The 52,109-nt window shown below is 52.3% G+C and carries 74 protein-coding genes (1 of these 74 running past the window's edge); 58 read left to right on the top strand and 16 right to left on the bottom strand.

Going from position 1 to position 52,109, the window contains the following annotated elements:
• Positions 1–2,006: the 5' portion of a nitrite reductase large subunit NirB gene (nirB, locus tag M8013_RS04055; protein WP_271266531.1), read on the bottom strand. 538 nt of this gene lie to the left of the window's left edge; 2,006 of the gene's 2,544 nt are visible here — the first part of the coding sequence; its start codon is at positions 2,004–2,006; its stop codon lies off the left edge, out of view.
• Positions 2,007–2,284: 278 nt separating this feature from the next.
• The gene (tsgA, locus tag M8013_RS04050) at positions 2,285–3,469 is read right to left on the bottom strand and encodes an MFS transporter TsgA (RefSeq protein WP_271266530.1); all 1,185 of its coding nucleotides are present in this window, start codon (positions 3,467–3,469) and stop codon (positions 2,285–2,287) included.
• Positions 3,470–3,747: 278 nt separating this feature from the next.
• Here tsgA and ppiA point away from each other — a divergent pair, with 278 nt between their 5' ends.
• The 5 genes from ppiA (at position 3,748) to argD (ending at position 7,089) form a co-directional block, all read left to right on the top strand.
• On the top strand, positions 3,748–4,320 hold the full coding sequence (gene ppiA, locus M8013_RS04045; protein ID WP_271266529.1) for a peptidylprolyl isomerase A: 573 nt from the start codon (positions 3,748–3,750) through the stop codon (positions 4,318–4,320).
• Positions 4,321–4,428: 108 nt separating this feature from the next.
• Entirely contained in the window at positions 4,429–4,596 is a 168-nt protein-coding gene (locus M8013_RS04040) for a YhfG family protein (protein ID WP_271266528.1), read from the top strand.
• Complete coding sequence (locus M8013_RS04035; RefSeq protein WP_271266527.1) at positions 4,586–5,188, top strand: putative adenosine monophosphate-protein transferase Fic; 603 nt, start codon at positions 4,586–4,588, stop codon at positions 5,186–5,188. The genes M8013_RS04040 and M8013_RS04035 overlap by 11 nt, the downstream gene beginning before the upstream one ends.
• A 29-nt stretch (positions 5,189–5,217) precedes the next feature.
• Entirely contained in the window at positions 5,218–5,781 is a 564-nt protein-coding gene (gene pabA, locus M8013_RS04030; RefSeq protein ID WP_271266526.1) for an aminodeoxychorismate synthase component 2, read from the top strand.
• Between the two features lie 87 nt (positions 5,782–5,868).
• Positions 5,869–7,089, top strand: a complete 1,221-nt coding sequence (argD, locus tag M8013_RS04025) for a bifunctional acetylornithine/succinyldiaminopimelate transaminase (protein ID WP_271266525.1) — start codon at positions 5,869–5,871, stop codon at positions 7,087–7,089.
• A gap of 7 nt (positions 7,090–7,096) precedes the next feature.
• On the opposite strand, the gene M8013_RS04020 is transcribed toward argD, so the two are convergent.
• Positions 7,097–9,184, bottom strand: a complete 2,088-nt coding sequence (locus M8013_RS04020; RefSeq protein WP_271266597.1) for a YccS/YhfK family putative transporter — start codon at positions 9,182–9,184, stop codon at positions 7,097–7,099.
• Positions 9,185–9,241: 57 nt separating this feature from the next.
• Entirely contained in the window at positions 9,242–9,874 is a 633-nt protein-coding gene (gene crp, locus M8013_RS04015; RefSeq protein WP_039332728.1) for a cAMP-activated global transcriptional regulator CRP, read from the bottom strand.
• Positions 9,875–10,183: 309 nt separating this feature from the next.
• On the opposite strand from crp, the gene M8013_RS04010 reads away from it, so the two are divergent.
• Positions 10,184–10,588 carry an OsmC family protein gene (locus M8013_RS04010; protein ID WP_271266524.1) on the top strand — a complete coding sequence of 135 codons (405 nt, stop codon included), beginning with the start codon at positions 10,184–10,186 and terminating at the stop codon, positions 10,586–10,588.
• Positions 10,589–10,677: 89 nt separating this feature from the next.
• Here M8013_RS04010 and M8013_RS04005 read toward each other — a convergent pair whose 3' ends face one another.
• The 4 genes from M8013_RS04005 to M8013_RS03990 are packed head-to-tail and all read right to left on the bottom strand — an operon-like array spanning position 10,678 to position 14,716.
• A complete protein-coding gene (locus tag M8013_RS04005; protein ID WP_271266523.1) occupies positions 10,678–11,547 on the bottom strand; it encodes a phosphoribulokinase in 870 nt (289 codons plus the stop codon).
• Positions 11,548–11,577: 30 nt separating this feature from the next.
• The gene (locus tag M8013_RS04000; protein WP_271266522.1) at positions 11,578–11,796 is read right to left on the bottom strand and encodes a YheU family protein; all 219 of its coding nucleotides are present in this window, start codon (positions 11,794–11,796) and stop codon (positions 11,578–11,580) included.
• Positions 11,793–12,815: a hydrolase gene (locus M8013_RS03995; protein WP_271266521.1), complete on the bottom strand. Its 1,023-nt coding sequence runs from the start codon at positions 12,813–12,815 to the stop codon at positions 11,793–11,795. Before M8013_RS03995 ends, M8013_RS04000 begins: the two co-directional genes overlap by 4 nt.
• Positions 12,812–14,716 (bottom strand): ABC transporter ATP-binding protein, encoded by a 1,905-nt coding sequence (locus tag M8013_RS03990; protein WP_271266520.1) that lies wholly within the window; start codon positions 14,714–14,716, stop codon positions 12,812–12,814. Before M8013_RS03990 ends, M8013_RS03995 begins: the two co-directional genes overlap by 4 nt.
• A 124-nt stretch (positions 14,717–14,840) precedes the next feature.
• Here M8013_RS03990 and kefG point away from each other — a divergent pair, with 124 nt between their 5' ends.
• From kefG to slyD, 4 genes are all read left to right on the top strand, one after another.
• Positions 14,841–15,392, top strand: a complete 552-nt coding sequence (gene kefG, locus M8013_RS03985; RefSeq protein WP_472925657.1) for a glutathione-regulated potassium-efflux system ancillary protein KefG — start codon at positions 14,841–14,843, stop codon at positions 15,390–15,392.
• Entirely contained in the window at positions 15,392–17,197 is a 1,806-nt protein-coding gene (kefB, locus tag M8013_RS03980; protein ID WP_271266518.1) for a glutathione-regulated potassium-efflux system protein KefB, read from the top strand. Before kefG ends, kefB begins: the two co-directional genes overlap by 1 nt.
• A 12-nt stretch (positions 17,198–17,209) precedes the next feature.
• On the top strand, positions 17,210–17,410 hold the full coding sequence (locus M8013_RS03975; protein ID WP_271266596.1) for a YheV family putative zinc ribbon protein: 201 nt from the start codon (positions 17,210–17,212) through the stop codon (positions 17,408–17,410).
• Between the two features lie 94 nt (positions 17,411–17,504).
• A complete protein-coding gene (slyD, locus tag M8013_RS03970; protein ID WP_271266517.1) occupies positions 17,505–18,104 on the top strand; it encodes a peptidylprolyl isomerase in 600 nt (199 codons plus the stop codon).
• A gap of 47 nt (positions 18,105–18,151) precedes the next feature.
• Here slyD and M8013_RS03965 read toward each other — a convergent pair whose 3' ends face one another.
• A complete protein-coding gene (locus tag M8013_RS03965) occupies positions 18,152–18,370 on the bottom strand; it encodes a protein SlyX (RefSeq protein WP_271266516.1) in 219 nt (72 codons plus the stop codon).
• A gap of 236 nt (positions 18,371–18,606) precedes the next feature.
• Here M8013_RS03965 and fkpA point away from each other — a divergent pair, with 236 nt between their 5' ends.
• The 11 genes from fkpA to bfr all read left to right on the top strand — a co-directional run bounded on the left by fkpA (position 18,607) and on the right by bfr (position 26,793).
• Positions 18,607–19,419 carry an FKBP-type peptidyl-prolyl cis-trans isomerase gene (gene fkpA, locus M8013_RS03960; RefSeq protein WP_271266515.1) on the top strand — a complete coding sequence of 271 codons (813 nt, stop codon included), beginning with the start codon at positions 18,607–18,609 and terminating at the stop codon, positions 19,417–19,419.
• Between the two features lie 164 nt (positions 19,420–19,583).
• On the top strand, positions 19,584–20,306 hold the full coding sequence (locus M8013_RS03955) for a helix-turn-helix transcriptional regulator (RefSeq protein WP_271266514.1): 723 nt from the start codon (positions 19,584–19,586) through the stop codon (positions 20,304–20,306).
• Entirely contained in the window at positions 20,306–20,692 is a 387-nt protein-coding gene (tusD, locus tag M8013_RS03950) for a sulfurtransferase complex subunit TusD (protein WP_271266513.1), read from the top strand. Before M8013_RS03955 ends, tusD begins: the two co-directional genes overlap by 1 nt.
• A complete protein-coding gene (tusC, locus tag M8013_RS03945; RefSeq protein ID WP_271266512.1) occupies positions 20,692–21,051 on the top strand; it encodes a sulfurtransferase complex subunit TusC in 360 nt (119 codons plus the stop codon). Before tusD ends, tusC begins: the two co-directional genes overlap by 1 nt.
• 7 nt (positions 21,052–21,058) lie before the next feature.
• The gene (tusB, locus tag M8013_RS03940) at positions 21,059–21,346 is read left to right on the top strand and encodes a sulfurtransferase complex subunit TusB (protein WP_271266511.1); all 288 of its coding nucleotides are present in this window, start codon (positions 21,059–21,061) and stop codon (positions 21,344–21,346) included.
• 125 nt (positions 21,347–21,471) lie between these two features.
• Positions 21,472–21,846, top strand: a complete 375-nt coding sequence (gene rpsL / locus M8013_RS03935; protein ID WP_003023654.1) for a 30S ribosomal protein S12 — start codon at positions 21,472–21,474, stop codon at positions 21,844–21,846.
• Positions 21,847–21,942: 96 nt separating this feature from the next.
• Positions 21,943–22,413 carry a 30S ribosomal protein S7 gene (gene rpsG, locus M8013_RS03930; RefSeq protein WP_271266510.1) on the top strand — a complete coding sequence of 157 codons (471 nt, stop codon included), beginning with the start codon at positions 21,943–21,945 and terminating at the stop codon, positions 22,411–22,413.
• Between the two features lie 95 nt (positions 22,414–22,508).
• Entirely contained in the window at positions 22,509–24,623 is a 2,115-nt protein-coding gene (fusA, locus tag M8013_RS03925) for an elongation factor G (protein WP_271266509.1), read from the top strand.
• 67 nt (positions 24,624–24,690) lie between these two features.
• Positions 24,691–25,875 (top strand): elongation factor Tu, encoded by a 1,185-nt coding sequence (gene tuf / locus M8013_RS03920; protein WP_271266508.1) that lies wholly within the window; start codon positions 24,691–24,693, stop codon positions 25,873–25,875.
• A 176-nt stretch (positions 25,876–26,051) separates the two neighbouring features.
• Complete coding sequence (gene bfd / locus M8013_RS03915) at positions 26,052–26,246, top strand: bacterioferritin-associated ferredoxin (RefSeq protein ID WP_003863268.1); 195 nt, start codon at positions 26,052–26,054, stop codon at positions 26,244–26,246.
• 70 nt (positions 26,247–26,316) lie between these two features.
• Positions 26,317–26,793 (top strand): bacterioferritin, encoded by a 477-nt coding sequence (gene bfr, locus M8013_RS03910; protein WP_271266507.1) that lies wholly within the window; start codon positions 26,317–26,319, stop codon positions 26,791–26,793.
• On the opposite strand, the gene M8013_RS03905 is transcribed toward bfr, so the two are convergent.
• Positions 26,777–27,250, bottom strand: coding sequence for a prepilin peptidase (locus M8013_RS03905; protein WP_271266506.1), 474 nt, complete (start codon positions 27,248–27,250; stop codon positions 26,777–26,779). The genes bfr and M8013_RS03905 overlap by 17 nt on opposite strands.
• Before the next feature lie 388 nt (positions 27,251–27,638).
• Here M8013_RS03905 and rpsJ point away from each other — a divergent pair, with 388 nt between their 5' ends.
• The 31 genes from rpsJ to M8013_RS03750 all read left to right on the top strand — a co-directional run bounded on the left by rpsJ (position 27,639) and on the right by M8013_RS03750 (position 42,497).
• Positions 27,639–27,950 carry a 30S ribosomal protein S10 gene (gene rpsJ / locus M8013_RS03900; RefSeq protein ID WP_001181005.1) on the top strand — a complete coding sequence of 104 codons (312 nt, stop codon included), beginning with the start codon at positions 27,639–27,641 and terminating at the stop codon, positions 27,948–27,950.
• Between the two features lie 32 nt (positions 27,951–27,982).
• Positions 27,983–28,612 (top strand): 50S ribosomal protein L3, encoded by a 630-nt coding sequence (gene rplC / locus M8013_RS03895; protein ID WP_095846799.1) that lies wholly within the window; start codon positions 27,983–27,985, stop codon positions 28,610–28,612.
• 10 nt (positions 28,613–28,622) lie between these two features.
• Positions 28,623–29,228 (top strand): 50S ribosomal protein L4, encoded by a 606-nt coding sequence (gene rplD / locus M8013_RS03890; protein WP_106996077.1) that lies wholly within the window; start codon positions 28,623–28,625, stop codon positions 29,226–29,228.
• Positions 29,225–29,527, top strand: a complete 303-nt coding sequence (rplW, locus tag M8013_RS03885; RefSeq protein ID WP_097164996.1) for a 50S ribosomal protein L23 — start codon at positions 29,225–29,227, stop codon at positions 29,525–29,527. The genes rplD and rplW overlap by 4 nt, the downstream gene beginning before the upstream one ends.
• Positions 29,528–29,544: 17 nt before the next feature.
• Entirely contained in the window at positions 29,545–30,366 is an 822-nt protein-coding gene (gene rplB / locus M8013_RS03880; RefSeq protein WP_271266505.1) for a 50S ribosomal protein L2, read from the top strand.
• Positions 30,367–30,382: 16 nt separating this feature from the next.
• Positions 30,383–30,661, top strand: a complete 279-nt coding sequence (gene rpsS / locus M8013_RS03875; RefSeq protein WP_001138115.1) for a 30S ribosomal protein S19 — start codon at positions 30,383–30,385, stop codon at positions 30,659–30,661.
• Between the two features lie 14 nt (positions 30,662–30,675).
• Positions 30,676–31,008, top strand: a complete 333-nt coding sequence (gene rplV / locus M8013_RS03870) for a 50S ribosomal protein L22 (RefSeq protein ID WP_002919773.1) — start codon at positions 30,676–30,678, stop codon at positions 31,006–31,008.
• A gap of 17 nt (positions 31,009–31,025) precedes the next feature.
• Positions 31,026–31,727, top strand: a complete 702-nt coding sequence (rpsC, locus tag M8013_RS03865) for a 30S ribosomal protein S3 (protein ID WP_000529945.1) — start codon at positions 31,026–31,028, stop codon at positions 31,725–31,727.
• A gap of 11 nt (positions 31,728–31,738) precedes the next feature.
• On the top strand, positions 31,739–32,149 hold the full coding sequence (gene rplP, locus M8013_RS03860) for a 50S ribosomal protein L16 (RefSeq protein ID WP_002919759.1): 411 nt from the start codon (positions 31,739–31,741) through the stop codon (positions 32,147–32,149).
• On the top strand, positions 32,149–32,340 hold the full coding sequence (gene rpmC, locus M8013_RS03855; RefSeq protein WP_032614707.1) for a 50S ribosomal protein L29: 192 nt from the start codon (positions 32,149–32,151) through the stop codon (positions 32,338–32,340). The genes rplP and rpmC overlap by 1 nt, the downstream gene beginning before the upstream one ends.
• Positions 32,340–32,594, top strand: coding sequence for a 30S ribosomal protein S17 (rpsQ, locus tag M8013_RS03850; RefSeq protein ID WP_271266504.1), 255 nt, complete (start codon positions 32,340–32,342; stop codon positions 32,592–32,594). Before rpmC ends, rpsQ begins: the two co-directional genes overlap by 1 nt.
• A 165-nt stretch (positions 32,595–32,759) precedes the next feature.
• Positions 32,760–33,131: a 50S ribosomal protein L14 gene (rplN, locus tag M8013_RS03845; protein ID WP_004160583.1), complete on the top strand. Its 372-nt coding sequence runs from the start codon at positions 32,760–32,762 to the stop codon at positions 33,129–33,131.
• Positions 33,132–33,141: 10 nt separating this feature from the next.
• Positions 33,142–33,456 carry a 50S ribosomal protein L24 gene (gene rplX / locus M8013_RS03840; RefSeq protein WP_006178919.1) on the top strand — a complete coding sequence of 105 codons (315 nt, stop codon included), beginning with the start codon at positions 33,142–33,144 and terminating at the stop codon, positions 33,454–33,456.
• A 14-nt stretch (positions 33,457–33,470) separates the two neighbouring features.
• Complete coding sequence (gene rplE / locus M8013_RS03835) at positions 33,471–34,010, top strand: 50S ribosomal protein L5 (protein ID WP_271266503.1); 540 nt, start codon at positions 33,471–33,473, stop codon at positions 34,008–34,010.
• Between the two features lie 14 nt (positions 34,011–34,024).
• On the top strand, positions 34,025–34,330 hold the full coding sequence (gene rpsN, locus M8013_RS03830) for a 30S ribosomal protein S14 (RefSeq protein WP_032614701.1): 306 nt from the start codon (positions 34,025–34,027) through the stop codon (positions 34,328–34,330).
• Positions 34,331–34,360: 30 nt separating this feature from the next.
• Complete coding sequence (gene rpsH, locus M8013_RS03825) at positions 34,361–34,753, top strand: 30S ribosomal protein S8 (protein WP_032614699.1); 393 nt, start codon at positions 34,361–34,363, stop codon at positions 34,751–34,753.
• Between the two features lie 12 nt (positions 34,754–34,765).
• Complete coding sequence (gene rplF, locus M8013_RS03820; RefSeq protein WP_271266502.1) at positions 34,766–35,299, top strand: 50S ribosomal protein L6; 534 nt, start codon at positions 34,766–34,768, stop codon at positions 35,297–35,299.
• A gap of 9 nt (positions 35,300–35,308) precedes the next feature.
• The gene (rplR, locus tag M8013_RS03815) at positions 35,309–35,662 is read left to right on the top strand and encodes a 50S ribosomal protein L18 (RefSeq protein ID WP_015960708.1); all 354 of its coding nucleotides are present in this window, start codon (positions 35,309–35,311) and stop codon (positions 35,660–35,662) included.
• Between the two features lie 14 nt (positions 35,663–35,676).
• Positions 35,677–36,177: a 30S ribosomal protein S5 gene (rpsE, locus tag M8013_RS03810; protein ID WP_271266501.1), complete on the top strand. Its 501-nt coding sequence runs from the start codon at positions 35,677–35,679 to the stop codon at positions 36,175–36,177.
• Positions 36,178–36,183: 6 nt separating this feature from the next.
• Positions 36,184–36,363, top strand: coding sequence for a 50S ribosomal protein L30 (gene rpmD / locus M8013_RS03805; RefSeq protein ID WP_003863301.1), 180 nt, complete (start codon positions 36,184–36,186; stop codon positions 36,361–36,363).
• 3 nt (positions 36,364–36,366) lie between these two features.
• Positions 36,367–36,801 carry a 50S ribosomal protein L15 gene (gene rplO / locus M8013_RS03800; RefSeq protein WP_271266500.1) on the top strand — a complete coding sequence of 145 codons (435 nt, stop codon included), beginning with the start codon at positions 36,367–36,369 and terminating at the stop codon, positions 36,799–36,801.
• Positions 36,802–36,808: 7 nt separating this feature from the next.
• The gene (secY, locus tag M8013_RS03795; RefSeq protein WP_271266499.1) at positions 36,809–38,140 is read left to right on the top strand and encodes a preprotein translocase subunit SecY; all 1,332 of its coding nucleotides are present in this window, start codon (positions 36,809–36,811) and stop codon (positions 38,138–38,140) included.
• A 31-nt stretch (positions 38,141–38,171) separates the two neighbouring features.
• Positions 38,172–38,288, top strand: a complete 117-nt coding sequence (gene rpmJ / locus M8013_RS03790; protein WP_000868187.1) for a 50S ribosomal protein L36 — start codon at positions 38,172–38,174, stop codon at positions 38,286–38,288.
• A 146-nt stretch (positions 38,289–38,434) separates the two neighbouring features.
• Positions 38,435–38,791, top strand: coding sequence for a 30S ribosomal protein S13 (gene rpsM, locus M8013_RS03785; protein ID WP_003031135.1), 357 nt, complete (start codon positions 38,435–38,437; stop codon positions 38,789–38,791).
• 16 nt (positions 38,792–38,807) lie between these two features.
• Positions 38,808–39,197 (top strand): 30S ribosomal protein S11, encoded by a 390-nt coding sequence (gene rpsK / locus M8013_RS03780; RefSeq protein ID WP_003863312.1) that lies wholly within the window; start codon positions 38,808–38,810, stop codon positions 39,195–39,197.
• Positions 39,198–39,231: 34 nt separating this feature from the next.
• Positions 39,232–39,852, top strand: coding sequence for a 30S ribosomal protein S4 (rpsD, locus tag M8013_RS03775; RefSeq protein ID WP_271266498.1), 621 nt, complete (start codon positions 39,232–39,234; stop codon positions 39,850–39,852).
• A 25-nt stretch (positions 39,853–39,877) separates the two neighbouring features.
• On the top strand, positions 39,878–40,867 hold the full coding sequence (locus M8013_RS03770) for a DNA-directed RNA polymerase subunit alpha (protein WP_002919219.1): 990 nt from the start codon (positions 39,878–39,880) through the stop codon (positions 40,865–40,867).
• A 40-nt stretch (positions 40,868–40,907) separates the two neighbouring features.
• Entirely contained in the window at positions 40,908–41,294 is a 387-nt protein-coding gene (rplQ, locus tag M8013_RS03765; protein WP_001216372.1) for a 50S ribosomal protein L17, read from the top strand.
• A gap of 105 nt (positions 41,295–41,399) precedes the next feature.
• The gene (locus M8013_RS03760; protein ID WP_271266497.1) at positions 41,400–41,768 is read left to right on the top strand and encodes a DnaJ family domain-containing protein; all 369 of its coding nucleotides are present in this window, start codon (positions 41,400–41,402) and stop codon (positions 41,766–41,768) included.
• Between the two features lie 2 nt (positions 41,769–41,770).
• Entirely contained in the window at positions 41,771–42,196 is a 426-nt protein-coding gene (gene zntR / locus M8013_RS03755) for a Zn(2+)-responsive transcriptional regulator (RefSeq protein WP_271266496.1), read from the top strand.
• A 55-nt stretch (positions 42,197–42,251) separates the two neighbouring features.
• Positions 42,252–42,497 carry an alternative ribosome-rescue factor A gene (locus M8013_RS03750; protein ID WP_271266495.1) on the top strand — a complete coding sequence of 82 codons (246 nt, stop codon included), beginning with the start codon at positions 42,252–42,254 and terminating at the stop codon, positions 42,495–42,497.
• Here the strand turns inward: M8013_RS03750 and mscL are convergent.
• The 5 genes from mscL to def all read right to left on the bottom strand — a co-directional run bounded on the left by mscL (position 42,465) and on the right by def (position 47,248).
• Positions 42,465–42,881 carry a large-conductance mechanosensitive channel protein MscL gene (mscL, locus tag M8013_RS03745; protein WP_271266494.1) on the bottom strand — a complete coding sequence of 139 codons (417 nt, stop codon included), beginning with the start codon at positions 42,879–42,881 and terminating at the stop codon, positions 42,465–42,467. The two genes, M8013_RS03750 and mscL, sit on opposite strands and share 33 nt — an antisense overlap.
• Before the next feature lie 146 nt (positions 42,882–43,027).
• Complete coding sequence (trkA, locus tag M8013_RS03740; RefSeq protein ID WP_271266493.1) at positions 43,028–44,404, bottom strand: Trk system potassium transporter TrkA; 1,377 nt, start codon at positions 44,402–44,404, stop codon at positions 43,028–43,030.
• Between the two features lie 22 nt (positions 44,405–44,426).
• Positions 44,427–45,713 carry a 16S rRNA (cytosine(967)-C(5))-methyltransferase RsmB gene (gene rsmB / locus M8013_RS03735; protein ID WP_271266492.1) on the bottom strand — a complete coding sequence of 429 codons (1,287 nt, stop codon included), beginning with the start codon at positions 45,711–45,713 and terminating at the stop codon, positions 44,427–44,429.
• A gap of 52 nt (positions 45,714–45,765) precedes the next feature.
• Positions 45,766–46,713: a methionyl-tRNA formyltransferase gene (gene fmt, locus M8013_RS03730; protein WP_271266491.1), complete on the bottom strand. Its 948-nt coding sequence runs from the start codon at positions 46,711–46,713 to the stop codon at positions 45,766–45,768.
• A gap of 25 nt (positions 46,714–46,738) precedes the next feature.
• On the bottom strand, positions 46,739–47,248 hold the full coding sequence (gene def, locus M8013_RS03725) for a peptide deformylase (protein ID WP_271266490.1): 510 nt from the start codon (positions 47,246–47,248) through the stop codon (positions 46,739–46,741).
• Positions 47,249–47,375: 127 nt separating this feature from the next.
• On the opposite strand from def, the gene dprA reads away from it, so the two are divergent.
• Genes dprA through M8013_RS03695 form a run of 6 tightly spaced genes read left to right on the top strand, consistent with a single transcriptional unit; the run spans position 47,376 to position 51,158 of the window.
• On the top strand, positions 47,376–48,500 hold the full coding sequence (dprA, locus tag M8013_RS03720; protein ID WP_271266489.1) for a DNA-protecting protein DprA: 1,125 nt from the start codon (positions 47,376–47,378) through the stop codon (positions 48,498–48,500).
• Positions 48,472–48,945, top strand: a complete 474-nt coding sequence (gene smg, locus M8013_RS03715; RefSeq protein WP_271266488.1) for a DUF494 family protein Smg — start codon at positions 48,472–48,474, stop codon at positions 48,943–48,945. The genes dprA and smg overlap by 29 nt, the downstream gene beginning before the upstream one ends.
• Before the next feature lie 25 nt (positions 48,946–48,970).
• Positions 48,971–49,525, top strand: a complete 555-nt coding sequence (locus M8013_RS03710) for a DNA topoisomerase family protein (protein ID WP_271266487.1) — start codon at positions 48,971–48,973, stop codon at positions 49,523–49,525.
• Positions 49,518–50,090 carry an L-threonylcarbamoyladenylate synthase type 1 TsaC gene (gene tsaC / locus M8013_RS03705; protein WP_271266486.1) on the top strand — a complete coding sequence of 191 codons (573 nt, stop codon included), beginning with the start codon at positions 49,518–49,520 and terminating at the stop codon, positions 50,088–50,090. Before M8013_RS03710 ends, tsaC begins: the two co-directional genes overlap by 8 nt.
• Before the next feature lie 4 nt (positions 50,091–50,094).
• Complete coding sequence (gene aroE, locus M8013_RS03700) at positions 50,095–50,913, top strand: shikimate dehydrogenase (protein ID WP_271266485.1); 819 nt, start codon at positions 50,095–50,097, stop codon at positions 50,911–50,913.
• Positions 50,910–51,158, top strand: coding sequence for a DUF1488 family protein (locus M8013_RS03695; RefSeq protein ID WP_271266484.1), 249 nt, complete (start codon positions 50,910–50,912; stop codon positions 51,156–51,158). Before aroE ends, M8013_RS03695 begins: the two co-directional genes overlap by 4 nt.
• Here the strand turns inward: M8013_RS03695 and M8013_RS03690 are convergent.
• Complete coding sequence (locus M8013_RS03690) at positions 51,134–51,688, bottom strand: gamma carbonic anhydrase family protein (RefSeq protein ID WP_271266483.1); 555 nt, start codon at positions 51,686–51,688, stop codon at positions 51,134–51,136. The genes M8013_RS03695 and M8013_RS03690 overlap by 25 nt on opposite strands.
• Positions 51,689–52,109 lie beyond the last annotated feature (421 nt).

Genomic DNA, 52,109 nt, shown 5'->3' with positions numbered 1-52,109 from the left:
CGGATGCCTTTGTAGCGGTTTTCCAGTTCCACGCCGAAGCCGACGCTGTCGCCCACGCCGTAACGGCACCAGGTGCTGCCGACGCAGGTTTTGGCCATCCGCAGCGCTTTAGCATACGCATGACCAGTTTCGAAGCCCGCTTCAATCAGCTGACGCCAGATTTCCGGCAGATCGTCTTTTTGCGCGCCGAACAGGCCGATACGCTGAGAACCGGTAATTTTGGTGTACAGGTTGAATTCACGCGCCACGCGACCTACTGCCACCAGCCCTTCCGGGGTGATTTCGCCGCCAGCAGAACGTGGGATCACTGAGTAAGTACCGTCTTTCTGGATGTTAGCCAGGAAGTTGTCGTTGGTATCCTGCAACGGTGTGTGCTGCGGTTTGAGAACGTACTCATTCCAGCAGGAGGCCAGCAGCGAGCCGACGGTTGGTTTACACACTTCACAGCCATAGCCCTGGCCGTGTTTTTCCAGCAGCTCGTCGAAGGATTTAATGCCTTCGACGCGGATCAGATGGTACAGCTCCTGGCGAGAGTAGGCGAAGTGCTCACACAGGTTGTGGCTGACTTCGATACCCTGTTTCGCCAGCTCGGCGTTGAGCACCTGGGTTACCAGCGGGATACAGCCCCCGCAGCCGGTACCGGCTTTGGTCGCGGCCTTCAGGGCGGCAACGGTGTGGCACCCTTTGTTGATGGCAGAGACCAGCATGCCTTTGGTGACATCGAAGCAGGAACAAATCTGCGCGCTATCCGGCAGTTTATCGACGCCGATAGACGGCTTACCACCAGCAGCATGGGCGGGCAGGATCAGCGCGTCCGGGTTTTCTGGCAGTTCAATGGCGTTCAGCACCAGCTGCAGCAGGTTGCCGAAATCACTGGTATCACCGACCAGCACCGCGCCGAGCAGGATTTTGTTGTCTTCACTGACGATCAGACGTTTATAAACTTCTTTGTTCTCGTCGAGGTAAACGTAGCTGCGAGATTTTGGTGTGCGACCGTGTGCATCGCCAATACCGCCTACGTCAACCCCCAGCAGTTTCAGCTTGGCGCTCATGTCTGCGCCTTCAAAGGCGTTTTCATTGCCGAGGATATGGTCAACGGCAACCTGCGCCATTTTGTAGCCAGGGGCGACCAGACCGTAAACGTGGTTTTCCCAGCTGGCGCATTCGCCGATCGCGTAGATATCCGGATCGGAGGTCTGGCAGGTGGAATTAATGGTGATGCCGCCGCGCTGGGCAACGGTCAGACCGCACTGGGTGGCCAGCTTGTCGCGTGGGCGAATACCGGTAGAGAAGACGATAAAGTCAACTTCCAGCTCGCTGCCGTCGGCAAAGCGCATGGTTTTGCGGCCTTCGGTGCCTTCCTGAACGATCTCTTTGGTGTTTTTGCTGGTGTGAACTTTCACACCCATGCTTTCAATTTTGCGTTTGAGCTGATCGCCACCCATGTGGTCAAGCTGCTCGGCCATCAGCATCGGGGCAAATTCGATGACGTGGGTTTCAACGCCTAAATTCTTCAGCGCGCCGGCCGCTTCCAGACCGAGCAGACCGCCGCCGACCACCGCGCCGCGTTTGCTGCGACGGGCGCAGGACTCGATGGCGTTGAGATCTTCAATGGTGCGATAAACGAAGCAATCCTGAGTTTCGGAACCCTTGATCGGTGGGATCCACGGGTAAGAGCCCGTCGCCATAATCAGCTTGTCGTAAAAAACCGTGCGTCCCGCACTGGAATGGATCACTTTTTCCTGACGGTTAATGGTGATAGCGCGTTCGCCCACCAGTACCTTCACGCCATGCTTCTCGTAAAAACCTTCGCGTACCAGAGAGAGCTCTTCGGCGGTATGGTGTGAGAAGTAGGAGGAGAGGTGCACGCGGTCGTACGCCTTGCGGGGTTCTTCACAGAACACGGTAATATCGAACTGGGTAGCGTCGGCTTTATCGAGAAGGTCCTCAATAAAGCGGTGACCGACCATGCCGTTACCGATGATAGCGAGTCTGACTTTGCTCATTTTTGCCTCGATTTCTTTTCTATTACTGCCTACCTTAACGATTCAGCAACGGCGCTTATTGATGTAAATCAATTCAGCCCGCAACTACTCCCTAAGGAGTATATTGCTGATTTGTCAGGGTTTTTATAAGTAGCGGAAATGGCAGGCTTTTCAGGAATGCTATTTTGCATACAAATTAGGCGGCTTATTAATCGATATGCATACTCCTCTTTATTTAAGGAGCAATTTGGAGGAGGCCGCAGAAGCGGCCTCTTTTCAGACGGGGATCGAGAAGCGGATCAATGAGAGGTGGCAGCGACCGTATGCTGACGATGGCGGGTGACGAAACCGAGCACCAGGCACATAACGAACACCACGGCATACAGACCGTTTGCGGTGTGCAGCGCCGCCAGCGGACCGCTGTGCGCCACAATCGGGCCGGTGACCACGAAGGTCAGCATGGTGCCAATGGTGCCGCAAGTCAGGACAAAGTTAACCAGCTTCGGCGAGGCCACTTTCGTCTGCAGAGAGCCCAGGGTAATGAGCGAGGTATAAATGGCGCTGGAGAAAAAGCCGAGCGTCATGATGAACCACGGCATCTGCTCTGCGGAGCCGTTGATAAACAGGTACATCAGCACGGTTGCCGCACCCGCCAGTACGGTGAGGATCCGCTGCAGGTCGAAGTAGCGCAGGATAAAACTGAATGCCCACATACCGAACATGTAAGACATCCAGAAATCACTCACCAGCTGACCGGCATCGTTCAGGCTCATGCCCAGCCCTTTCGCATACTCCGGAACCCAGGAAATAAAGCCCAGCTGGCCGAGGATGTAGCACAGGGCGGCGACCGACAGGAACAGCACGCCGATCCCCCATTTCTCTTTCACCACCGGGTTGTCGGCCTGCACTGCTTTTTTGCCGAGCACCGGGAATTCACAGCCGAAGGTCAGCACAAAAATGGCCACGTACACCAGGCCGATGCTGGCATACACCCAGTACCACTCGATGCTGCGCGCCAGCAAAACGGCGGCGACCATCGGGAAGATCATCCCCGCCATGCTGAAGAAGGAGTCGGTGAACAGCAGGCGTGCGCCGCGCTGACGCCCTTCATACATATGGGTAATGAGGAAGGTGCCGATCGACATGGTGATCCCGCTGACCAGCCCGAGCACGAACATAGCGGCGGAGAACAGGGCGATGCTGTGGCTGAGCATCAGTCCTGCAACCGCGGCGACCATCAGCACAAAGCCAAAACGCAGCTGCGTTTTCAGGGGAACGATCTCCATCAGCCAGGCGTTGAGGAAGATAGAGATCAAGATCCCGGCGTTAAGAAAGGTAAAGGTATTACTCATGCTGGAAACGGGCAGGTTGAAATAATCTGCGATATTTCCCATCACCATCCCGGTGACGATCACCAACGCACCGGTAAGGGCGTAGGAAAAGAAGCTGATCCATGTGAGCTTGATACGATTGCTGTTAGTCATGACTGGCCTGTGAATAGAAATGTAAAGCGCGTTGACGGCGCTGAGAACGGCCAGATTTTAGTCGTGAATGTGATCTAATTAAATCTTTTATGAGAAATTAAATAACAATTGCAGTAGTGAGTGTGATTAATGTCGCATCGTAATCGCGCGCATTCCTTCGCCGGACGGTTACATCTGTTTCAAATTGGTAAAATTAGGTAAATGGCTGGCCTATGCCCATACTGCTCTTTAGAATCAAGCCACTCGCTTTCTTTACTGCGCTTTGTTAAGGAATTCTCATGCTCAAATCAACCCTGGCGGCTGTCGCGGCTGTACTTGCCTTATCTGCTCTTTCTCCTGCTGCGCTGGCAGCCAAAGGAGACCCGCACGTTCTGCTGACCACCTCTGCGGGTAATATTGAGCTGGAACTGGATAGCCAGAAAGCTCCCGTTTCTGTGAAAAACTTCCTCGACTACGTTAACAGCGGTTTTTATAACAACACCACATTCCACCGCGTGATCCCGGGCTTTATGCTGCAGGGCGGTGGGTTCAACGAGCAGATGCAGCAGAAGCAGCCGAACCCGCCAATCAAAAACGAAGCGGATAACGGCCTGCGCAATACGCGTGGCACCATCTCTATGGCGCGTACTGCCGACAAAGACAGCGCGACCAGCCAGTTCTTCCTCAATGTGGCGGATAACGCCTTCCTCGACCACGGCCAGCGTGATTTTGGCTATGCGGTATTTGGTAAAGTTGTGAAAGGCATGGACGTGGCCGATAAAATCTCTCAGGTGCAGACCCATAACGTCGGCCCTTACCAGAATGTCCCTACAAAACCGGTAGTTATCCTCTCTGCTAAGGTTCTGCCTTAATCATTGAATACGCGGGCATCCGTTGTCCGCGTTGCCTTTTCCTCCCTGCGAAACCGCAGTTTGCTGCTTATACTTGTGGCAACACGGGCCCATTCAGGGAGGTAAAAGATGAAAAAGCTCACTGACAAGCAAAAATCCCGTCTCTGGGAACAGCAGCGTAACGCAAATTTTCAGGCCAGTCGGCGTCTTGAAGGTGTTGATAGCGCGCTAATTACGCTCAGCGCAGACGATGCGCAGGTGCGCCTTGAGGAACTCAGGAGGCACTATGAGCGATAAATTTGGCAATGGCCGCGATCCTTACCTCTATCCCGGGCTGAACGTGATGCGTAACCGGCTGGGCATTCGTCAGGCCGAGCGCCTTGCGCAGGCGGCGTATGAATTAACTGCCCTGCGCGCCGCGACCTTGACCCTGGGGCCACCTTCACGCGGTTTGCCGCACCTCTGCGCTCTGCATCAGCACCTGTACCAGGACATTTTTGACTGGGCGGGCGATATCCGTGAGATCGACATTTATCAAGGTGATACCCGATTCTGCCACTTTGCCTATATCGAAAAAGAGGGCAACGCCCTGATGCAGGATTTGGAAGACGAGTCATACCTCGTCGGGCTGGCGAAAGAGCCCTTCATAAATCGTCTCAGCCATTACTATTGTGAAATTAACGTCCTGCATCCGTTCCGCATTGGTAACGGCATTGTGCAGCGCATTTTCTTTGAGCAGCTGGCGATCCACGCGGGCTATCAGCTCGACTGGCGCGGCATTGAGCCGGATGACTGGGCGCAGGCCAATCAGAGCGGGGCGATGGGGGATCTGAGCGCGCTCAATACAATCTTCAGCAAAGTGGTGAGCGAAGCACGGGAAACTGAGTAGAATAGGGCGGCCATTTTTCGGGAGCCGCCATGATTCTGCTGATTGATAACTACGATTCCTTCACCTGGAACTTATACCAGTATTTCTGTGAACTCGGTGCCGAGGTTATCGTCCGGCGTAACGATGCGCTGTCGCTGGCGGACATCGCGGCGTTGAACCCGAACAAAATTGTGATCTCCCCCGGCCCCTGTACCCCGGATGAATCCGGCATCTCGCTGGCTGCAATCCGCCACTATGCCGGTAAGCGACCGATTCTTGGCGTCTGCCTGGGTCATCAGGCGATTGGCCAGGCGTTTGGCGCGACGATTGTTCGCGCGGCCAAAGTGATGCACGGCAAAACTTCCCCGGTGACGCACACGGGCACAGGTGTATTCTGTGGCCTGAATAATCCCCTGACCGTCACCCGCTATCACTCGCTGGTGATTGACCCACCAACCTTACCGGATTGCTTCGAGGTGACCGCCTGGAGCGAGACCCGTGAGATTATGGGCATCCGCCATCGTGAATGGGATCTGGAAGGTGTGCAGTTTCATCCGGAAAGCATTCTCAGCGAACAGGGCCACCAGCTGCTGGCTAATTTCCTCAATCGTTGATTTTTAGTTGCCATAAAGTGATTTTTTAAGCATATTTCGTGATTATATTTTCACTTCTGCTTCTTGCTTAAAAAAGGGTGGGGTTACATGGCAACTGAACAATCTGCAATTACGCGCGCGACATTCGATGAAGTCATTCTGCCGATTTATGCACCGGCTGAGTTTATCCCGGTAAAGGGAAAGGGCAGCAAGGTCTGGGATCAGCAGGGTAAAGAGTATATTGATTTCGCAGGCGGTATTGCGGTGACGGCGTTAGGCCACTGCCACCCGGCGCTGGTTGAGGCACTCAAAACTCAGGGTGAAACCCTGTGGCACACCAGTAACGTGTTTACCAATGAACCCGCGCTGCGTCTGGGCCGTAAAATTATCGATGCCACCTTTGCCGAGCGCGTGCTGTTTATGAACTCCGGTACGGAAGCGAACGAAACGGCCTTCAAGCTGGCGCGCTACTATGCCTCCACGCGCCACAGTCCGTATAAAAGTAAAATCATCGCCTTCCATAACGCCTTCCACGGTCGTTCGTTGTTCACGGTCTCCGTGGGCGGTCAGCCAAAATATTCCGATGGCTTTGGCCCGAAACCGGCAGATATTATCCACGTGCCGTTTAACGATCTGCATGCCGTTAAAGCGGTGATGGACGATCACACCTGTGCGGTGGTGGTTGAACCAATTCAGGGTGAGGGCGGCGTGATGGCGGCGACCCCGGAATTCCTGCAAGGGCTGCGCGAGTTGTGCGACCAGCATCAGGCGCTGCTGGTGTTTGATGAAGTCCAGAGCGGGATGGGGCGCACCGGGGATCTGTTTGCCTACATGCACTATGGCGTGACGCCGGATATTCTGACCAGCGCCAAAGCGCTGGGCGGCGGCTTCCCGGTAAGCGCGGTGCTCACCACCCAGGACATTGCCTCGGCGTTCCACGTGGGCTCCCATGGTTCCACCTACGGCGGTAACCCGCTGGCCTGCGCGATCGCCGGCGCGGCGTTCGATATCATTAATACGCCGGCAGTGCTGAGCGGCGTGAACAACAAGCGCGAGCAGTTTGTGCAGCATCTCCAGCAGATCGACGCGCAATACGATGTCTTTAGCGACATTCGCGGTATGGGGCTGTTGATTGGTGCCGAGCTGAAACCGCAATACCAGGGGCGGGCGCGCGATTTCCTGCATGCGGCGGCAAATGCCGGGGTGATGGTGCTCAACGCCGGGCCGGACGTGATGCGCTTTGCGCCATCACTGGTGGTGGAAAGCCAGGATATCGATGAAGGGATGAATCGCTTTGCCCAGGCGGTGAAGCACGTCGTTCAGGCATAGCAGCCAGTTAATAGGGCGTGCGTTTCAGGCGCCGGGTTAACCAGATGCCGTGCTGCGGGCGCTGACGCCAGGCCACTGACGAAATGGTGTGCATGGTGTTCAGATGCCCCAGTACGCGCTGGAGATGCTGTTCCAGCGTGCTCATCGGACCGTACGTCAGGGTTTCCGGTGCTTCCAGGATATTCTCATCGCCGCTTTCACCGGCTGAATCATACTCCAGACGCTGCTGGCAGCGCTGAAGGGCGATTTCACACGACTGCAGATAACGCTGGGCCAGGTCTGGGGTCAGCATCGTATGTTCCCGCGCCAAAGTGGTCATCGCGTTGATATGTTCGACGATAAACTGGCTGTGGGTAACCCACAGCTTCATATCTGCCAGATAAGCCGAGTTAAAACCGGGCTCCAGCATCGCCTGATTCAGTGAGTTGAACAGGGCATTGTGCGCCTGATTTACCTTCATACGCTGCCAGGCAAGCGGCGTCGGCTGCGGATCGTCACTGAGGATCAGCCGAATTGCCTCCTGGTCCGCCTCCAGCGCATCGTGAGCATTCTGGCGCAACAGCCCGCTTTGCCACTGCGGCCACAGCCACACCATCCCGCCAAAGGCAATCAGACAGCCAATCAGGGTATCGACCAGCCGGGCGATAATATACTGATCGCCATTCAGGGTGAGCAGTTGCAGGGTATATACCGCCGTGACCGTAAAGCCTACCATCGCCCAACCGTAGTTCTTGCGGATAAACAGGTAGCTCACCAGCGTAATGACCAGCATCCCCGCCAGCGTAAATCCTTCCGCCACGTGAAAGTGCAGGGCGACACCCGCGATGATCAGCCCCGCCAGCGTGCCGCCCGCCCGGTGCAGGATGCGTACCCGCGTGGCGCCATAGCCGTTTTGCGTGACGAACAGCACCGTCATCAGGATCCAGTAAGGTTTAGGCAGGTGCAGTGCTACGCCCATCAGGCTGGCGATACTCAGCATTACGCTGATACGTGCAGCGTTACGCAGGGCGGCGGATTTCAGCGACAGATAGCTTCTCAGGGCGGGGATCAGCGGCAGGCGCTTCTGCTTATCTGCCATCAAATCGCGCGGGTAAAGTGGGCGCTGGGTCCGCAGCACGCGGGCAATGCGGCTGAAGTGCCAGGCGCAGAACTGGCCCACCGGGTTATCCGGATGCTGACGGGCGATTTTCTCCAGCGCGCCAAGCTGCTTGTCCATCGTGAAACGGGTGGGGTAGCGGTGATACAAAATATCGTCCGCCAGTACCCGTAGCCGGGCGGCGACCGTCTGGGCATTCCAGCGCAGCACCGATTCCGCGTGGCTGCGCTCGACCAGCTTTTGCACCTCATGCGGGTGGTGCAGGCTGACGGAGATATGCTCCTGCAGATCGAGTCCCACCTGGAAGACGCGCAGCAGGCGCTTGTATTCATGATTTTTATTGGCCGCCAGCATGTGCAACTGCTGGTAGCACTGGCTAATCAGGTCAACGACCTTCTGCTGACGGGCCAGCAGCGGCGGTAACGACTTTTCGGGATCGGTGTGCTGCGTCAGCAGGGTGTATTTCGCTTCGCAATAATCCGCAAGTTGTTGGTAGAGCAGGCTGAGCGACTCGCGTAGCGGCTGTTCGCGCCACATCCAGAACCAGAACCAGTTGAACAACCCGTACCACAGGGTGCCCAGGGCATAGATCAGTAACGGTTCCCAGACCGGCATGTTCCCCGCCAGGCTCAGAGTAAAGATGGCGGCAATCAGCGAGGCGGGCAGTAGTCGCGCATGCAGGGAGCTTAACTCCGCCGTCACGCCTAGCGTCATCGCCAGTACGGTCAAGATGAGCGGCAGCGGGATATCTTGTGCCAGTAAAAGCTGTACGGCCAGGCTACAGCCAGCAAACAGTGTACCGCCAACGATCAGGCGTTTGAAAAAGCGTTTATGTGGGGTGTCGAGCCCCGCGATGTTGCAGCAGGCAGGAACGAGAGAGAAGAGCAGACCTTGTTGCAGATGGCCCAGGATCAAACCCACAGCCACAGGGAGACACAGCACCAGGGTTTGCCGCAGTGCGTAGTTAACTTCCGGGTGATAAATGAGTCTGCGCCACATGGGTGAGAGAGACAAAAACGGCGTGCCACCTTGCGATGTCACGCCGTTTAAGCGGGATTAACGCGTTCCGTAGACCACGATGGTTTTACCGTGGGCAGAGATCAGGTTTTGGTCTTCCAGCATTTTCAGGATACGACCGACTGTCTCACGAGAACATCCGACGATCTGACCAATTTCCTGACGGGTGATTTTAATTTGCATACCGTCCGGGTGGGTCATGGCGTCTGGCTGTTTCGCCAGGTTCAACAGGGTCTGAGCGATACGGCCGGTAACATCCAGGAAGGCGAGGTTACCCACTTTCTCAGACGTGATCTGCAGACGGCGAGCCATCTGCGAAGAGAGACGCATCAGGATATCCGGGTTAACCTGGATCAGCTGGCGGAACTTCTTATAGGAGATCTCTGCCACTTCACACGCGGTTTTCGCACGAACCCAGGCGCTACGCTCCTGACCTTCTTCAAACAAGCCCAGCTCGCCGATGAAATCTCCCTGATTCAGGTAAGAGAGGATCATCTCTTTGCCTTCTTCATCTTTGATCAGCACTGCTACTGAGCCTTTGACGATGTAATACAACGTTTCCGCTTTTTCACCCTGGTGAATCAGCGTGCTCTTCGATGGGTACTTATGAATATGGCAATGAGACAAGAACCATTCGAGAGTCGGGTCTGTTTGCGGTTTGCCAAGCACCATGCGCTGTTATCCTCTGTTATAAGCTATCTCCAGAGCCAGGATGTGCACCTTTTACTCTGGGGTTGCAATCGAATTCTTCCCCGTACCTGGGAAACTGGCTGTCACAAAATTAGCAGCCTGTAATGTGTGATGTCCTCTGCATACATGTGTAACGTCAATGTATTACTGTAGCATCTCGACTGTTTTAGCATAGGTTTTGCTGCGTGTCTCCTGGTGTCTCGCTTCAGCTTGATGCAGGTCGCCTTCCGTTGCCAGAATTGTTACTGGCGCGTAATCTGTCATGAAAAATGCAAACCTGGAGTGAATAAAATGCAAGCGCGTGTTAAATGGGTTGAAGGGTTAACGTTCCTCGGCGAGTCCGCTTCGGGACACCAGATTTTGATGGATGGCAACTCCGGTGACAAAGCGCCAAGTCCAATGGAAGTAGTGCTGATGGCGGCGGGGGGATGCAGCGCAATCGACGTAGTATCGATCCTGCAAAAAGGGCGTCACGATGTGACCGACTGCGAAGTAAAACTGACGTCAGAACGTCGTGAAGAAGCGCCGCGTTTGTTCACCCATATCAATCTGCACTTCCTGGTGACCGGCAAAGAGCTGAAAGATGCGGCGGTATCCCGTGCGGTTGACCTGTCGGCTGAGAAGTATTGCTCCGTGGCGCTGATGCTGGAAAAAGCAGTAAAAATCACGCATTCGTATGAAGTGATCGAGGCATAAGTTCTGGGTAAAGTGCCGGGCGGCACTTCGTTTGCCCGGCCTACGGATCCTGTAGGCCCGGTAAGCGCAGCGCCACCGGGCAAAAAGCCTCAGGCGATTTTCTTCCCTTCCATCAACCGCTGCACCAGTGGCGTCATAATCAACTCCATCGCCAGCACCATCTTCCCGCCCGGCACCACCAGTGTATTCATGTGTGAAATGAATGAACCCTGCAGCATGGCCAGTAGCCAGGGGTAATCAATCTCTTCCAGATTGCGGAAATGAATCACCACAAAACTCTCATCCAGCGAAGGTATCGCTTTTGCCGCAAACGGGTTGGAGGTATCCACCGTCGGGACGCGCTGGAAGTTAATGTGGGTACGTGAAAACTGCGGAGTGAGGAAGTTAATGTAATCTTCCATGGATCGCACCACCGAATCCATCACCGCTTCTCGGGAATGCCCGCGCTCGCTGGTATCGCGTGTCAGCTTCTGGATCCACTCCAGATTAACAATGGGTACCACACCCACCAGCAGATCAACATGGCGTGCCACGTCGTGCTGCGGCGTGACGACACCACCGTGTAACCCCTCATAAAACAGCACATCGGTGGGTTCCGGTAGCGGCTGCCACGGCGTAAAGGTGCCCGGCACCTGGTTCCACGGTACGGCTTCGTCATAGGTGTGCAGATATTTGCGCGCATGGCCTGTACCGCTGCGCCCGTACTCGGCGAAGGTTTGCTCCAGCAGGCCAAAGTCGTTGGCATCCGGGCCAAAGTAGCTGATGTGTTTGCCTAAATCTCGGGCCTTGCGGATGGCCATATCCATTTCAGGGCGGGTGTAGCGATGAAAACTGTCGCCTTCGACTTCCGCTGCCTGGAGGTGAAGCTGGGAGAATATCTTGCGAAAGGCGAGGCTGGTGGTGGTGGTTCCCGCACCACTGGACCCTGTAACGGCGATAACCGGATGTCTGGCGGACATAGCAACTCCCTGGATGGCAAGAGGGGGCGATCAGTCGCGAAACTGACCGCGAGGCATAATATTCACCGTTTCGTGCAGTTCTGACCACACCAGCACGGCTTCACCGCTTTTGAGCTGCTGTTTAACATCGGCGACTTTCATCTCAAGCGAGCGTTCATGTTCACCATAATCGGTGCCCTCGCGCAAGACAAAGCTTTCAATCAGATTATCCAGCGTGTCGGGAGGCAGATCCTGCCAGGGAATGATCATGATTTGGTTTCCAGATAGGTGCTGAGCCAGTCCGGGATGCGCGTTTCCAGCCACATCTTTGGACGGCGCAGGGTACCGCCGACAAAACCCACGTGCCCGCCGTTCTCGGTTAACTGATACTGCACGCTAGCCGGTAAATGCTCAGGTGCCGGGATGGAGTGATGATCCATAAAGGGATCGTCTTTGGCATGGATAATCAGCGTGGGCCGGGTGATTTGATTCAGTAACGGCATGGCGCTGCACTGGCGATAGTAATCAATCGCGTCGGTAAAACCGTGGATCTTCGCGGTGATCAGGTCGTCAAACTCGCGAAGTCTGCGCATGCGCTTAATTTGCTGCAGATTTACTGGCAGCGACTGCGGATAAGCCTTCAGTTTACGTAGGGCGTTCGCCTTCAGCAGATTCAGCAGGTAGTGCTGATAAACGCGGGAGAAGCCTTTCTCCATATGATAGCTGCACTGTTCCAGCATAAACGGTGCAGAGACAATGGCGGCGGCATCCAGTGGAACATTATCGCCCTCTTTCGCCAGCAGACAGGCCAGCATGTTACCGCCGAGTGAGAACCCTACTGCGGCGGTGGGTGCCGGGCGGAACGACCTCGCCAGCCAGTTTAAAAACCAGCGGCCGTCTTCGATTTCGCCGGAGTGGTAGATCCGCTTTTGCCGGTTTGGCTCCCCGCTGCAGCCGCGAAAGTGCATCACCACGCCTAACCAGTCACGCGCTTTTGCCGCCTGGATCAGGCCGTGGGCATAGGGGCTATGCAGGCTGCCTTCCAGACCATGAAAGACCACCAGCCGTGGTTTATGCTGCGCCTGCTGGGGATCTTCGCTCCAGGCCAAATCGACAAAGTCGTCATCCGGCAGCTCAAGGCGCTGCCAGTGGGGCGTGAATTGCAGTTTTCGGCGGATCAGGCGCGGCAGCATAGTTTGCAGATGACGATTCGCCACGCCGCGCATTGGGATGAATGTCGCGCTCTCTTCGGGGGCAAAATTAAAGTCTGAGGGGATTGTTTGAGTCATAGCGATGCGAGCATGCCCTCAAGCTGCTCCTGGGCGTCGAGCCAGGCCATTTCACACTCTTCGAGGCTGGATTTTGTTTTTGCCTGGCGCTGCAGACAGTCGGTCAGCTCCGCTTTGCGGCTCTGATCGTACAGCCCGCTGTCGCCGAGCTTCTCTTCAACCGTCGCCAACTGGGCGTGGAGTTTCTCCATCTCTTTTTCCAGACGGGTGATCTCCTTACGCAGCGGCTGGGTTTGCGTGCGCAGCTCCGCGTCCCGGCGCTTCTGATCTTTACGGCCCTGAGCGCTGTTGGCGTTGTCTTTTGCCCCGTCGGCAGGCTGGTTCTCCTGCTTCTGCACGTCGCTTAACCACTGCTGGTAATCTTCCAGATCGCCATCGAACGGCTCCACTTTGCCATCATGGACCAGATACAGATCGTCAGTGGTGGAGCGCAGCAGGTGACGGTCGTGCGAGACGACAACCAGCGCACCTTCAAACTCAATTAACGCTTCGGTCAACGCCTGGCGCATATCGAGATCAAGGTGGTTGGTCGGTTCATCGAGCAGCAGCAGGTTTGGGCGCTGCCAGACGATCAGCGCCAGCACCAGACGGGCTTTTTCGCCGCCGGAGAAGCGTTCGGTGTTTTCAGTCACCTTATCGCCCTGGAAGCCAAAACCGCCAAGGTAATCGCGCAGCTTCTGCTCCATCTCCTGCGGCGCCAGGCGCGCCAGGTGCTGAAGCGGGGACTCATCCGCGCGTAAAAACTCCAGCTGGTGCTGGGCGAAGTAACCCAGCTTGATGCCCTTCGCCAGGCCGATATCGCCGCTTACCGGGTTAAGCTCGCCCGCCAGCAGTTTAATCAGTGTGGATTTACCGGCACCGTTACGCCCGAGTAGGCCGATACGTGAACCCGGCACCAGGTTGAGCTTAATGGAGTCAAGGATGATGCGCTCGCCGTAGCCTGCGCTGACCTTTTCCATTTTCAGCAACGGATTCGGCAGGCTCTCTGGCTCGCGGAAGCTGAAATGGAACGGGTTATCGACGTGCGCCGGGGCGATCATCTCCATACGTTCCAGCATCTTAATGCGGCTCTGGGCCTGTTTCGCTTTCGACGCTTTCGCTTTAAAACGATCGACAAAGCTTTGCAGGTGCGCCACACGCTGCTGCTGGCTTTCGTACATCGCCTGCTGCTGGGAGAGACGCACCGCGCGCTGGCGTTCGAACGAGCTGTAGTTGCCGGTATATTCGAACATCGATTCCTGTTCGATATGAATAATTTTGTCTACCACCGGATCAAGGAAGTCACGGTCATGAGAGATCAGGATCAGCGTGCCTTGATAGCTTTTCAGCCACTTCTCCAGCCAGATCACCGCATCGAGATCGAGGTGGTTAGTTGGTTCATCGAGGAGCAGCAGGTCGGAGCGGCAGATCAGCGCCTGGGCAAGGTTCAGACGCATCCGCCAGCCACCGGAAAAATCGCTGACCGGACGTTCGAGCTGTTCGTTGCTAAAGCCCAGACCGTGCAGCAGCGTGGAGGCGCGCGAGCGAATAGTCCACGCATCGATAGCGTCCAGTTTGCCGTGGACGGTGGCAATGGCGTGCCCATCGTTGCGCTCATTGGCGGCATTCAGCTCTGCCTCGAGCTTGCGGTACTCCCGATCGCCGTCAATAACATAATCCATCGCCGGTACGCTCAGGGCTGGGGTCTCTTGATTTACCCAGGCCAGCTGCCAGTTGCCGGGGTAGGTGAAGTTACCGCCATCCGCGCTGATCTCGTTTTTCAGCAGTGACAGCAACGTGGATTTACCGCAGCCGTTTTTACCCACCAGGCCCACTTTCTGGCCCGGGTTAATGGTGGCTGTCGCATTGTCCAGCAGGACGCGGACACCGCGCCGAATTTGTAATGAGGAGAAAACAATCATAGAGCGCCGTATGTTCAGACTATGTTAGGTTGTCATTATAATAAGGTTAAATATGCCGCCACGCGCCGCGTGGGTGTGCCATGGTAGCCCAAAATAACAGTGATGACGACCCGGGAGAGGAATGATGTCCCAGACAGCAAAAGTGCTGCTGCTGTATGCCCATCCGGAGTCTCAGGACTCGGTCGCCAACCGGGTTTTGCTTCAACCGGCATTACAGCTCAGTCATGTGACGGTGCACGATCTTTACGCGCACTACCCCGATTTTTTTATTGATATCCCGCGAGAACAGGAACTGCTGCGTCAGCACGACATCATCGTGTTCCAGCATCCACTTTATACCTATAGCTGCCCTGCGTTGCTGAAAGAGTGGCTTGACCGGGTGCTAAGCCGTGGTTTCGCCAGCGGTGTGGGGGGAAACCAACTGGCGGGAAAGTATTGGCGTAACGTTGTGACCACCGGTGAGCCAGAGAGTGCCTATCGCCACGACGGCCTTAACCGCTATTCGATGAACGACATTTTACGCCCGTTTGAACTGACTGCAGCAATGTGCCGTATGCACTGGATGAGCCCAATCATTATCTACTGGGCGCGTCGGCAGCAGCAGCAGGAGCTGTCCAGCCATGCCAAAGCCTACGGCGACTGGCTGGCATCACCCAACCTGACGGGAGGCGGCTGATGGAAGGTTCCGATCTGTTACTGGCGGGGGTGCTGTTCCTGTTCGCCGCCGTGGTGGCGGTGCCGATAGCCGCACGTCTGGGGATTGGCGCGGTGTTGGGGTATTTGCTGGCCGGTATTGCCATTGGCCCGTGGGGGTTGGGGTTTATCAGCGATGTAGACGAAATTCTGCACTTCTCTGAGCTTGGCGTCGTCTTCCTGATGTTTATTATCGGCCTCGAGCTGAATCCCGCGAAGCTCTGGCAGTTGCGCCGCTCCATCTTCGGCGTGGGTGCCGCACAGGTGTTGTGCAGCGCGGTGATCCTCGGCGGGCTGCTGATGCTGACCCAATTCTCATGGCAGGCGGCCGTGATTGGTGGGATTGGGCTGGCGATGTCCTCCACCGCGATGGCGCTCCAGTTGATGCGCGATAAAGGCATGAACCGCAGCGAAGCGGGGCAGTTGGGCTTTTCAGTGTTGCTGTTCCAGGATCTGGCGGTGATCCCGGCGCTGGCATTGGTCCCGCTGCTGGCGGGGTCGGGCGACGAGCACTTCGACTGGATGAAAATCGGCATCAAGGTGCTGGCATTTGCCGGCATGCTGGTGGGCGGGCGTTATCTGCTGCGTCCGGTGTTCCGCTTTATTGCGGCCTCGGGCGTGCGCGAAGTGTTTACCGCTGCCACACTGCTGCTGGTACTCGGGTCGGCGCTATTTATGGATGCGCTGGGGCTGTCGATGGCGCTCGGAACCTTTATTGCGGGCGTTCTGCTGGCAGAAAGTGAGTACCGGCACGAGCTGGAGATCGCTATCGATCCGTTTAAAGGGCTGCTGTTAGGGCTGTTCTTTATTTCGGTCGGCATGGCGCTGAACCTCGGCGTGCTTTATACCCACATCCTGTGGGTGGTGCTGAGCGTGGCAGTGCTGGTTGCGGTAAAAATGCTGGTGCTTTATGGGCTGGCTCGAGTGTATGGCCTGCGTCATTCGGAACGTGCGCAGTTTGCCGGTGTGTTGAGTCAGGGGGGAGAGTTCGCTTTTGTGCTCTTCTCCACAGCATCATCCCAGCGTCTGTTCCAGCATGATCAGATGGCGCTGCTGCTGGTGACCGTCACGCTGTCGATGATGACCACGCCGCTGGTGATGAAGCTCATTGATAAGCGCCTTGCTCGCCGTTTTAACGCCGCCGAAGATGAACATGAAGCGCCGTGGGTGGAAGATGACAAACCGCAGGTGATTGTGGTGGGTTTTGGCCGATTTGGTCAGGTGATTGGTCGCCTGCTGATGGCCAATAAAAAGCGTGTTACCGTGCTGGAGCGCGATATCAGTGCAGTGAATCTGATGCGCAAGTACGGCTATAAGGTGTATTACGGCGATGCCACACAGGTGGAACTGCTGCGATCGGCGGGGGCAGAGGCGGCGGAGTCTATCGTCATCACCTGTAACGAACCGGAAGACACCATGAAGCTGGTGGAGATTTGCCAGCAGCATTTTCCGCATCTGCATATTCTGGCTCGTGCGCGCGGGCGTGTCGAAGCACACGAGCTGCTGCAGGCCGGCGTGAAGCAGTTTACGCGTGAGACTTTCTCCAGTGCGCTGGAGCTGGGGCGCAAAACGTTAGTGACGCTGGGGATGCATCCGCATCAGGCCCAGCGTGCGCAACTGCACTTCCGTCGACTGGATATGCGCATGCTGCGCGAGCTGATGCCGGTGCATACCGATACGGTGCAAATATCTCGTGTACGGGAGGCCCGTCGTGAGCTTGAAGAGATTTTTCAACGTGAGATGCAGCAGGAACGTCGGCAGCTGGATGGTTGGGATGAATTTGAATAACGGGGTTGAATGATGGCAATTCGTAAACGCTTTATCGCCGGGGCAAAATGCCCGGCCTGCCAGGCTCAGGATTCACTGGCCATGTGGCGGGAAAACAATATCGATATTGTTGAGTGTGTTAAGTGCGGTCATCAGATGCGCGAAGCCGATAAAGCGGCGCGCGAGCATGTCCGCAAAGAAGAGCAAGTGATCGGCATTTTTCATCCGGACTAGCGATATGCCCTGAGTTTTTTTAAGCTAAAGGGTACACGGGTGCAGATTTCCGCTACAATCTGCGCCAGCAATTTTCCCACGCTCAGGAGATATCATGAAAGTAACAAAAGACCTGGTGGTCAGCCTGGCCTATCAGGTACGTACAGAAGACGGTGTGTTGGTTGATGAGTCTCCGGTGAGTGCGCCGCTGGACTATCTGCACGGTCACGGTTCCCTGATTTCTGGCCTGGAAAACGCGCTGGACGGTCATGAAGTTGGCGACAAATTTGACGTAGAAGTTGCCTCAAATGACGCTTACGGTCAGTACGATGAAAACCTGGTTCAACGTGTTCCTAAAGACGTCTTCATGGGCGTTGACGAACTGCAGGTTGGCATGCGCTTCCTGGCTGAAACTGACCAGGGTCCGGTTCCTGTAGAAATCACTGAGGTTGAAGACGACCACGTAGTGGTTGATGGCAACCACATGCTGGCTGGCCAGAACCTCAAGTTCAACGTAGAAGTGATGGCGATCCGCGAAGCCACTGAAGAAGAACTGGCTCACGGCCACGTTCACGGTGCGAATGGTCACGACCACGATCACGACCACGACCATGACGGTTGCTGCGGTGGCCACGGCCATAGCCACGATCACGACCACGGTCATGAGCACGGAAAAGGCGGTTGCGGTGGTAACGGCGGCTGCGGCTGTCACTAATACCGACCGGTATAAAAAAAGCGGGATTATCCCGCTTTTTTTACGTCTTAATAATGGGGCGGCGGGGTCTCTTCTGACTGTGATGCAATGTGCGATGACTGCGTCGCTTTCACTTTTTCTGTCAACAGACGCATCAGGTCCCGCAGCTTCGCCATCTCCAGCTCGTGGGCGGTGACGGTTTGATTCAGTTCATCGATGGTGATCTCCTGAAAAGCCAGGCGGCTTTCAAGTTCAGCCAGACGTGCTTCAAATTCTGTATCTTGCATGATTCACCTCGTTTATCTGTTACACCCCTTCTGGGGTTGGCGGCGGCGAATAGTACCCGAGATTATCCCTGTCTGCAGTAATCATCCTGTTGTCAGGAAACTAATTAAAACAAAAATAGTCTGAAATGTGTTGAGAATCGGGAGCGTCTGTCTGTAGATTTGTTCCACAACGTTTTATAGTACGCAACTCATTTACGCTTATCACGGGGTGAGAGTCCCCGGCCCTGGAGAAATGGATGAAATCACTGTTTAAAGTAACGCTGCTGGCGACCACGATGGCCGTCGCACTGAATGCGCCGCTGACTTTCGCTGCTGATACTGCTGCGAAGCCTGCTGCTAGCGCAGACAGCAAAGCGGCGTTCAAAAATGACGATCAGAAATCAGCCTACGCACTGGGCGCATCTCTGGGTCGTTATATGGAAAACTCTCTGAAAGAGCAGGAAAAACTGGGCATCAAACTGGATCAGACTCAGCTGATCGCCGGTGTTCAGGATGCCTTTGCCGATAAGAGCAAACTCTCCGACCAGGAAATCGAACAAACTCTGCAAGCTTTTGAAGCCCGCGTGAAAGGCGCCGCTCAGGAGAAAATGGAGAAAGACGCAGCCGAAAGCGAAACGAAGGGTAAAACCTACCGTGATGAGTTCGCGAAAGAGAAAGGCGTTAAAACCTCTTCCACCGGCCTGCTCTACAAAGTAGAGAAAGAAGGTACCGGTGATGCGCCAAAAGACAGCGATACTGTTGTCGTTAACTACAAAGGCACCCTGACCGACGGTAAAGAGTTCGATAACTCATATACCCGTGGCGAACCGCTCTCCTTCCGTCTGGACGGTGTTATCCCTGGCTGGACTGAAGGCCTGAAAAACATCAAGAAAGGCGGCAAAATCAAGCTGGTAATCCCACCGGCCCTGGCGTACGGAAAAACAGGCGTTCCGGGCATCCCGGCTAACTCCACGCTGGTGTTTGATGTAGAGCTGCTGGACATTAAGCCAGCACCAAAAGCAGATGCTAAGCCGGACGCTGCTCCGGCGGCTGAAGCCACCAAGAAGTAAACCGCTGAAAACCGCCGCCTTTGAGGCGGCGGTTTTTTTATTGTGGTGCAGGTATAATTAACACTGGAAGCGCTACCTACGCTGTATTAATTTAGTTGCCCGTGTAAATAATGAGCCTGCCCTGAAAACATACCGACAGGCTCCTGAAAAGGAGTGTTTTTTTCATGACCAGGTCGCTTTTAACCAATGAAACCAGTGAACTCGATTTGCTGGATCAACGTCCTTTCGATCAGACCGATTTCGATATTCTGAAATCCTACGAAGCGGTGGTGGACGGGTTAGCGATGCTCATCGGGTCCCACTGTGAAATCGTTCTGCACTCCCTGCAAGATCTGAAATGTTCTGCCATCCGCATTGCCAATGGTGAGCATACCGGCCGTAAAATTGGTTCGCCAATCACCGACCTTGCACTGCGTATGCTCCACGACATGACCGGCGCGGACAGCAGCGTCTCCAAATGTTATTTCACTCGCGCAAAAAGCGGCGTCCTCATGAAATCGGTGACGATTGCGATCCGTAATCGCGATCATCGTGTGATTGGTTTGCTGTGCATCAACATGAACCTTGATGTGCCGTTCTCGCAGATCATGAACACCTTTATCCCGCCAGAAACGCCGGACGTGGGTTCTTCTGTCAACTTCGCCTCCTCTGTTGAAGACCTGGTCACCCAGACGCTGGAATTCACCATTGAAGAGGTTAATGCCGATCGCAATGTCTCTAACAACGCTAAGAATCGTCAGATTGTGCTTAACCTTTACGAGAAAGGCATTTTCGATATCAAAGATGCGATTAACCAGGTTGCTGACCGGCTGAATATCTCGAAACACACGGTCTATCTCTACATCCGTCAGTTCAAAAGCGGTGACTTCCTGGTGCAGGAAAAGTAATGCGTTTTGCGTTGATGGTTACCGGTCCAGCTTACGGTACGCAGCAGGCCAGTAGCGCGCTGCAGTTTGCACGCGCGCTACTGGCAGCCGGGCATGAGCTGGTTAGCGTTTTCTTTTATCGGGAAGGCGTGTATAACGCCAACCAACTGACATCGCCGGCCTCGGACGAGTTCGATCTGGTGCGGGCATGGCAAGCGTTGCACCAGGAGCACGACGTTGCACTGCATATCTGCGTGGCGGCGGCACTGCGACGCGGCGTGAACGATGAGGGCGAAGCGAAACGTCTGGGTTTACCCGCGGCCAATCTCAATGACGGGTTTTCGCTTAGTGGGCTCGGTGCACTGGCGCAAGCCGCATTGACCTGCGATCGAATGGTGCAATTCTGATGAACCGCGTTGCTTTTGTGTTTACTTCCGCCCCGCACGGCAGTTCAGCCGGCAGGGAAGGGTTGGATGCGCTGCTGGCGACATCCGCTCTGTCGGAGGAGATCGGCGTCTTCTTTACCGGAGACGGTGTATTCCAGCTACTGGTCGGACAACAGCCGCAGGCAGTGCTGGCGAGAGACTACATCTCAACCTTTAAAGTCCTGCCACTGTATGACATCGAGACATTTTACGTCTGTGCGGCTTCACTGCAGGCGCGCGGTTTGAATGAGAACACACCCTTTATTCTGGACGCCACCGTGGTTGCCCCCAATACACTGCGTGAGCATCTCTCCCATTTCGACACCATTCTGACATTCTGAGGCGGTCATGCTCCACACCCTGAGCCATTCACCCTGGCATTGCGACATCGACAGTATGATGAGAATGCTGCGTGAGGGCGACGCGTTGCTGCTCGTTCAGGATGGCGTCATCGCTGCGATAGACGGCACCCGCTTTGTTGATATTCTCAGTAATGCCCCCATAACTGTCTGTGCGCTAAAAGACGATATTGATGCCCGCGGCCTGGCTGGTCAAATTTCAGCCAAAATTAACGTAGTTAGCTATACTGACTTCGTCAATCTTGCCGTGCAACACACCGGTCAAATGAACTGGTGATCGGAGATCGCTGTATATTTCTTGACACCTTTTCGGCGTAGCCCTAAAATTTCGCGTCCTCATATTGTATGAGGTCGTTTTTATCACGCGTTTACGAAGCAAAAGCTAAAACCAGGAGCTATTTAATGGCAACAGTTAACCAGCTGGTACGCAAACCACGCGCTCGCAAAGTTGCAAAAAGCAACGTGCCTGCGCTGGAAGCCTGCCCGCAGAAACGTGGTGTATGTACCCGTGTATATACCACCACTCCTAAGAAACCAAACTCCGCACTGCGTAAAGTATGCCGTGTGCGTTTGACTAACGGTTTTGAAGTGACTTCCTACATTGGTGGTGAAGGTCACAACCTGCAGGAACACTCCGTGATCCTGATCCGTGGCGGTCGTGTAAAAGACCTTCCGGGTGTTCGTTACCACACCGTTCGTGGTGCGCTTGACTGCTCCGGCGTTAAAGACCGTAAGCAATCTCGCTCTAAGTACGGCGTGAAACGTCCTAAGGCTTAATGGTTCTCCGTTAAGTAAGGCCAAACTGATTTATCTAAATGTCACACTAAACTCTTTGAGTTTTGGACAATCCTGAATTAACAACGGAGTATTCCCATGCCACGTCGTCGCGTCATTGGTCAGCGTAAAATTCTTCCAGATCCGAAGTTCGGATCAGAACTGCTGGCAAAATTTGTAAACATCCTGATGGTAGATGGTAAAAAATCTACTGCAGAAGCAATCGTATACAGTGCACTTGAGACCCTGGCTCAGCGCTCTGGTAAAAACTCACTGGAAGCTTTCGAAGTCGCTCTCGACAACGTGCGCCCGACTGTAGAAGTTAAGTCTCGCCGCGTTGGTGGTTCTACTTATCAGGTACCAGTTGAAGTTCGTCCGGTTCGTCGTAATGCTCTGGCAATGCGTTGGATCGTTGAAGCTGCTCGTAAACGTGGTGATAAATCCATGGCTCTGCGTCTGGCGAACGAACTTTCTGATGCTGCAGACAACAAAGGTACTGCAGTTAAGAAACGTGAAGACGTTCACCGTATGGCAGAAGCCAACAAGGCGTTCGCACACTACCGTTGGTAATCCCTTCGGAGTTGTAGTCAACAGACGGGCGCTTCAACGAAGTTGCCCGTCTGGGTTACTTAATCTGAACGCCTAAGAAACAAACGAGGAATAAAATGGCTCGTACAACACCCATCGCACGCTACCGTAACATTGGTATCAGTGCGCACATCGACGCCGGTAAAACCACTACCACCGAACGTATTCTGTTCTACACCGGTGTAAACCACAAAATCGGTGAAGTTCATGACGGCGCCGCCACCATGGACTGGATGGAGCAGGAGCAGGAGCGTGGTATTACCATCACCTCTGCAGCAACTACTGCATTCTGGTCTGGTATGGCTAAGCAGTATGAGCCGCATCGCGTAAACATCATCGACACCCCGGGCCACGTTGACTTCACAATCGAAGTAGAACGTTCCATGCGTGTTCTTGATGGTGCGGTAATGGTTTACTGCGCAGTTGGTGGTGTTCAGCCACAGTCTGAGACCGTATGGCGTCAGGCAAACAAATACAAAGTTCCACGCATTGCGTTCGTTAACAAAATGGACCGCATGGGTGCTAACTTCCTGAAAGTTGTTGGTCAGATTAAATCTCGTCTGGGCGCAACCGCCGTTCCTCTTCAGTTGGCAATTGGCGCTGAAGAAGGTTTCACCGGTGTTGTTGACCTGGTGAAAATGAAAGCGATCAACTGGAACGATGCAGATCAGGGCGTGACCTTCGAATACGAAGACATCCCTGCTGACATGGTTGAGCTGGCAAACGAATGGCGCCAGAACCTGGTTGAATCCGCAGCTGAAGCTTCTGACGAGCTGATGGATAAATATTTGGGCGGCGATGAGCTGACCGAAGAAGAAATCAAAACTGCGCTGCGTGCACGCGTGCTGGCTAACGAGATCATTCTTGTTACTTGCGGTTCTGCATTCAAGAACAAAGGCGTACAGGCAATGCTGGATGCGGTAATTGATTACCTGCCAGCACCAACTGACGTGCCTGCAATCAACGGTATGCTGGACGACGGTAAAGATACTCCAGCTGAGCGTCACGCTACCGATGATGAGCCGTTTGCTGCACTGGCATTCAAAATCGCTACCGACCCATTCGTGGGTAACCTGACGTTCTTCCGCGTTTATTCAGGCGTGGTTAACTCCGGTGATACTGTGTACAACCCAGTTAAATCGGCTCGTGAGCGTTTTGGTCGTATCGTTCAGATGCACGCTAACAAGCGTGAAGAGATCAAAGAAGTTCGCGCGGGCGACATTGCTGCGGCAATCGGCCTGAAAGACGTGACCACAGGTGATACCATCTGTGATCCGGATAACGTGATCATTCTGGAGCGTATGGAATTCCCTGAACCGGTAATCTCCATCGCAGTTGAACCAAAAACCAAAGCTGACCAGGAAAAAATGGGTCTGGCTCTGGGTCGTTTGGCTAAAGAGGATCCATCATTCCGCGTATGGACTGATGAAGAGTCTAACCAGACCATCATCGCTGGTATGGGTGAATTGCACCTCGATATCATCGTTGACCGTATGCGTCGCGAATTCAACGTTGAAGCTAACGTGGGTAAACCACAGGTTGCTTACCGCGAAGCGATTCGTCAGAAAGTTACCGATGTTGAAGGTAAACACGCTAAGCAGTCTGGCGGTCGTGGTCAGTATGGTCATGTAATTATCGACATGTACCCACTGGAGCCGGGCTCAAATCCGAAAGGTTACGAGTTCATCAACGACATCAAAGGTGGTGTAATTCCTGGCGAATACATCCCTGCCGTTGATAAAGGCATCCAGGAGCAGCTGAAGTCTGGTCCGCTGGCGGGTTACCCGGTAGTTGACATGGGTGTTCGTCTGCACTTCGGTTCTTACCATGACGTTGACTCCTCTGAGCTGGCGTTTAAACTGGCCGCTTCACTTGCCTTTAAAGAAGGCTTTAAGAAAGCGAAACCAGTTCTGCTTGAGCCGATCATGAAGGTTGAAGTAGAAACTCCGGAAGAGAACACCGGTGACGTTATCGGTGACCTTAGCCGTCGTCGTGGTCAGTTGAAAGGTCAGGAATCTAACGCTACTGGCGTCCAGATTCATGCTGAAGTTCCGTTGTCTGAAATGTTCGGTTACGCAACTCAGCTGCGTTCACTGACCAAAGGTCGTGCTTCTTACTCCATGGAATTCCTGAAGTATGATGATGCGCCGAACAACGTTGCTCAGGCCGTAATTGAAGCCCGTGGTAAATAAGCCGCAGGGTTAAAATCTAAGTCCCGTGCCCCCTCGGTGAGGGGGCACTATAGTAAGGAATATAGCCGTGTCTAAAGAAAAATTTGAACGTACAAAACCGCACGTCAACGTTGGTACTATCGGCCACGTTGACCATGGTAAAACTACTCTGACCGCTGCAATCACTACCGTTCTGGCTAAAACCTACGGTGGTTCTGCTCGTGCATTCGACCAGATCGATAACGCACCAGAAGAAAAAGCGCGTGGTATCACCATCAACACTTCCCACGTTGAATATGACACCCCGACTCGCCACTACGCACACGTAGACTGCCCAGGCCACGCCGACTATGTTAAAAACATGATCACCGGTGCTGCGCAGATGGACGGCGCGATCCTGGTTGTTGCTGCGACTGACGGCCCTATGCCTCAGACCCGTGAGCACATCCTGCTGGGTCGTCAGGTAGGCGTTCCTTTCATCATCGTGTTCCTGAACAAATGCGACATGGTTGATGACGAAGAGCTGCTGGAACTGGTAGAAATGGAAGTACGTGAGCTGCTGTCTCAGTACGATTTCCCAGGCGACGACACCCCAATCGTTCGCGGTTCTGCGCTGAAAGCGCTGGAAGGCGAAGCTGAGTGGGAAGCAAAAATCATCGAACTGGCTGGCTTCCTGGATTCTTACATCCCAGAACCAGAACGTGCGATTGACAAGCCGTTCCTGCTGCCTATCGAAGACGTATTCTCCATCTCCGGCCGTGGTACTGTTGTTACCGGTCGTGTAGAGCGCGGTATCGTTAAAGTTGGCGAAGAAGTTGAAATCGTTGGTATCAAAGACACTGCTAAGTCTACCTGTACCGGCGTTGAAATGTTCCGTAAACTGCTGGACGAAGGTCGTGCAGGCGAGAACTGTGGTGTTCTGCTGCGTGGTATCAAGCGTGAAGAAATCCAGCGTGGCCAGGTTCTGGCTAAGCCGGGCTCTATCAAGCCACACACCAAGTTCGAATCCGAAGTGTACATCCTGTCCAAAGATGAAGGCGGCCGTCATACTCCGTTCTTCAAAGGCTACCGTCCACAGTTCTACTTCCGTACAACTGACGTGACCGGTACCATCGAACTGCCAGAAGGCGTTGAGATGGTAATGCCAGGCGACAACATCAAAATGGTTGTTACCCTGATCCACCCAATCGCGATGGATGACGGTCTGCGTTTCGCAATCCGTGAAGGCGGCCGTACTGTAGGTGCGGGCGTTGTTGCTAAAGTTCTGAGCTAATTTATTTGCTCCGAATTTAAAAGGGCGCTTCGGCGCCCTTTTTGCTTTCCGGCTTTTACCCCTGTCACAATTATTCGCATTTTTTGTGCGTTCCCGCCCCGTATCTGCGCGCTTGTGCTATTGTAATCATAATTATTCTCACTTACACTTTGCGCATATTTTGAACGGGAGTGGTTATGTACGTCTGTTTATGCAATGGTGTGAGTGACAAAAAAATACGTCAGGCCGTTCGCCAGTTTCAACCTCAATCTTTCCAGCAGTTGCGTAAGTTTGTTCCAGTGGGAAATCAATGTGGTAAATGCGTTCGCGCTGCCCGTGAAATCATGCAGGACGAATTGATGCAGATCCCGGAATTCAAAGAGATTGCCTGAGGCTCATTCTTTTTTTTGACATCCCTGTAGCCCCATCTACGCTTCAATGAGTGGAAGCGGAGGGACTATAATGAAAGGTGATATTAAAATCATAAGTTATCTCAATAAATTATTGGGAAATGAGCTTGTCGCAATCAATCAATACTTTCTCCATGCGAGAATGTTCAAAAACTGGGGCCTTACTCGCCTCAATGACGTTGAGTATCATGAATCCATCGACGAGATGAAACATGCCGATAAATACATCGAGCGTATTTTATTTCTTGAGGGTCTCCCCAACCTGCAGGATCTCGGCAAGTTGGGCATCGGTGAAGACGTTGAAGAAATGCTGCGCTCCGATCTAGCGTTAGAACTTGATGGCGCAAAAGATCTGCGTGAAGCTATCGCTTACGCGGACAGCGTTCATGATTACGTCAGCCGCGATATGATGATCCAGATTCTGGCGGATGAAGAAGGGCATATCGACTGGCTGGAAACAGAACTGGATCTGATCGGTAAAATCGGTTTACAGAATTACCTCCAGTCGCAAATTAAAGTGGAAAGCTAATCAGGCTTTGCCAACCCGTAATTAAAGCCGCTGCCGCCAGGTAAGGTCCAAAGGGTAGCGGTTTTTTTATTGTCTGCACTCCGGATTTGCACAGCAGTCGTGACAAAAGATAGATGGACGCCAGCAGTGATGCTGTTAACGCCAGCGCCGGTAATATGCACCAGCCATGCCATGCACCTAATGCACCAAGATATTTCACATCGCCATACCCCATTCCTTCTTGTTTGCGTACCAGCTTGTAACCCCAATAAATAAGCGCAAAGCCAGCATATCCGGCCATCGCGCCCACGACGGCGCTCGCCAGAAAGTCAGGGTTAATACACAGATGAAAAAGCAGACCAGACCATAAAAGTGGGCATAGATACTTGTTTGGGAGAAGACCTGATTGGATATCCTCACGAACCAACAGGTATGACAATCCCAGATATACGATCAGAAAGGGGAGGGTGGTGAGCATAGTGGTAAGCCTCAATAAAATGTGTGAAGGCATACTCTTCTGAAATCTGCTCGCCTGCCAAACAGCAAAAAAGAACCCTGCCTGGTGTCTTCCAGACTTTAACTTCGCCACTGTAAAACGACAAAATGTTTAGGAGGTACCCCGCAAAGTTGACCCATTCCGTCTAATTTATAAACTGGGCTTGCGTCCTGGTCAGATTTACGTATAATGCGCGGGCTTGTCGTAATTGACGGCTGGTTCGATATGAACCCTGGCAACAATCATTTTCCGTTGCCAAACAATGTCCCCAATTGGGGGACTACGTAAGAACGGTTACACTCTCCCATCAATCGTAATGGGTACGAGTAGTGATCATTTTCGTTTATAAAATAATTGGAGCTCTGGTCTCATGCAGAACCAAAGAATCCGTATCCGCTTGAAAGCGTTTGATCATCGTCTGATCGATCAATCAACCGCCGAAATCGTCGAGACTGCTAAGCGCACTGGTGCGCAAGTACGTGGTCCGATCCCGCTGCCGACCCGCAAAGAGCGCTTTACCGTTCTGATCTCTCCGCACGTCAACAAAGACGCGCGTGATCAGTACGAAATCCGCACTCACAAGCGTCTGGTTGACATCGTTGAGCCAACCGAGAAAACCGTTGATGCTCTGATGCGTCTGGATCTGGCTGCCGGTGTAGACGTGCAGATCAGCCTGGGTTAATCAGGTCATCGAGCGATTGAGAGGTTGATACAATGATTGGTTTAGTCGGTAAAAAAGTGGGTATGACCCGCATCTTCACTGAAGATGGCGTATCTATCCCAGTAACCGTAATCGAAGTTGAAGCAAACCGCGTTACTCAGGTTAAAGATCTGGCTAACGATGGCTACCGTGCCGTTCAGGTTACCACTGGTGCTAAAAAAGCTAACCGTGTAACTAAACCGGAAGCGGGTCACTTCGCTAAAGCTGGCGTTGAAGCTGGCCGTGGTCTGTGGGAATTCCGTCTTGCTGAAGGCGAAGAGTTCACCGTAGGTCAGGACATTAGCGTTGAGCTGTTTGCTGAAGTTAAAAAAGTTGACGTAACCGGTACCTCTAAAGGTAAAGGTTTTGCTGGTACCGTTAAGCGCTGGAACTTCCGTACTCAGGATGCCACGCACGGTAACTCCTTGTCTCACCGTGTACCGGGTTCTATCGGTCAGAACCAGACTCCGGGCAAAGTGTTCAAAGGCAAGAAAATGGCAGGTCAGCTGGGTAACGAACGTGTGACCGTTCAGAGCCTGGACGTAGTACGTGTTGACGCTGAGCGCAACCTGCTGCTGGTTAAAGGTGCTGTTCCGGGTGCAACCGGTAGCAACCTGATCGTTAAACCAGCTGTGAAGGCGTAAGGGGATAGCAATGGAATTAGTATTGAAAGACGCGCAGAGCGCGCTGACTGTTTCCGAAACTACCTTCGGTCGTGATTTCAACGAAGCGCTGGTTCACCAGGTTGTAGTTGCTTATGCAGCTGGTGCTCGTCAGGGTACTCGTGCTCAGAAGACTCGTGCTGAAGTAACTGGTTCCGGCAAAAAGCCGTGGCGTCAGAAAGGTACCGGCCGTGCGCGTTCAGGTTCTGTAAAGAGCCCGATCTGGCGTTCCGGTGGCGTGACCTTCGCTGCTCGCCCGCAGGACCACAGTCAAAAAGTTAACAAGAAGATGTACCGCGGCGCGCTGAAAAGCATTCTGTCCGAACTGGTACGTCAGGATCGTCTGATCGTTGTCGAATCATTCTCTGTAGAAGCGCCTAAAACTAAGCTGCTGGCACAGAAATTGAAAGACATGGCTCTGGAAGATGTGCTGATCATCACCGGTGAGCTGGACGAGAACCTGTTCCTTGCTGCGCGCAACCTGCATAAGGTTGACGTACGTGATGCAACTGGTATCGACCCGGTTAGCCTGATCGCCTTCGACAAAGTCGTAATGACTGCTGATGCTGTTAAGCAAGTTGAGGAGATGCTGGCATGATTCGTGAAGAACGTCTGCTGAAGGTGCTTCGTGCGCCGCACGTTTCTGAAAAAGCGTCTGCTGCGATGGAAAAAACCAATACCATCGTTCTCAAAGTTGCTAAAGACGCGACCAAAGCAGAAATCAAAGCTGCTGTGCAGAAACTGTTTGAAGTCGAAGTCGAAGTCGTTAACACCCTGGTAGTTAAAGGGAAAGTTAAACGTCAAGGACAGCGTATCGGTCGTCGTAGCGACTGGAAAAAAGCTTACGTCACCCTGAAAGAAGGCCAGAATCTGGACTTCGTTGGCGGCGCTGAGTAAGTCGGAGGAGTAATACAATGGCAGTTGTTAAATGTAAACCGACATCTCCGGGTCGTCGCCACGTTGTTAAAGTGGTCAACCCAGAGCTGCACAAGGGCAAACCTTTTGCTCCGCTGGTTGAAAAAAACAGCAAATCCGGCGGTCGTAACAACAATGGCCGTATCACCACTCGTCATATCGGTGGTGGTCATAAGCAGGCTTATCGTATTGTTGACTTTAAACGCAACAAAGACGGTATCCCAGCAGTTGTTGAACGTCTTGAGTACGATCCGAACCGTTCCGCGAACATCGCGCTGGTTCTGTACAAAGATGGCGAACGTCGTTACATCCTGGCCCCTAAAGGCCTGAAAGCTGGCGACCAGATTCAATCTGGCGTTGATGCTGCAATCAAAGCAGGTAACACCCTGCCGATGCGCAATATCCCGGTGGGTTCTACCGTTCATAACGTAGAAATGAAACCAGGTAAAGGCGGTCAGCTGGCTCGTTCCGCTGGTACTTACGTTCAGATCGTTGCGCGCGATGGTGCTTATGTCACCCTGCGTCTGCGTTCTGGTGAAATGCGTAAAGTCGAAGCAGAATGCCGCGCTACCATGGGCGAAGTTGGCAATGCTGAGCATATGCTGCGCGTTCTGGGTAAAGCAGGTGCTGCACGCTGGCGTGGTGTTCGTCCTACCGTTCGCGGTACTGCGATGAACCCAGTCGATCACCCACATGGTGGTGGTGAAGGTCGTAACTTTGGTAAGCACCCGGTATCTCCGTGGGGCGTTCAGACCAAAGGTAAGAAGACCCGCAGCAACAAGCGTACTGATAAATTTATCGTACGTCGCCGTAGCAAATAATTTTAGAGGATAAGCCATGCCACGTTCTCTCAAGAAAGGTCCTTTTATTGACCTGCACTTGCTGAAGAAGGTAGAGAAAGCGGTGGAAAGCGGAGACAAGAAGCCCCTGCGCACTTGGTCCCGTCGTTCAACGATCTTTCCTAACATGATCGGTTTGACCATCGCTGTCCATAATGGTCGTCAGCACGTTCCAGTCTTTGTTTCCGACGAAATGGTTGGTCACAAACTGGGTGAATTCGCACCGACTCGTACTTATCGCGGCCATGCTGCTGATAAAAAAGCGAAGAAGAAATAAGGTAGGAGGAAGAGATGGAAACTTTAGCTCAACATCGCCATGCTCGTTCTTCTGCTCAGAAGGTTCGCCTTGTTGCTGACCTGATTCGCGGTAAGAAAGTGTCGCAGGCCCTGGACATCCTGACCTATACCAACAAGAAAGCTGCGGTATTGGTTAAGAAAGTACTGGAATCTGCCATTGCTAACGCTGAACACAACGATGGCGCTGACATTGACGATCTGAAAGTCGCGAAAATCTTCGTAGACGAAGGCCCAAGCATGAAGCGCATTATGCCGCGTGCGAAAGGTCGTGCAGATCGCATCCTGAAGCGCACCAGCCACATTACTGTGGTTGTGTCCGATCGCTGAGACTCTGGAGACTAGCAATGGGTCAGAAAGTACATCCTAATGGTATTCGCCTGGGTATTGTAAAACCATGGAATTCAACCTGGTTTGCGAACACCAAAGAATTCGCTGACAACCTGGACAGCGATTTTAAAGTACGTCAGTACCTGACTAAGGAACTGGCTAAAGCGTCTGTATCTCGTATCGTTATCGAGCGTCCAGCTAAGAGCATCCGTGTGACCATTCACACTGCTCGTCCTGGCATCGTAATCGGTAAGAAAGGCGAAGACGTAGAAAAACTGCGCAAGGTCGTAGCGGATATCGCTGGCGTTCCTGCACAGATCAATATCGCTGAAGTTCGTAAGCCTGAACTGGACGCTAAATTGGTTGCTGACAGCATTACTTCACAGCTGGAACGTCGCGTTATGTTCCGTCGTGCTATGAAGCGTGCTGTACAGAACGCAATGCGTCTGGGCGCTAAAGGTATTAAAGTTGAAGTTAGCGGCCGTCTGGGCGGCGCGGAAATCGCACGTACCGAATGGTACCGCGAAGGTCGCGTACCGTTGCACACTCTGCGTGCTGACATCGACTACAACACCTCTGAAGCGCACACCACTTACGGTGTAATCGGCGTTAAGGTATGGATCTTCAAAGGTGAGATCCTGGGTGGTATGGCTGCTGTTGAACAACCGGAAAAACCGGCTGCTCAACCTAAAAAGCAGCAGCGTAAAGGCCGTAAATAGGAGCGTCGCTGATGTTACAACCAAAGCGTACAAAATTCCGTAAAGTGCACAAAGGCCGCAACCGTGGTCTGGCGCAGGGTACGGATGTTAGCTTCGGCACTTTCGGTCTGAAAGCTGTTGGCCGTGGGCGTCTGACTGCACGTCAGATCGAAGCAGCACGTCGTGCAATGACCCGTGCAGTTAAGCGTCAAGGTAAAATCTGGATCCGTGTATTCCCGGACAAACCAATTACCGAGAAGCCGCTGGAAGTTCGTATGGGTAAAGGTAAAGGTAACGTTGAGTACTGGGTTGCCTTGATTCAGCCGGGCAAAGTCCTGTATGAAATGGACGGTGTACCGGAAGAGCTGGCCCGTGAAGCATTCGGCCTGGCAGCAGCGAAACTGCCGATCAAAACCACCTTTGTAACTAAGACGGTGATGTAATGAAAGCAAATGAGCTGCGTGAAAAAAGCGTTGAAGAGCTGAACGCTGAGCTGCTGAACCTGCTGCGTGAGCAGTTTAACCTGCGTATGCAGGCGGCAAGTGGCCAGCTGCAACAGACTCACCTGCTGAAGCAGGTACGTCGTGATGTTGCACGCGTTAAGACTTTACTGACTCAGAAGGCGGGTGCGTAATGACCGATAAAATCCGTACTCTGCAAGGTCGTGTTGTTAGCGACAAAATGGAGAAATCCATTGTTGTTGCTATCGAACGTATTGTGAAACACCCGATCTACGGTAAATTCATCAAGCGTACGACCAAACTGCACGTACATGACGAGAACAACGAATGCGGTATCGGCGATAAAGTAGAAATCGCTGAATGCCGTCCGCTGTCCAAGACTAAGTCCTGGACGCTGGTTCGCGTTGTAGAGAAAGCGGTTCTGTAATAGAGTAGCCTTCTCAATACGAATAAACGGCTCAGCAATGAGCCGTTTATTTTTTCTACCCATATTGTAGAAGCGGTGTTATAATGCCGCGCCCTCGATATGGGGCTTTTTAACGGCTCTGATTTTGGAGTCTCAGGTAGTAGTTGACATTAGCGGAGCACTGAAATGATCCAAGAACAGACTATGCTGAACGTCGCCGACAACTCCGGTGCACGTCGCGTAATGTGTATCAAGGTTCTGGGTGGCTCGCACCGTCGCTACGCAGGCGTAGGCGACATCATCAAGATCACCATCAAGGAAGCAATTCCACGTGGTAAGGTCAAAAAAGGTGATGTGCTGAAAGCGGTAGTGGTGCGCACCAGAAAGGGTGTTCGTCGCCCTGACGGTTCTGTCATTCGCTTCGATGGTAATGCATGCGTTATTTTAAACAATAACAGCGAGCAGCCTATCGGCACGCGTATCTTTGGGCCGGTAACTCGTGAACTTCGTACTGAAAAGTTCATGAAAATTATCTCTCTGGCACCAGAAGTACTCTAAGGAGCGAATCATGGCAGCGAAAATCCGTCGTGATGACGAAGTTATCGTGTTAACCGGTAAAGATAAAGGTAAACGCGGTAAAGTAAAAAATGTTCTGTCTTCCGGCAAACTCGTCGTTGAAGGTATCAACCTGGTTAAGAAACATCAGAAGCCGGTTCCGGCCCTGAACCAACCAGGTGGCATCGTTGAAAAAGAAGCTGCTATTCAGGTTTCTAACGTTGCACTCTTCAATGCGGCTACCGGCAAGGCTGACCGTGTAGGCTTTAGATTTGAAGACGGCAAAAAAGTCCGTTTCTTTAAATCTACTAGTGAAACTATCAAGTAATTTGGAGTAGTACGATGGCGAAACTGCATGATTACTACAAAGACGATGTAGTTGCTAAGCTCATGACTGAGTTTAACTACAATTCTGTCATGCAAGTCCCTCGGGTCGAGAAGATCACCCTGAACATGGGTGTTGGTGAAGCGATCGCTGACAAGAAACTGCTGGATAACGCAGCAGCTGATTTGACAGCAATCTCCGGTCAAAAGCCGTTGATCACCAAAGCACGCAAATCTGTTGCAGGCTTCAAAATCCGTCAGGGCTATCCGATCGGCTGTAAAGTAACTCTGCGTGGCGAACGCATGTGGGAGTTCCTTGAGCGCCTGATCACTATTGCTGTACCACGTATCCGTGACTTCCGTGGCTTGTCCGCTAAGTCTTTCGACGGTCGTGGTAACTACAGCATGGGTGTCCGTGAGCAGATCATCTTCCCAGAAATCGACTACGATAAAGTCGACCGCGTGCGTGGTTTGGATATTACCATTACCACTACTGCGAAATCTGACGAAGAAGGCCGTGCTCTGCTGGCTGCCTTTGACTTCCCGTTCCGCAAGTAAGGTAGGGTTACTGAATGGCTAAGCAATCAATGAAAGCACGCGAAGTAAAGCGCGTCGCTTTAGCTGATAAATTCTTCGCTAAACGCGCTGAACTGAAAGCGATCATTTCTGATGTGAACGCTTCCGACGAAGATCGTTGGAATGCTGTTCTCAAGCTGCAGTCTCTGCCGCGTGATTCCAGCCCGTCTCGTCAGCGTAACCGCTGTCGTCAAACAGGTCGTCCACATGGTTTCGTGGGCAAGTTTGGGTTGAGCCGTATCAAACTGCGTGAAGCCGCCATGCGCGGTGAAGTACCAGGCTTGAAAAAGGCTAGCTGGTAATTACCAATTGAATCACGGGAGTAAAGACAGATGAGCATGCAAGATCCGATCGCGGATATGCTGACCCGTATCCGTAACGGTCAGGCCGCGAACAAAGTTGCGGTCACCATGCCTTCCGCCAAGCTGAAAGTGGCAATTGCCAACGTGCTGAAGGAAGAAGGTTTTATCGAAGATTTTAAAGTTGAAGGCGACACCAAGCCGGAACTGGAACTTACTCTTAAGTATTTCCAGGGTAAAGCTGTTGTAGAAAGCATTCAGCGTGTCAGCCGCCCAGGTCTGCGCATCTATAAGAAAAAAGATGAGCTGCCAAAAGTTATGGCCGGCATGGGTATCGCAGTTGTTTCTACCTCAAAAGGTGTTATGACTGATCGTGCAGCGCGCCAAGCTGGTCTTGGTGGCGAAATTATCTGCTACGTAGCCTAATCGGAGGAAAGAATGTCTCGTGTTGCTAAAGCACCGGTCGTTATTCCTGCCGGCGTTGATGTAAAAATCGACGGTCAGGTTATTACGATCAAAGGTAAAAATGGCGAGCTGACTCGTACCCTCAACAAAGCTGTTGAAGTTAATCATGCAGATAATGCACTGACCTTCGGTCCACGTGATGGTTTCGTGGATGGATGGGCTCAGGCTGGTACCGCGCGTGCCCTGCTGAACTCAATGGTTGTTGGTGTTACCGAAGGCTTCACTAAAAAGCTTCAACTTGTTGGTGTAGGTTATCGTGCAGCAATCAAAGGGAATGCAGTAGGCCTGTCTCTGGGCTTCTCACACCCTGTTGAGCATCCGCTGCCAGCCGGTATCACTGCAGAATGTCCAACTCAGACTGAGATCGTGCTGAAAGGCGCTGATAAACAGCTGATTGGTCAGGTTGCAGCAGATCTCCGCGCCTACCGTCGTCCTGAGCCTTACAAAGGCAAGGGTGTTCGTTACGCCGACGAAGTCGTGCGTACCAAAGAGGCTAAGAAGAAGTAAGGTAACACTATGGATAAGAAATCTGCTCGTATCCGTCGTGCGACCCGCGCACGCCGCAAGCTCAAAGAGCTGGGTGCAACTCGCCTGGTGGTACATCGTACCCCGCGTCATATTTACGCACAGGTAATTGCACCGAACGGTTCTGAAGTTCTGGTAGCTGCTTCTACTGTAGAAAAAGCTATTACAGAACAATTGAAGTACACCGGTAACAAAGACGCTGCTGCAGCTGTAGGTAAAGCTGTTGCTGAACGCGCTCTGGAAAAAGGCATCAAAGTTGTGTCCTTTGACCGTTCCGGGTTCCAATATCATGGTCGTGTCCAGGCACTGGCAGATGCTGCCCGTGAAGCTGGCCTTCAGTTCTAAGGTAGAGGTGTAAGATGGCTCACATCGAAAAACAGGCTGGCGAACTGCAGGAAAAGCTGATCGCGGTTAACCGCGTATCTAAAACCGTTAAAGGTGGTCGTATTTTCTCCTTCACAGCTCTGACTGTTGTTGGTGATGGTAATGGTCGCGTTGGTTTTGGTTACGGTAAAGCGCGTGAAGTTCCAGCAGCGATCCAGAAAGCGATGGAAAAAGCCCGTCGCAATATGATTAACGTCGCGCTGAACCACGGCACCCTGCAGCACCCTGTTAAGGGTACTCACACGGGTTCTCGTGTCTTCATGCAGCCGGCTTCTCAAGGTACCGGTATTATCGCCGGTGGTGCAATGCGCGCCGTCCTGGAAGTCGCTGGAGTTCATAACGTTCTGGCCAAAGCATATGGTTCCACCAACCCGATTAACGTGGTTCGTGCAACTATTGATGGTCTGGAAAATATGAAATCTCCAGAAATGGTCGCTGCCAAGCGTGGTAAATCCGTTGAAGAAATTCTGGGGTAATTGACCATGGCAAAGACTATTAAAATTACACAAACCCGCAGTGCAATCGGACGTCTGCCGAAACATAAGGCAACGCTGCTTGGCCTGGGTCTGCGTCGTATTGGTCATACCGTTGAGCGCGAGGATACTCCCGCTGTTCGTGGTATGGTCAACGCGGTTTACTTCATGGTTAAAGTTGAGGAGTAAGAGATGCGTTTAAATACTCTGTCTCCGGCCGAAGGCTCTAAAAAGGCGGGTAAACGCCTGGGTCGTGGTATCGGTTCTGGCCTCGGTAAAACCGGTGGTCGTGGTCACAAAGGTCAGAACTCTCGTTCTGGCGGTGGCGTACGTCGCGGTTTCGAGGGTGGTCAGATGCCACTGTACCGTCGTCTGCCGAAGTTCGGCTTCACTTCTCGCAAATCAGCGATCACAGCCGAAGTTCGTCTGTCTGACCTGGCGAAAATTGAAGGCGGCATTGTGGACCTGAACACGCTGAAAGCAGCTAACGTTATCGGTATCCAGATTGAGTTCGTGAAAGTGATCCTGTCTGGTGAAGTTTCGACTCCGGTAACTGTTCGTGGCCTGCGTGTTACTAAAGGTGCACGTACTGCTATCGAAGCTGCTGGCGGTAAAATCGAGGAATAAGTAGCAGATGGCTAAACAACCGGGATTAGATTTTCAAAGTGCCAAAGGTGGGCTTGGTGAACTGAAGCGCAGACTTTTGTTTGTGATCGGTGCACTGATTGTGTTCCGTATTGGCTCTTTTATTCCGATCCCTGGTATTGATGCCACTGTACTTGCCAAACTGCTTGAGCAACAGCGAGGCACTATCATTGAAATGTTTAACATGTTCTCTGGTGGTGCTCTCAGCCGTGCTTCAATCTTTGCTCTGGGTATCATGCCGTACATTTCGGCATCGATTATTATCCAGCTGCTAACGGTCGTTCATCCGGCCCTGGCAGAACTGAAGAAAGAAGGGGAGTCTGGTCGTCGTAAGATCAGCCAGTACACCCGTTACGGCACTCTGGTGCTGGCAATATTCCAGTCGATCGGTATTGCTACCGGTTTACCGAATATGCCTGGTATGCAGGGCCTGGTTATTAACCCAGGCTTTGCATTCTATTTCACCGCTGTTGTAAGTCTGGTCTCAGGGACAATGTTCCTGATGTGGCTCGGCGAACAGATTACTGAACGTGGTATCGGTAACGGTATTTCGATCATTATCTTCGCTGGTATCGTTGCGGGACTCCCGCCAGCCATTGCCCACACTATCGAGCAAGCGCGTCAAGGCGACCTGCACTTCCTCCTGTTGCTGTTGGTTGCAGTATTAGTATTTGCAGTGACGTTCTTTGTTATCTTCGTTGAACGTGGTCAACGCCGCATTGTGGTGAACTACGCCAAACGTCAGCAAGGCCGTCGTGTATATGCTGCACAGAGCACACATTTGCCGCTGAAAGTGAATATGGCAGGGGTTATCCCGGCAATCTTCGCTTCCAGTATTATTCTGTTCCCAGCAACCATCGCGTCATGGTTCGGGGGCGGAACTGGTTGGAACTGGCTGACAACAATTTCGCTGTATTTGCAGCCTGGGCAACCACTTTATGTGTTACTCTATGCGTCTGCGATCATCTTCTTCTGTTTCTTCTATACGGCGTTGGTCTTCAACCCACGTGAAACAGCAGATAACCTGAAGAAGTCCGGTGCATTTGTACCAGGAATTCGTCCGGGAGAGCAAACGGCGAAGTATATCGATAAAGTAATGACTCGCCTGACTTTGGTTGGTGCGCTTTATATTACTTTTATTTGCCTGATCCCGGAGTTCATGCGTGATGCAATGAAAGTGCCGTTCTACTTCGGTGGAACCTCGCTGCTTATCGTTGTCGTCGTCATTATGGACTTTATGGCTCAAGTGCAAACTCTGATGATGTCGAGTCAGTACGAGTCTGCATTGAAGAAGGCGAACCTGAAAGGCTACGGCCGATAAATGGTCGCCCGAGAAGTTACGGAGAGTAAAAATGAAAGTTCGTGCTTCCGTCAAGAAATTATGCCGTAACTGCAAAATCGTTAAGCGTGATGGTGTCATCCGTGTGATTTGCAGTGCCGAGCCGAAGCATAAACAGCGCCAAGGCTGATTATTTCGCATATTTTTCTTGCAAAGTTGGGTTGAGCTGGCTAGATTAGCCAGCCAATCTTTTGTATGTCTGTACGTATCCATTTGAGTATCCTGAAAACGGGCTTTTCAGCATGGTGCGTACATATTAAATAGTAGGAGTGCATAGTGGCCCGTATAGCAGGCATTAACATTCCTGATCAGAAACATGCTGTGATCGCATTAACTTCGATCTATGGCGTCGGCAAGACCCGTTCTAAGGCCATTCTGGCTGCAGCGGGTATCGCTGAAGATGTTAAGATCAGTGAGCTGTCTGAAGAACAAATCGACACGCTGCGTGACGAAGTTGCCAAATTTGTCGTTGAAGGTGATCTGCGCCGTGAAGTTAGCATGAGCATCAAGCGTCTTATGGATCTTGGTTGCTATCGCGGTTTGCGTCATCGTCGTGGTCTCCCGGTTCGCGGCCAGCGCACCAAGACCAACGCACGTACCCGTAAGGGTCCGCGCAAACCGATCAAGAAATAATCGGGGTGATTGAATAATGGCAAAGGCACCAGTTCGTGCACGTAAGCGTGTAAGAAAACAAGTCTCTGACGGCGTGGCTCATATCCATGCTTCTTTCAACAACACCATCGTTACTATTACTGATCGTCAGGGTAACGCACTGGGTTGGGCAACTGCCGGTGGTTCCGGTTTCCGTGGTTCACGCAAATCAACTCCGTTCGCAGCTCAGGTTGCAGCAGAGCGTTGCGCTGAAGCCGTAAAAGAATACGGCATCAAGAATCTGGAAGTTATGGTAAAAGGTCCGGGTCCGGGTCGCGAATCTACTGTTCGTGCTCTGAACGCCGCTGGTTTCCGCATCACTAATATTACTGATGTGACTCCGATCCCTCATAACGGTTGTCGTCCGCCGAAAAAACGTCGCGTATAACGCCTACGTTTTCTAGGATTGTTGGAGATAGAAAATGGCAAGATATTTGGGTCCTAAGCTCAAGCTTAGCCGTCGTGAGGGCACCGACTTATTCCTTAAGTCTGGCGTTCGCGCGATCGATACCAAGTGTAAAATTGAACAAGCTCCTGGCCAGCACGGTGCGCGTAAACCGCGTCTGTCTGACTATGGTGTTCAGTTGCGTGAAAAGCAGAAAGTTCGCCGTATCTACGGTGTGCTGGAGCGTCAGTTCCGTAACTACTATAAAGAAGCAGCACGTCTGAAAGGCAACACCGGTGAAAACCTGTTGGCTCTGCTGGAAGGTCGTCTGGACAACGTTGTATACCGTATGGGCTTTGGCGCTACTCGTGCTGAAGCACGTCAGATGGTTAGCCATAAAGCAATCATGGTAAACGGTCGTGTTGTTAACATCGCTTCTTATCAGGTTAAAGCGAATGACGTTGTTAGCATTCGTGAGAAAGCGAAAAAGCAATCTCGCGTGAAAGCCGCTCTGGAGCTGGCTGAGCAGCGTGAAAAGCCAACCTGGCTGGAAGTTGATGCTGGCAAGATGGAAGGCACGTTCAAGCGTCAGCCGGAACGTTCTGATCTGTCTGCGGACATTAACGAACACCTGATCGTCGAGCTTTACTCCAAGTAAAGCTTAGTACCAAAGAGAGGACACAATGCAGGGTTCTGTGACAGAGTTTCTAAAACCGCGCCTGGTAGATATCGAGCAAGTGAGTTCGACGCACGCCAAGGTGACCCTTGAGCCTTTAGAGCGTGGCTTTGGCCATACTCTGGGTAACGCACTGCGCCGTATTCTGCTCTCATCGATGCCGGGTTGTGCGGTGACCGAGGTTGAGATTGATGGTGTACTTCATGAGTACAGCACCAAAGAAGGCGTTCAGGAAGATATCCTGGAAATCCTGCTCAACCTGAAAGGGCTGGCGGTGAGAGTTCAGGGGAAAGATGAAGTTATTCTTACTCTGAATAAATCTGGCATTGGCCCTGTGACTGCAGCCGACATTACCCACGACGGTGATGTCGAAATCGTCAAGCCGCAGCACGTGATCTGCCACCTGACTGATGAGAACGCAGCTATTAGCATGCGTATCAAAGTTCAGCGCGGTCGCGGTTATGTGCCGGCTTCTGCCCGAATTCATTCGGAAGAAGATGAGCGCCCAATCGGCCGTCTGTTGGTCGACGCCTGCTATAGCCCTGTAGAGCGTATTGCCTACAATGTTGAAGCAGCGCGTGTAGAACAGCGTACCGACCTGGACAAGCTGGTCATCGAAATGGAAACCAACGGCACAATCGATCCTGAAGAGGCGATTCGTCGTGCGGCAACCATCCTGGCAGAACAACTGGAAGCTTTCGTTGACTTACGTGATGTACGTCAGCCGGAAGTCAAAGAAGAGAAACCAGAATTCGATCCGATCCTGCTGCGCCCTGTTGACGATCTGGAATTGACTGTCCGCTCTGCTAACTGCCTTAAGGCAGAAGCTATCCACTATATCGGTGATCTGGTACAGCGTACCGAGGTTGAGCTTCTTAAGACGCCTAACCTGGGTAAAAAATCTCTTACCGAGATTAAAGACGTGCTGGCTTCGCGTGGTTTGTCTCTGGGCATGCGCCTGGAAAACTGGCCACCAGCAAGCATTGCTGACGAGTAACCGGATCACAGGTTAAGGTTTTACTGAGAAGGATAAGGTCATGCGCCATCGTAAGAGTGGTCGTCAACTGAACCGCAACAGCAGCCATCGCCAGGCTATGTTCCGCAACATGGCAGGTTCACTGGTTCGTCATGAGATCATCAAGACGACCCTGCCTAAAGCGAAAGAGCTGCGTCGCGTAGTTGAGCCGCTGATTACTCTTGCCAAGACTGACAGCGTTGCTAATCGTCGTCTGGCATTCGCCCGTACTCGTGATAACGAGATCGTGGCAAAACTGTTTAACGAATTGGGCCCGCGTTTCGCGAGCCGTGCCGGTGGTTACACTCGTATTCTGAAGTGTGGCTTCCGTGCAGGCGACAACGCTCCGATGGCTTACATCGAGCTGGTTGATCGTTCTGAATCGAAAGCAGAAGCTGCTGCAGAGTAATCTGCAGTAACATGAAGAAACCCGCTTCGGCGGGTTTTTTTATTTTCATCATCTCCCCATCTTACCTACAATAATCCTGTCATTCGTTTGCTGCGGAAGTTTGCTATGTGGTTACTCGACCTGTGGGCAGAACGGTATATTCTTGATGCTCAACGCAAAGGTGAATTCGATAATTTGCAAGGCAGCGGCGAGCCGTTGATGCTTGACGATGATTCGCATGTTCCCGCCGATCTGCGTGCCAGTTACCGCGTGCTGAAAAATGCAGGTTATTTGCCGCCTGAACTTGAGCAGCGTAAAGAAGCCATTGAACTCGCCCGGCTGTTAAGTACGGTCAGAAGAGAATCTGCGGACTATACGGGGTATAGTCGTCGTCTCGTCCTGCTTGAACTGAAACTTCGACAGGCGGGCATGAGTACTGATTTCCTGCAAGGAGATTATTCCGGCAGGCTTTTACAAAAACTCAACGAGGAATAGGTATGTTTCGGATTGGTGAGATCGCAAAGCTAGCGGACGTCACCCCTGACACTATCCGCTATTACGAAAAACAGCAGATGATGGAGCATGAAGTACGCACCGAAGGCGGCTTTAGGTTATATACCGATAAAGATCTTCAGCGACTGAAGTTTATCCGCCATGCCCGGCAGCTCGGATTTACGCTCGAATCGATCCGTGAACTGCTGTCGATCCGAATCGATCCGGAACACCATACCTGCCAGGAGTCTAAAAGCATTGTTCAGGCTAGACTCAGTGAGGTTGAAGCGCGTATTGAAGAGTTACAAACGATGCGCTTGTCTCTGCAACGCTTAAATGATGCCTGCTGTGGCACTTCTCACAGCAGCGTTTACTGTTCTATTCTTGAAACTCTCGAACAAGGGGCTAATGGGGAATCTCGCGGTTGTTGATTTTACTCATGACAGCTTCTACACTCGCGTTGACTTTTTACACACAGGAGAAATTATGAGCCGCTATCAGCATACGAAAGGGCAGATCAACGATAATGCAATTGAAGCACTTCTGCATGATCCGTTATTCAGGCAACGGATTGAGAAGAATAAGAAAGGAAAAGGGAGTTATCTGCGAAAAACAAAACATGCAAAACGGGGTAACTGGGAGGCCAGTGGCAAGCAAGCAAATTGCTTTCTTACCACTGGCCTTCTTACTTCAGGTATCTTAAAGGGTACGGTTATTCTGAACCTTCAGTAAGTCACGAATTTCAGTCAACAACACTTCTTCTTTAGTTGGAACTGGCGCTGCAGCTGGCTCTTCTTTCTTCTTACGATTCAGTCGATTGATAAGCTTGATAGCCATGAAAATGGCGAAGGCAACAATCACAAAATCAAATACGTTCTGAATGAATACTCCGTAGTGCATTACCACTGGCGGAATATCGCCTTGCGCGGCGCGTAAGGTAACGGCGAACTGTTTGAAATCAATACCACCTATCAGTAGGCCCAGCGGCGGCATAATGATATCGGCAACCAGTGAGGAAACGATCTTACCGAACGCTGCACCAATGATCACACCAACTGCCAAATCCACTACGTTCCCACGCATCGCAAATTCGCGAAACTCTTTAATAACACTCATTTTCTTCTCCTTATGCCATCCAATGAGTTTAAGTTTAACAAAGGATTAGTTAATTGCCATTAAGGATGGACAGACGTCATAATAATTTAACCCTTACATATTATTGGGTTAAATGGTTGGAGGGCTATATACAGCCCTCCAGAGAATTACAGGAAGAAAGGACTTGGCTGAAATAACCGCTCGACGTCAGTAATAAACTTTTTGTCCGTCAGAAACATAATGACGTGATCGCCTTGCTCAATACGTAAATTATCGTTGGCGATCATAACTTCATTACCGCGGACAACGGCACCAATGATGGTGCCTGGCGGAAGCTTAATCTCATCAATGGCACGTCCAACCACGCGGGAAGTGCTCTCATCACCGTGCGCTACAGCCTCAATGGCCTCTGCCACTCCACGTCGCAGAGAAGACACCCCAACAATATCGGCTTTACGCACATGGCTCAGCAGGGCAGAAATGGTGGCCTGCTGGGGCGAAATGGCAATATCGATAACGCTTCCCTGGACCAGATCGACATAGGCCCGACGCTGGATAAGCACCATAACCTTCTTTGCACCCATGCGTTTTGCCAGCATTGCTGACATGATGTTTGCTTCATCATCATTGGTAACAGCAATGAAAAGATCAACTTGATCGATGTGCTCTTCAGCAAGCAGCTCTTGATCCGACGCATCACCATAAAAGACGATCGTGTTTTGCAATTTTTCTGCCAGCTCAGAGGCTCGCTGTTGATCGCGTTCGATCAGTTTTACGCTGTAATCTTTTTCAAGCTGCCGAGCCAGGCCGGCGCCGATATTACCGCCCCCTACGAGCATGATGCGTTTATAGGGCTTTTCAAGTCGCTGAAGCTCACTCATTACAGCGCGAATATGCTGGGAGGCGGCGATAAAGAAGACTTCATCCCCGGCTTCAACAATGGTTGACCCTTGCGGCCGGATAGGGCGGTCATGGCGGAAAATAGCCGCAACTCGCGTGTCAATATGCGGCATATGATCGCGCATCGTAGAGAGTGCGTTCCCAATTAATGGGCCACCGTAATAGGCTTTTACAACGGCAAGGCTGACTTTACCTTCGGCAAAATTGACCACCTGCAGTGCACCTGGATATTCGATCAGTCGGTAAATGCTGTCGATAACCAGCTGTTCAGGAGCAATTAAATGGTCAATAGGCACCGCATCAGAATTAAACAACTTATCGGCATCACGGATGTAGTCCGGAGAACGGATGCGCGCGATACGGTTAGGTGTGTTGAATAACGAATAGGCCACCTGACAGGCCACCATATTCGTTTCATCTGAACTGGTGACGGCAACCAGCATGTCTGCATCATCTGCACCGGCCTCACGTAGCACACGAGGATGAGAACCATGACCCTGAACTACGCGCAAATCAAACTTATCCTGCAGACTCCGCAAACGATCGCCATTGGTATCCACGATGGTGATATCGTTATTCTCACCAACCAGGTTTTCAGCCAGCGTCCCGCCGACCTGCCCCGCGCCCAGAATGATTATCTTCATATCATGTGACCCGTTATCAACATCACTCTTTGATTAGCTTAGCGTAAAAGAAGCCGTCGCCTTCTTCTGCCCCAGGCAGATTCTGCTTGCCGGGCTGTTGTGGTGTTCCAGTCGTCTGCAGACGGGCATTAGGCGTACGCTTAAGAAAAGCCGCGATTTGCAGGCTGTTCTCTTCAGGCAACACGGAACAGGTTGCATACACCAGCGTTCCACCTGATTTCAGATGGGGCCAGACCGCATCAAGGATTTCCGATTGCAGCTGCGCGAGTTCGTTGATATCGCGATCGCGACGCAGCCATTTAATATCCGGATGGCGTCGAATAACGCCGGTGGCAGAGCAGGGGGCATCCAGCAAAATGCGATCGAACTGCTCATCGCCACACCATTGGGCTGGTGTACGTCCGTCACCCTGTTTGACTTCTGCCTTCATGCCGAGGCGCTTAAGGTTGTCGTAGACGCGAGACAGACGTTGTTCGTCAATATCGACCGCCATCACGCTTGCCTGAGGTGCGGCCTCAAGGATATGCGTTGTTTTACCGCCTGGTGCTGCGCACAGATCAAGGATGCGCTCACCATTTTGCGGTTCAAGAAAGGTCATGCAGCCTTGAGCAGAGGCGTCCTGAACGGTGACCCAGCCTTGTTCAAAGCCCGGAAGCGCAAGTACAGAAGCAGGGTTTGCCAGACGAACCGCATCGTTATAGTCCGGATGGGTAAATCCACTCATACCTGCCTCTTCAAGCAGCGCCATCCATTCATCGCGAGAATGATGGTTGCGATTGACGCGCAGCCACATCGGCGGACGTAGGTTATTGGCGCCCACAATGGTTTCCCACTGCTGTGGGTAGGCTTTTTGCAGACGTTTTAGCAACCAGTCAGGATGAAGGAAGCGTTTCTCTGAGCCTGAAAATTCTGCGAGCAGTTCATCTTGCTGGCGCTGAAACTGGCGAAGTACGCCATTAATCAGCCCTTTTAACTGCGGGCGCTTCACTGCCACCGCACCTTCAACGGTCTCTGCCAGTGCGGCATGAGGTGGAATACGGGTATGCAATAACTGATAAAGACCAACCATGATCAGATAATGCAGGACGCGTTGCTTACCCGTCATCGGGCGCGACATCAGTTTACCGATCAACCACTCCAGCTGTGGCAATGTGCGCAGGACACCAAAGCACAGCTCCTGGAGCAGTGCTTTGTCTTTATCAGAGACTTTTTGCTGGAACGATGGCAGAACATTGCTCAGAGATTGACCCTGCTCGACCACTTGCTCAATTGCCTGGGCTGCCAGGCTGCGTAAATTTTGTTTTTTCATAACCACAAAAATAAAAATGCCCGGAAACTCCGGGCTTAAAATTGAGATGATTTCAGGCGAGACAATTGCCGGGTGTAAACCATTCACGGCGAGAATTCAGAAGATCCTGCGCACTCATGGCTTTTTTACCTGCAGGTTGTAAGGATTCCAGGTTAAGGATCCCTTCAACAGTGGCGATCTGAATACCTTGCTTGCTCGCGTCGATGATGGTGCCGGGTGCCGCAGTGGACTGGCCAGCAATAACGGAGGCTTGCCAGACTTTTACCGGTTGCCCGTCGATCTCCAGCCAGCTCATCGGCCAGGGATTAAATGCGCGTATACAACGTTCAAGCTGGGCAGCAGAGAGTGACCAGTCGAGACGGGCCTCTTCTTTACTGAGTTTTTCAGCATAAGTGACCAACGCTTCATCTTGTACTTCAGGTTGGATGCTGTTGTTGGCCAACTGTTGCAGTGTATCAATAAGACCTTTCGGCCCGAGCTCCGCCAGTTTGCCATACAGAGTGGCACTGGTATCGTCGGCAGCAATGGGGCAGGAGAGCTTATACAGCATGTCACCGGTATCCAGACCCACATCCATCTGCATAATCGTCACGCCAGTGTTGGCATCCCCGGCCCACAATGCACGTTGTATCGGTGCCGCACCGCGCCAGCGCGGGAGCAGAGAACCATGGACATTAATGCAACCCTGACGCGGCATCTCAAGAACCGCTTTTGGCAGAATAAGGCCGTATGCCACAACTACCATGACATCTGCGTTTAGTTCAGCCACAAGTTGCTGGTTTTCCTGAGGGCGCAGTGACGCAGGTTGAAACACAGGTAAACTATGTTCTTCCGCCAGCACTTTAACCGGGCTCGGCATCAGTTTTTTACCACGGCCTGCAGGGCGATCCGGCTGAGTAAAGACGCCAACAACCTGATGGCCAGACGACAACAGCGCGTCCAGATGACGCGCTGCGAAGTCAGGGGTTCCTGCGAAGATGATGCGTAGTGATGTAGACACGTTAATCCTTGTATCCGGGGTCACGTTATGCGCGGGTGCGCATGCGATCCAGTTTCTCTACTTTCTGACGAATTCGCTGCTGTTTCATTGGCGAGAGATAATCGATAAACAGTTTACCGACCAGATGATCCATCTCGTGCTGAATGCAAATTGCCAGCAGATCGTCCGCTTCCATTTCAAATGGTTTACCGTCGCGATCAAGCGCGCGGATTTTGACTTTTTCTGCGCGGGGTACCAGCGCTCGCTGCTCAGGAATAGAGAGGCAACCTTCTTCTATTCCTGTTTCGCCCCATTTTTCCAGCAACTCGGGGTTAATCAATACCAGACGTTCTTCCCGGTTTTCAGAAACGTCGATCACGATGATGCGCTGGTGAATATCAACCTGCGTAGCGGCGAGACCAATGCCCTCTTCAGCGTACATCGTATCGAACATATCATCGATGATACGCTGAGTTTCTGCATTCACTTCTTTAACCGGCTCGGCGACTTTGCGAAGGCGCTCGTCCGGGATATGTAACACTTGCAAAACTGCCATATATTTCCAGAGTCGTATTCAGGAGTTGAAAAGAATATTACCTCTATTCTAGACAAATCCCCCCCTGATTGACAGCATCACTGACCAATCGCAAAGATTGCTATGGCTGCTTGTGGCAGGGGAAAGGATGACATCCACAGAGATATGGTTACGCCTGATAAACATCGGAGAATTGTACGGCGACAGGATGGTGCTGATAGCGCAAAAATTGCAGCGCGAGGCTCATCTTGATAGCGCTGTACTGGCGGCGGCAGAGCTCACGCAAAAGCAAAATGAGCGCTTTTTTTCATGTTCACCTCGCGATATTGAACGCAGTATGAACTGGCTGGCAGAACCGGGGCATCATCTTATCTGTGCAGATCACTCTTCATACCCGCCACAGTTGCGGGCCATTGCAGATTTCCCCGGCGCGCTTTTTGTGAGGGGCAATCCATCGATACTGGAGAGCCTGCAACTCGCTGTTGTTGGCAGCCGTTCGCACTCCTGGTATGGCGAGCGTTGGGGAAAGATCTTCTGCGAACAGCTGGCCCTGGCCGGGCTAACCATTACCAGCGGTCTGGCGTGCGGAATCGATGGAATCGCTCACCGTGCGGCGCTAAACGTTAAGGGAAAAAGTGTAGCGGTATTAGGTAATGGCCTGTCTACCGTCTATCCCCGTCGCCATGTCTCCCTGGCTGAGAACCTGATCGCAAACGGTGGTGCTATCGTTTCAGAGTTCGCGCTTGCGACACCCCCGTGGCCAGGTAACTTCCCTCGACGTAATCGCATTATTAGTGGGCTGAGCCAGGGCGTTTTTGTTATAGAAGCGATGCTGCGCAGCGGGTCGCTCGTTACCGCAAAATGTGCCCTTGAACAGGGGCGTGAAATTTTTGCCTTGCCGGGGGCCGTCGGCAGTCCGGGATGCGAAGGGCCGCACTGGCTGATTAAGGAGGGTGCCACTCCCGTTACTGCGGCAGAGGACATTCTGGAAAGTTTGCGATCCAGCTTCAATTGGCTTGTGGGTGAACCCGAAAATAGACTTAATTTATCAGATCAAGACCAGGTAGCATTGCCATTTCCTGAGCTCCTGGCTAACGTAGGAGATGAGGTAACACCTGTTGACGTTGTCGCTGAACGTGCCGGCCAACCTGTGCCAGTAACGGTAGCACAGCTACTGGAACTGGAGTTAGCAGGATGGATCGCAGCTGTACCCGGCGGCTATGTCCGATTAAGGAGGGCATGCCATGTTCGACGTACTGATGTATTTGTTTGAGACTTACATCCATAACGAAGCTGAAGCGCGCGTGGATCAGGACAAGCTTACGCGCGATCTTACTGATGCGGGTTTTGAACGGGAAGATATCTACAACGCGTTAATATGGCTCGAAAAACTGGCTGATTATCAGGAAGGCCTCGCCGAACCGATGCAGTTGGTTTCCGATCCGCTGTCTGTGCGCATCTATACTGCTGATGAATGTGAAAGGCTGGATGCGAGTTGCCGGGGATTCATTTTATTCCTGGAGCAAATTCAGGTGCTCAACCTCGAAACGCGTGAAATGGTGATAGAACGCGTTATGGCTCTGGATACGGCAGAATTTGAGCTGGAAGACCTAAAATGGGTCATCCTGATGGTTCTGTTCAATATTCCGGGCTGTGAAAATGCCTATCAGCAAATGGAAGAATTACTCTTTGAAGTGAATGAAGGTATGCTGCATTAATTCATCAGCAGCACCAAGAGTTGTTATGGCCAAATCAGCACTATTTACGGTGCATAAAAACGAGCCCTGCCCGCAGTGTGGGGCAGAGCTTGTTATCCGCTCCGGTAAGCACGGGCCGTTTCTCGGTTGTGCACATTTTCCAGAATGTGATTATGTTCGTCCCCTGAAAAATCAGGCAGACGGACACATTGTTAAGATTCTGGAGGGGCAGGCATGCCCACAATGTGGCGACGATCTGGCGCTGCGTCAGGGGCGTTTCGGCATGTTTATCGGCTGCTGTCGCTATCCCGAATGTGGACACACAGAACAAATTGATAAGCCCGATGAAACCGCGTTGGCCTGCCCGCAATGCGACAGTGGGCATCTTGTTCAACGGCGTTCGCGTTACGGTAAGACATTCTACTCCTGCGATCGTTATCCTGAATGTCAGTTCGTAACCAATTTCAAACCGGTGGCGGGATGTTGTCCTGAGTGCCAGTACCCGCTACTTATCGAAAAGAAAACTGCGCAAGGCGTCAAGCGCTTCTGTGCCAGTAAACAATGTGGAAAGCCGGTTCCGGCGGATCAAAATAGTGAATAACAACCTGCCATCAGGCTCTATCGCGCATGCGGTGGATGTACTGAATAAAGAAGAAGTCATCGCCTATCCAACAGAAGCTGTTTTTGGGGTCGGATGCGATCCCGACAGTGAAACCGCCGTTAGCCGGTTATTAGCACTAAAACAGAGACCGGTAGAGAAAGGTCTCATTTTAATCGCTTCCAGCTTCGAGCAAATTCAACCCTATATTGATGATTCGATGCTGACGCCAGCGCAACGTGAGTCAATTTTTACCGCCTGGCCTGGGCCGGTGACGTTTGTCTTCCCGGCACTGCCGACTACCCCACGCTGGCTTACGGGTCGTTTTGACTCACTTGCCGTTCGCGTGACGGATCATCCTTTGGTTATCGAATTGTGTAACGCGTTTGGTAAACCGCTAGTTTCTACCAGCGCCAATCTGACCGGATTACCGCCTTGTCGTACAGCCGAAGAAGTGCAGACGCAGTTCGGCCATGATTTCCCCGTCGTTATCGGCGATACCAGTGGACGCCTGAACCCGTCAGAAATCCGAGATGCTTTAACCGGCGAACGTTTTCGCCAGGGGTAATAAGATGGAAACGTATGCCGTTTTTGGTAATCCCATTGCGCACAGCAAGTCGCCCTTTATTCACCAGCAATTCGCGCAGCAACTACACATTGAGCATCCTTATGGTCGCGTAATTGCGCCTGTCGATGCCTTTGTAAGCACGCTGGAAGCTTTCTTTACTGATGGCGGAAAAGGGGCGAATGTTACTGTACCTTTTAAAGAAGAGGCATTTGAACGCGCCGATGAATTAACTGAACGCGCCTCTCTTGCTGGTGCCGTGAATACACTTAAGCGCCTGGAGGATGGTCGGATTCTGGGGGACAACACCGATGGCATTGGTTTACTGAGCGATCTGGAACGGCTGTCATTTATCAAACCCGGGGCGCGGATCCTGCTGATTGGCGCGGGCGGGGCATCGCGTGGGGTCATTTTGCCTCTGCTCTCGCTGGATTGTGCGGTCACTATTACGAATCGAACCTATTCCCGCGCTGAAGGTCTGGCTGCGCTTTTTGCCCATACCGGCAGTATTCATGCTGTCGCTATGGATGCGTTAAGCGGGCAAGAATTCGACCTTATCATTAATGCGACTTCTAGTGGCTTGGGTGGTGAGGTTCCAGCGATCCCTTCTTCAGTCGTGAACCCGCATGTCCGCTGCTACGACATGTTTTATCAAAAAGGTAGAACACCTTTTCTGAGCTGGTGTGAGCAGCAGGGAGCAAAACATCTCGCCGATGGTCTAGGTATGCTGGTGGGTCAGGCTGCGCATGCGGTGATGCTCTGGCACGGCGTATTACCGGCAGTAGAGCCAGTAATTGAGAAGCTTAAGCAGGAGCTTTCTGTTTGAACCAGGCGATCCAGTTCCCGGAGCGGGAATATTGGGATGAAAAAAAGTCGGCGGTTTGCTTCCCAGCGCTGGTAAACGGCATGCTAGTGATGTGTGCCATTGCAGGCATCACGCTGGAGCGCCGTTTTGGCGATATCGATGCACTGTACGCTTTTCGCGATCATCGCTGGGATCTGGAAGAAGAAGCCAGCGATGAGATCCGCGAGGGACTGGATGACGATCAGGGTTGGTTCTGGCTCTCCTGATCCAGATAGTCATTCTTCCACTTAACGTAGTTATTGGCTGAATACTTCAAGGCTTCCTTTTCCGCTTCCGTCAGGGGGCGGATCTGCTTAACCGGGCTACCTAAATAAAGAAAGCCACTCTCGAGTCGCTTGTTTTGCGGCACCAGGCTGCCCGCGCCAATCATTACATCATCTTCTATTACGACACCATCCAACAAAATCGAGCCCATGCCGACCAGAACGCGATTGCCGATTATGCAACCGTGCAGCATGACTTTATGGCCGACGGTGACATCTTCGCCAATGATCAGCGGATTGCCTTCAGGATTGTATGAAGATTTGTGGGTGACATGCAGAACGCTGCCATCCTGAATATTGGTACGTGCGCCGATTGCGACATAATTGACATCGCCGCGAATAGCGACCAATGGCCAGATGCTGACGTCGTCATCCATTCGGACATCGCCAATAACCACGCTACTGCTGTCGATCATTACGCGATCGCCTTGTTGCGGGAATAGATCTTTATAAGGACGGAGTACTGCGGACATATCAACCTCGACTGATGATCACTATACAGATGACTTTGATCGTATTATTCAGCTTGATCAAGGGGGAAATACGTCAATATTTGAGCGGATCGGATGGGATTTCAGCGAAAAGGACGAAAAAAAAGCAGTCAAAATAAAAGATCGAAAAAATGCTTGTGCTAAAAACTGGGATCCCTATAATGCGCCTCCATCGACACGGAACATGTGAATCACTTCACACAAACAGCCGGTTCGGTTGAAGAGAAAAGCGAAAATAAACGCTTGACTCTGAAAGAGGAAAGCGTAATATACGCCACCTCGCAACGGTGAGCGAAAGCCGCGTTGCACTGCTCTTTAACAATTTATCAGACAATCTGTGTGGGCACTCAAAGTGACATGGATTCTAAACGTCGCAAGACGCTAAATGAATACCAAAGTCTCT

Source organism: Silvania confinis (genome assembly GCF_025564085.1).
GTDB classification, from domain to species: domain Bacteria; phylum Pseudomonadota; class Gammaproteobacteria; order Enterobacterales; family Enterobacteriaceae; genus Enterobacter; species Enterobacter confinis.
Note: the sequence above shows the minus strand (reverse complement) of the source record. Positions and strands in the feature narration are given on the sequence as shown.

What these genes read in the sequence shown, in the direction of transcription:
- M8013_RS03750 (WP_271266495.1), top strand. Translation starts at nt 42,252, where the DNA reads ATGAGCCGCTATCAGCATACGAAAGGGCAGATCAACGATAATGCAATT.
- slyD (WP_271266517.1), top strand. Translation starts at nt 17,505, where the DNA reads ATGAAAGTAACAAAAGACCTGGTGGTCAGCCTGGCCTATCAGGTACGT.
- M8013_RS03965 (WP_271266516.1), bottom strand. Translation starts at nt 18,370, where the DNA reads ATGCAAGATACAGAATTTGAAGCACGTCTGGCTGAACTTGAAAGCCGC.
- tusC (WP_271266512.1), top strand. Translation starts at nt 20,692, where the DNA reads ATGAACCGCGTTGCTTTTGTGTTTACTTCCGCCCCGCACGGCAGTTCA.
- M8013_RS04020 (WP_271266597.1), bottom strand. Translation starts at nt 9,184, where the DNA reads ATGTGGCGCAGACTCATTTATCACCCGGAAGTTAACTACGCACTGCGG.
- rpsH (WP_032614699.1), top strand. Translation starts at nt 34,361, where the DNA reads ATGAGCATGCAAGATCCGATCGCGGATATGCTGACCCGTATCCGTAAC.
- M8013_RS03690 (WP_271266483.1), bottom strand. Translation starts at nt 51,688, where the DNA reads ATGTCCGCAGTACTCCGTCCTTATAAAGATCTATTCCCGCAACAAGGC.
- rpsK (WP_003863312.1), top strand. Translation starts at nt 38,808, where the DNA reads ATGGCAAAGGCACCAGTTCGTGCACGTAAGCGTGTAAGAAAACAAGTC.
- kefB (WP_271266518.1), top strand. Translation starts at nt 15,392, where the DNA reads ATGGAAGGTTCCGATCTGTTACTGGCGGGGGTGCTGTTCCTGTTCGCC.
- bfd (WP_003863268.1), top strand. Translation starts at nt 26,052, where the DNA reads ATGTACGTCTGTTTATGCAATGGTGTGAGTGACAAAAAAATACGTCAG.
- M8013_RS03990 (WP_271266520.1), bottom strand. Translation starts at nt 14,716, where the DNA reads ATGATTGTTTTCTCCTCATTACAAATTCGGCGCGGTGTCCGCGTCCTG.
- zntR (WP_271266496.1), top strand. Translation starts at nt 41,771, where the DNA reads ATGTTTCGGATTGGTGAGATCGCAAAGCTAGCGGACGTCACCCCTGAC.
- rpsC (WP_000529945.1), top strand. Translation starts at nt 31,026, where the DNA reads ATGGGTCAGAAAGTACATCCTAATGGTATTCGCCTGGGTATTGTAAAA.
- rpsG (WP_271266510.1), top strand. Translation starts at nt 21,943, where the DNA reads ATGCCACGTCGTCGCGTCATTGGTCAGCGTAAAATTCTTCCAGATCCG.
- rpmD (WP_003863301.1), top strand. Translation starts at nt 36,184, where the DNA reads ATGGCAAAGACTATTAAAATTACACAAACCCGCAGTGCAATCGGACGT.
- kefG (WP_472925657.1), top strand. Translation starts at nt 14,841, where the DNA reads ATGTCCCAGACAGCAAAAGTGCTGCTGCTGTATGCCCATCCGGAGTCT.
- rpsL (WP_003023654.1), top strand. Translation starts at nt 21,472, where the DNA reads ATGGCAACAGTTAACCAGCTGGTACGCAAACCACGCGCTCGCAAAGTT.
- M8013_RS03905 (WP_271266506.1), bottom strand. Translation starts at nt 27,250, where the DNA reads ATGCTCACCACCCTCCCCTTTCTGATCGTATATCTGGGATTGTCATAC.
- rplN (WP_004160583.1), top strand. Translation starts at nt 32,760, where the DNA reads ATGATCCAAGAACAGACTATGCTGAACGTCGCCGACAACTCCGGTGCA.
- dprA (WP_271266489.1), top strand. Translation starts at nt 47,376, where the DNA reads ATGACATCCACAGAGATATGGTTACGCCTGATAAACATCGGAGAATTG.
- M8013_RS03955 (WP_271266514.1), top strand. Translation starts at nt 19,584, where the DNA reads ATGACCAGGTCGCTTTTAACCAATGAAACCAGTGAACTCGATTTGCTG.
- M8013_RS03975 (WP_271266596.1), top strand. Translation starts at nt 17,210, where the DNA reads ATGGCAATTCGTAAACGCTTTATCGCCGGGGCAAAATGCCCGGCCTGC.
- rpsS (WP_001138115.1), top strand. Translation starts at nt 30,383, where the DNA reads ATGCCACGTTCTCTCAAGAAAGGTCCTTTTATTGACCTGCACTTGCTG.
- rplR (WP_015960708.1), top strand. Translation starts at nt 35,309, where the DNA reads ATGGATAAGAAATCTGCTCGTATCCGTCGTGCGACCCGCGCACGCCGC.
- rplE (WP_271266503.1), top strand. Translation starts at nt 33,471, where the DNA reads ATGGCGAAACTGCATGATTACTACAAAGACGATGTAGTTGCTAAGCTC.
- rplC (WP_095846799.1), top strand. Translation starts at nt 27,983, where the DNA reads ATGATTGGTTTAGTCGGTAAAAAAGTGGGTATGACCCGCATCTTCACT.
- trkA (WP_271266493.1), bottom strand. Translation starts at nt 44,404, where the DNA reads ATGAAGATAATCATTCTGGGCGCGGGGCAGGTCGGCGGGACGCTGGCT.
- rpsE (WP_271266501.1), top strand. Translation starts at nt 35,677, where the DNA reads ATGGCTCACATCGAAAAACAGGCTGGCGAACTGCAGGAAAAGCTGATC.
- bfr (WP_271266507.1), top strand. Translation starts at nt 26,317, where the DNA reads ATGAAAGGTGATATTAAAATCATAAGTTATCTCAATAAATTATTGGGA.
- fusA (WP_271266509.1), top strand. Translation starts at nt 22,509, where the DNA reads ATGGCTCGTACAACACCCATCGCACGCTACCGTAACATTGGTATCAGT.
- def (WP_271266490.1), bottom strand. Translation starts at nt 47,248, where the DNA reads ATGGCAGTTTTGCAAGTGTTACATATCCCGGACGAGCGCCTTCGCAAA.
- mscL (WP_271266494.1), bottom strand. Translation starts at nt 42,881, where the DNA reads ATGAGTGTTATTAAAGAGTTTCGCGAATTTGCGATGCGTGGGAACGTA.
- rplX (WP_006178919.1), top strand. Translation starts at nt 33,142, where the DNA reads ATGGCAGCGAAAATCCGTCGTGATGACGAAGTTATCGTGTTAACCGGT.
- rpmJ (WP_000868187.1), top strand. Translation starts at nt 38,172, where the DNA reads ATGAAAGTTCGTGCTTCCGTCAAGAAATTATGCCGTAACTGCAAAATC.
- M8013_RS03770 (WP_002919219.1), top strand. Translation starts at nt 39,878, where the DNA reads ATGCAGGGTTCTGTGACAGAGTTTCTAAAACCGCGCCTGGTAGATATC.
- rpsN (WP_032614701.1), top strand. Translation starts at nt 34,025, where the DNA reads ATGGCTAAGCAATCAATGAAAGCACGCGAAGTAAAGCGCGTCGCTTTA.
- rpsJ (WP_001181005.1), top strand. Translation starts at nt 27,639, where the DNA reads ATGCAGAACCAAAGAATCCGTATCCGCTTGAAAGCGTTTGATCATCGT.
- rpsD (WP_271266498.1), top strand. Translation starts at nt 39,232, where the DNA reads ATGGCAAGATATTTGGGTCCTAAGCTCAAGCTTAGCCGTCGTGAGGGC.
- M8013_RS03995 (WP_271266521.1), bottom strand. Translation starts at nt 12,815, where the DNA reads ATGACTCAAACAATCCCCTCAGACTTTAATTTTGCCCCCGAAGAGAGC.
- M8013_RS04005 (WP_271266523.1), bottom strand. Translation starts at nt 11,547, where the DNA reads ATGTCCGCCAGACATCCGGTTATCGCCGTTACAGGGTCCAGTGGTGCG.
- rplW (WP_097164996.1), top strand. Translation starts at nt 29,225, where the DNA reads ATGATTCGTGAAGAACGTCTGCTGAAGGTGCTTCGTGCGCCGCACGTT.
- rplV (WP_002919773.1), top strand. Translation starts at nt 30,676, where the DNA reads ATGGAAACTTTAGCTCAACATCGCCATGCTCGTTCTTCTGCTCAGAAG.
- M8013_RS04035 (WP_271266527.1), top strand. Translation starts at nt 4,586, where the DNA reads ATGAGCGATAAATTTGGCAATGGCCGCGATCCTTACCTCTATCCCGGG.
- rpsQ (WP_271266504.1), top strand. Translation starts at nt 32,340, where the DNA reads ATGACCGATAAAATCCGTACTCTGCAAGGTCGTGTTGTTAGCGACAAA.
- fkpA (WP_271266515.1), top strand. Translation starts at nt 18,607, where the DNA reads ATGAAATCACTGTTTAAAGTAACGCTGCTGGCGACCACGATGGCCGTC.
- rplQ (WP_001216372.1), top strand. Translation starts at nt 40,908, where the DNA reads ATGCGCCATCGTAAGAGTGGTCGTCAACTGAACCGCAACAGCAGCCAT.
- pabA (WP_271266526.1), top strand. Translation starts at nt 5,218, where the DNA reads ATGATTCTGCTGATTGATAACTACGATTCCTTCACCTGGAACTTATAC.
- tsgA (WP_271266530.1), bottom strand. Translation starts at nt 3,469, where the DNA reads ATGACTAACAGCAATCGTATCAAGCTCACATGGATCAGCTTCTTTTCC.
- aroE (WP_271266485.1), top strand. Translation starts at nt 50,095, where the DNA reads ATGGAAACGTATGCCGTTTTTGGTAATCCCATTGCGCACAGCAAGTCG.
- secY (WP_271266499.1), top strand. Translation starts at nt 36,809, where the DNA reads ATGGCTAAACAACCGGGATTAGATTTTCAAAGTGCCAAAGGTGGGCTT.
- rsmB (WP_271266492.1), bottom strand. Translation starts at nt 45,713, where the DNA reads ATGAAAAAACAAAATTTACGCAGCCTGGCAGCCCAGGCAATTGAGCAA.
- rplD (WP_106996077.1), top strand. Translation starts at nt 28,623, where the DNA reads ATGGAATTAGTATTGAAAGACGCGCAGAGCGCGCTGACTGTTTCCGAA.
- rplP (WP_002919759.1), top strand. Translation starts at nt 31,739, where the DNA reads ATGTTACAACCAAAGCGTACAAAATTCCGTAAAGTGCACAAAGGCCGC.
- tusD (WP_271266513.1), top strand. Translation starts at nt 20,306, where the DNA reads ATGCGTTTTGCGTTGATGGTTACCGGTCCAGCTTACGGTACGCAGCAG.
- rpmC (WP_032614707.1), top strand. Translation starts at nt 32,149, where the DNA reads ATGAAAGCAAATGAGCTGCGTGAAAAAAGCGTTGAAGAGCTGAACGCT.
- M8013_RS03710 (WP_271266487.1), top strand. Translation starts at nt 48,971, where the DNA reads ATGGCCAAATCAGCACTATTTACGGTGCATAAAAACGAGCCCTGCCCG.
- tusB (WP_271266511.1), top strand. Translation starts at nt 21,059, where the DNA reads ATGCTCCACACCCTGAGCCATTCACCCTGGCATTGCGACATCGACAGT.
- rplO (WP_271266500.1), top strand. Translation starts at nt 36,367, where the DNA reads ATGCGTTTAAATACTCTGTCTCCGGCCGAAGGCTCTAAAAAGGCGGGT.
- ppiA (WP_271266529.1), top strand. Translation starts at nt 3,748, where the DNA reads ATGCTCAAATCAACCCTGGCGGCTGTCGCGGCTGTACTTGCCTTATCT.
- M8013_RS04010 (WP_271266524.1), top strand. Translation starts at nt 10,184, where the DNA reads ATGCAAGCGCGTGTTAAATGGGTTGAAGGGTTAACGTTCCTCGGCGAG.
- M8013_RS04040 (WP_271266528.1), top strand. Translation starts at nt 4,429, where the DNA reads ATGAAAAAGCTCACTGACAAGCAAAAATCCCGTCTCTGGGAACAGCAG.
- rplB (WP_271266505.1), top strand. Translation starts at nt 29,545, where the DNA reads ATGGCAGTTGTTAAATGTAAACCGACATCTCCGGGTCGTCGCCACGTT.
- rplF (WP_271266502.1), top strand. Translation starts at nt 34,766, where the DNA reads ATGTCTCGTGTTGCTAAAGCACCGGTCGTTATTCCTGCCGGCGTTGAT.
- argD (WP_271266525.1), top strand. Translation starts at nt 5,869, where the DNA reads ATGGCAACTGAACAATCTGCAATTACGCGCGCGACATTCGATGAAGTC.
- crp (WP_039332728.1), bottom strand. Translation starts at nt 9,874, where the DNA reads ATGGTGCTTGGCAAACCGCAAACAGACCCGACTCTCGAATGGTTCTTG.
- M8013_RS04000 (WP_271266522.1), bottom strand. Translation starts at nt 11,796, where the DNA reads ATGATCATTCCCTGGCAGGATCTGCCTCCCGACACGCTGGATAATCTG.
- smg (WP_271266488.1), top strand. Translation starts at nt 48,472, where the DNA reads ATGTTCGACGTACTGATGTATTTGTTTGAGACTTACATCCATAACGAA.
- M8013_RS03760 (WP_271266497.1), top strand. Translation starts at nt 41,400, where the DNA reads ATGTGGTTACTCGACCTGTGGGCAGAACGGTATATTCTTGATGCTCAA.